This window comes from Allobosea sp. LC85, assembly GCF_000735605.1.
GTDB lineage: Bacteria > Pseudomonadota > Alphaproteobacteria > Rhizobiales > Beijerinckiaceae > Allobosea.
In genome coordinates this window covers 56,587-114,257 of sequence record NZ_JPKG01000029.1, presented here as the reverse complement: position 1 = coordinate 114,257, position 57,671 = coordinate 56,587, and the positions used below count along the sequence as shown (strand labels likewise).

The window sequence follows — 57,671 nt, the reverse complement described above, 5'->3', positions numbered from 1 at the left end:
CTCGCCCTGGGCGACCCTGAGATCGACGCCGCGCAGGACCTCGACATTGCCGAAGCTCTTCCGCAGACCGTCGATGGCGACGATCGGGCCTGCGGATGCAGGCGTGATTGCGGTCGCTGACGTCACTTACAGACGGCCTTGTGCTCGGTCGCGTCGTAGCCCTCGAAGTCCGGAGCACCGACGCCCGGATAGATCTTCGCCGAGGAGGACGAGGCGTCCGGCTTCACGCCGAACCACTTCTCATGGATCTTGGCGAGAGTGCCGTCCGTCTTGATGCATTCGAGGGCGTCCTCGACCTTGGCGCGAAATGCGGCGTCCTCCTTGCGGAAGGCGATGCCGAAATTGCGACCGCTATCGAGCACGAACGCGACCTCGGCAGCAGGCGTCTGCGTCGAGACATAGCGCGAGACCGGCGCATCGGCGACGTTGGCGAAGGCGCGGCCGATCATCACGGCCTGCACCGCGTCGGCATTCTTGTTGTAGCGCTGGACCGTGTAGCCGTACTTGGCTTCGTTGTCGGTCAGCCACTTGTCGGAAATGCTGCCATTGTTGACCGTCAGCGCCTTGCCCTTCAGATCCTCGAGATTGGCGATCTTGCCGCCCTTCTTGACGAGGAAGCCGAGGCCGGTCGGCATATAGGGCTCGCTGAACAGCATCTGCTGCGCGCGCTCCGGCGTGATGTTGGTCGGCGCCGGGATCATCTCATAGCGCTTGGAGAAGAGGCCGGCGAAGATCGCCGAGAAGTTCGAGTCCGTGACGTCGACGCCCGGGCGGCCCAGCTTCTGGGCCAGCGCCAGCGACATGTCGTACGTGAAACCGGTGGTCTCGCCGGCCGCCGTCTTGAAGCAGAACGGGGCAAAGCCGAGGTCGCAAGCCACCTTCAGCTTCTCATTGGCCGGATGATCGGCGTCCTGGGCGAGCACCGGGGTGACAAGGAGCGCCGCCATGGCGATACCCTGAACGGCCGTGCGCGCCGCCTTGACCGACAAAAACTTCATCATCCTGCTCCCGTTAGATGCTGTCGCTGGGGGGCGCGATCGCCGCGCCTGTCGCTTGCAACAATCCTGCCACCCCAGCGACAAAACTCTAACAGCGCGAATTCATGCCTTACCAATCACTTATTGTCGGGGTTCCATAACCTTATGTTAAGGCACTGCCGCCGGCCTCCGGCGCGCACCCGGTAGGCGGGGTGGCGTCGCGGCAGGTTCGGTCGCATGCGTGCGAATAACATCCGGTTATGACTCCCCGCCGAATTAGCATGTTCGCTTGGGCGTACAGCCATCTAAGTTCGTCACGGCCCGGCGGGCTGCCGGCATTCGAGGCTGATTCGAGGCTGACCGATGGGACGTTTTCTGACAATTGGGGATGTCGAGGCGGCGATTGCCGGCGGCTCGATCTTTGCCGCTGGCGGCGGCGGCTGGGCCGAGCATGGGCGCATGCTGGGGACTGCAGCGGTGATGGCCGGTCGGCCGGAACTGGTTTCGATCGAAGAGGCGCCGGACGACGCGATCATCGCGACGGCGGCCGCAATCGGCGCCCCTGCCGGCACGACGGAATGGGAGATGCAGGGCGTCGACTACGTCCGGGCCGTCCAGTTGTTGCAGGAGGCGCTGGGCAAGCCTGTCTATGGCCTGATCATCGGCCAGAACGGGATGTCGAGCACACTCAATGCCTGGCTGCCGAGCGCCCTCCTGGGCGTAAAGGTGATCGACGCCGTTGGTGACATCCGCGCCCATCCCACCGGCGACATGGGGTCGATCGGCCTTGCCAACAGCCCCGAGGCAACGATCCAGACGGCTGTCGGCGGCAATCGCGCGAAGAATTCCTATATCGAGCTGGTGACGCGTGGCGCGACGGGGAAGGTCTCGCCGATCCTGCGCACGGCCTCGGACATGTCGGGCGGGTTCATCGCGTCCTGCCGGAATCCGGTTCCGGCCGCGTATGTGCGCAAGCACGCGGCGCTCGGCGGCATTTCCATGGCGCTGACGCTGGGCGAGCGCATCCTGGCCGCGACGCCCAAGGGCGGTCCCGCGATCATCGACGCAATCTGCGACGAGGCCGGTGGAGCGATCATCGGGCGCGGGACTGTCGTCCGCAAGGCGGTGCAGTACACCAGCGAGGCCTTTGACATCGGAACCATCCAGGTCGGCTCCGGCGCTGCGGCACGGCTTCTCCATGTCATGAACGAATACATGGCGGTGACCGATCTCGATGGCGCGCGCCTTGCGAGCTATCCCGATGTCATCACCACGCTCGATGCGGATGGCCGGCCCGTCAGCGTCGGGCATGTCACCGAGGGCATGGAGCTCTCGATCCTGCGCATTGCCAAGGATCGCATCCCGCTGAGTTCCAGCGTGACGGATCCCAGTGTCTATCCGATCGTCGAGAAGGCGCTCGGGATGGATTTCACGGGCTATGCGCTCGGGTGAACGGTCGGAAATGCAATCGCACCGCGTCCGTCGTCATAATAACGGCCGATTATGGGCGACGGCGAAATTGGTATGTTTGGCTCTGAGGCCGAGCAACTATCGTGACACCAGTGGCCTGCGGGCCAGACAGCATCAACCGGGCATCAGAGCATGAGTGATTTCGATCTCGTTCTTTGCGGTAACGTCGTTCTGTCCGACCAGATCATCGAGGGTGGTTATGTCGCCGTGACCGGTGGCAAGGTCGGCGCTGTCGGCGCCGGTACGCCGCCTTCGGCGCGCGAGACGCAGGATCTCCGCGGCCAGTGGATCATCCCGGGCGTGATCGACGGCCAGGTCCATTCCGGGAGCCAGGCCAACCACGAAGGCATCGGCATGTGCTCGCGCGCCGCGGCCGCCGGTGGCGTCACCGTCATGGTCGACATGCCCTATGACGAGCCCGAGCCGGTCACCAACGCCAGGCTCTTCAACGAGAAGGTCGCAATCGTCGAACGCGACGCGCATGTCGATGTCGCGCTCTATGCCACGATCACCATCGAGAACGGCCTGCACGCCATTCCGGGCCTCGTCGATGCCGGCGCCTGCGCCTTCAAGTTCTCGACCTTCGAGGCGAATCCGACACGCTTCCCCCGCATCGGCGACGACACGCTCTACGAGGCGTTCAAGCTGATCGAGCCGACCGGCCTTCTCTGCGGTGTCCATAACCAGGACCAGGAAATGACGCGCCGGAACATCGCGCGCCTGATCGAGGCCGGCGATACCGGCTCCGACGCCTTCCTGCGCGCCCATACCCCGCTGGTCGAGAACCTCGCCACGGCACGGATCTACGAGATCGGCGCCGAGACCGGCGCCCGCGCCCATGCCGTCCATGTCTCGACCTCGCGCGGTTTCGAGATTTGCAATCTCTACAAGCGTGCCGGCTACAAGGCGACGGTCGAGAGCTGCGTGCAGTATTTCATGCTCAATGCCGAAGAGCACGGGCCGCGCTTTGGTGCCAAGATCAAGCACTACCCGCCGATCCGGCCGAAGGCGGAAAGCGAGCTGCTCTGGAGCCATCTCGCCGCCGGTCATTGCGATTTCATCTCCTCCGACCATGTCTCCTGGGGGCTGGAGAAGAAGGGCGATCCCAACATCTTCAAGAACACCTCCGGCGGTCCGGGCATCGAGACCCTGCTGCCGGCGCTGTGGACCGGCTGCGAGGAGCGCGGCATCTCCCCGACCATGGCGGTGAAGCAGCTTTGCGAAGGCCCGGCGAAGGCCTTCCTGCTCGCCGACAAGGGCCGTCTCGCGCCCGGCGCCGATGCCGACATCGTCGTGCTCGAGCCCGGCCGCTTCGTCCATGATCCGAGCAAGAGCCTTGCGGCGGTGAAGTGGAGCTCCTTCGAGGGTCGCGAATTCCGCGTCCGTGTGGCCGCGACCTATGTCCGTGGTGCTCTTGCCTGGGATGGCGCGAAGATCTGCAACAAGGCGGGCGACGGCCGCTTCCTGCGGCCTGCGGCGTAAGGCGACGACCGATGTCGATCGACGCAGATCGCTTGTGGCGGCGCATCGAGGCGCTGTCGAAGTTCACCGATCCCGATCGTCCCTGGACGCGGCGCTCCTTTACGCCGCGCTTCCTGGAAGGGCGCAAATGGCTGATGGCGGAGTTCCGCGCTGCCGGTCTGGAGACGACGGTCGATGCAGGTGGCAATCTCGTCGGCCGCCTCGCTGGCGCGGACCCCTCGTTGAAGCCGATCATCATCGGCTCGCATTCCGACACGGTGCCTTCGGGCGGACGCTATGACGGGATTCTCGGCGTGCTGGCGGGTCTGGACGTTGCGCAGAGCGTCGTCGAGCGCGGCGAGCGGCTGCGGCATTCGCTCGAGGTCTACGACTTCCTGGCCGAGGAGCCGAGCGAGTTCGGCCTCTCCTGCATCGGCAGCCGTGCCCTTGCCGGTGCGCTCTCCGACGAGATGCTGGCGCTGACGCGGCCCGACGGCATGACCTTGCGTCAAGGCATCGGCTTGGTCGGCGGCCGGCCGCACGAACTCGCTTCAGTGCGGCGCGGCGCCGACAGCGTCGCAGCCTATGTCGAGGTGCATATCGAGCAGGGACGCGTGCTCGAAAGCCAGGGCACGGCGATCGGTGTCGTCACCGACATCGTCGGCATCCGGCGCGAGCGCATCATCGTATCCGGGCGGGCCGACCATGCGGGTGCGACGCCGATGCCGTTGCGCGCCGATGCGCTCGTCGGCGCGGCAAAGCTGATCGAGGCCGCCTACGAGCGCGCCGGTGCGCGAGCGAACGATCCCCAGCCCCTGGTCGCCACCTTCGGTCGCATCGAGGTCAGCCCCAATGCCGCCAATGCCGTGCCTGGCGAGGCGGTCCTGACGCTCGAGGTACGCTCGGGCGACGAGGCGGCGGTCAAGGCGTTCGGCGGGGACCTGGTCAGTGATCTGAAGCCGGCACTGGCAGCACTGCGTCTCACTGTGCGGTCGGAACCGATCAGCCATGTACCGCCGACGGCCTGCGCGCCGGCCGTGCGCTCGGCGATCGCGGCGGCCGCGGCCTCGCTCGGCCTGTCGACGCGGGACCTGCCGAGTGGTGCCGGGCATGACGGGGTCTTCATCGCCCGCGCCGGTCCGATCGGCATGATCTTTGTGCCGTGCCTCGATGGCCGCAGCCATGCGCCGGAAGAGTCGATCGAGCCACACCAGGCCGCGGATGGCGCGCGCGTCCTCGGCGAAACGGTGCGCCTGCTCGACGCGACGCTGGGTTGACGCAATGGAATGGTCCGTCACTGATCTTGCCGAGCGCGATCTCTACAAGCTGCTCGTCAACACCGTATTGCCGCGGCCGATCGCGCTCGTCACCACGGTGAATGCGCAGGGTCACGCCAATGCTGCGCCCTTCAGCTTCTTCAACGTCTTCAGTCACGCGCCGCCACTCGTCGTGCTCGGCATCGAGGGCCGTGATCTGGGCGACACTCCGATGAAAGACACGATGCGCAACATCCGCGCCACGGGGACCTTCGTCGTCAACCTCGTCGACAGGGCACTCGTCGATGCGATGCAGGTCTGCGCGATCGATTTTCCCGGCGATGTCGATGAGATCGCGGCCGCCGGGCTTGAAACCGCGCCCGGCCGCAAGGTCGCCGCGCCGCGCCTCGCAGCGTCTCCGGTCCAGCTCGAATGCCGCGAGACGGTGTCGCTGTCGCTGGGCACACGCCATCGCAATCTCGTCGTCGGCGAAATCCAGCACATCCATATTCGCGATGGGGCGGTCGATGAGCGGCTGCATGTCGACATCGACAAGCTCGACCTCGTCGGCCGCCTGCATGGCGCCGACTGGTATGTCACCATGCGCGACCGCTTCCAGGCGCCGCGCCAGACGCTCGACACCTGGCGCGCGCGACAGGATGCGCGGCGCACGAAGCCGGAAGGAGAGGTCCCGTGAGCGGCACGATCTTTGTCATCAACCCCAATTCGAACGGGGCAGTGACCGCCGGCATCGATAGCGCGGTGGCGCCGCTCCGCTCGGTCGATGGTCCGGCGATCGAGTGCCTGACCCTGGCCGAGGGGCCCCCTGGCATCCAGTCCCAGCGCGATATCGACGGCCTGATCTCGCCCATGCTGAGGCGGGCGGCCGCGCTGGAGAACGAGGCTTCGGCCTTCGTCATCGCCTGTTTCTCCGACCCGGGCATGTATGCCCTGCGCGAGCAGAGTGAGAAGCCGGTGCTGGGCATTGCCGAGTGTGGGGTCCTGACCGCCTTGACGCTGGGCCAGCGCTTCGGCGTGATCGCCATTCTGCCGGGCTCGATCCCGCGTCATTTGCGCTATTTCGGCGCGATGGGGGTGACGGATCGCCTGGCCGGCGATCTGTCGATCGGCCTGACGGTGGCCGAGCTCGCCGATGACGCGCGGACCATGGGACGGATGACCGAAGTCGGGCGCAGCCTGCGCGACACCCATCACGCCGATGTGTTGGTGATGGGCTGCGCCGGCATGGCGCGTTTCCGCGAACCGCTCGAGAAAGCGCTCGGTGTGCCCGTGGTCGAGCCGACGCAGGCAGCGGTGACCATGGCGATCGGCCGCGCCCGGCTCGGCTGGGGCGGGCGCCCGCTCCAGGGGAATGCTGCGTGATGGACCTTGTTGCGCGCCTCGCCGACATCGTCGGTGAGAGGCATGTGCTTGCCGGCGCCGAAGCGCAGGCGCCGTTCCTGACGGATTGGCTCGGCAAATACAGGGGCGCTGCTGCAGCCGTCGTTCGGCCCGGTTCGACCGAGGAGGTCGCGGCCGTGATGGCGCTTTGCGCGGCGCGGAGGTGCCCGGTCGTCCCCCAAGGCGGCAACACCAGCATGTCGGGCGGCGCGACGCCGGACATGTCGGGACGCGCCATCGTATTGTCGCTGACGCGCATGAACCGGATCCGCGCGGTCGATCCGGTCGGCAACACGATGACGGTCGATGCCGGCGCCGTACTGGCCAAGGTCCAGGAGGCTGCGAAGGCGGCCGCGCGCTTCTTCCCGCTCAGCCTCGGGGCCGAGGGGAGCTGCACGATCGGCGGGAATCTCGCGGCGAATGCCGGCGGCGTCGCCGTGCTGCGCTACGGCACGATGCGCGAACTGACGCTCGGCCTCGAGGTCGTATTGCCGGACGGGAGGATCTGGGACGGCCTCACCGCATTACGCAAGGACAATACCGGCTACGCCTTGCGGGAGCTGTTCATCGGATCGGAAGGGACGCTGGGCGTCATCACCGGCGCAGTCCTGAAACTGTTTCCTCAACCGTTGGCGCGCGCGACAGCCTTCGTCGCGTTGCATGACGCGAGCGCCGCCCTGTCGTTGCTGTCCTCGGTGCGCGCGCGCTGTGGCGATCGTCTGACCGCCTTCGAATTCATGACCGGCGATTGCCTCTCGCTCATCCTGAAGCACGTCACCGAGGCGCGGTTGCCGCTCGGCGCCCTTCCGCCCGCGGCGGTGCTGATCGAATTATCCGATGCGGATGACGAGGTGGCGCTGACGGAGCGGCTCGAAGGCGCGTTGACGCAGGCCATCGAGGCGGAGATCGCCCTCGACGCCGCCATCGCCCAGGATGGTGCGCAGGCCAAGGCGTTCTGGCGTATCCGCGAAGGCGTCTCGGAAGCCCTGGTCCGCGAAGGCAAGGCTGCCAAGCACGATGTCTCGGTGCCGGTCGCGGCCATGGCCGATTTCGTCGCAGCCGCCGACGCGGCTGTCATCGCCGCCGCGCCCGGGGTGCGCCCGATCGTGTTCGGCCATCTCGGGGACGGCAACCTGCACTACAATCTTCTGCCGCGTGTTGGACAGGGCGATGCAGAATTCGCCGCCCTCGCACCAGAGCTCACCCGCATCGTGCATGACGAGACGCGCAAGCGCCGCGGGTCGATCAGCGCCGAGCATGGCATCGGCCAACTTCGGGTCTCGGAGATGCCGCGCTGCAAGGCTCCGATCGAGCTGGACCTGATGCGTTCGCTCAAAACCCTGTTCGACCCCCACGGTCTGCTTAATCCGGGCAAATTGCTGCCCGACCCCATCAAGAACTGAGGATCATCATGGTGTTGTTGGATGAAGGCGCGAAGGGCGTCTATGTGATTGCGGTCACGCCGTTCACGGAGGAGGGCGCGCTCGACCTGCCGAGCACCGACCGCATGGTCGATTTCTACCTCGAGAAGGGCGCCACGGGCCTGACCGTGCTCGGCATGATGGGCGAGGCGCCGAAGCTGACGGCGGAGGAATCGCGGACATTCGTGCGGCGGGTTCTGGCGCGGGTGCAGGAGCGCGTCCCGGTCGTGGTCGGCGTCTCGGCGCCGGGCTTTGCCGCGATGCGGGAGCTGAGCGACAGCGTCATGGCCGACGGAGCCGCGGGCGTGATGGTGGCGCCGCCCGCAAGCTTGCGGACCGACGACCAGATCGTCTCCTATTACGACATGGTCGCAAAGACGCTCGGACCGAAGATCCCCTTCGTACTGCAGGATTTCCCGCTGGTCACGGCCGTGCAGATCGCTTCCTCGGTGATCCTGCGCATCGTCGCGGCGCAGCCGAGCTGCGTGATGCTGAAGCACGAGGACTGGCCGGGGCTCGCCAAGATCTCGGCCCTGCGTGCGGCGAGTGACAAGAACGGCGCGCGGCGCATCTCGATCCTCGCGGGGAACGGCGCGATGTTCCTGCCGGAGGAATTGTCGCGCGGGGCCGATGGCGCCATGACCGGATTTGCCTATCCAGAGATGATGGTCGATGTCTGGAAGGCCCATGCCGCCGGGGACGTCGAACGCGCCCATGACCTGTTCGACGCCTATCTGCCGCTGGCGCGCTATGAGCAGCAGCCCGGCCACGGGCTCGCCATTCGCAAATATCTGCTCGCCAAGCGCGGCGCGATCGCGTCGGGCACGGTGCGCAGCCCCGGTTCGACCCTCTCGGCGGCCGACATTGCCGACATCGAACGTCTCGTCGCCCGTCAGACGCGGCGCCTCAAGGAGATCAACTGATGGATCTGGGCATTAACGGAAAGCGCGCATTGGTGCTTGGTGCCAGTCGCGGCCTCGGCGCGACGATCGCGCGCACGCTCGCCGCCGAAGGTGTGACCGTGATCGCGGCTGCGCGCAATCAGGACGCGCTCTCTGCCTGGATCGGCGAGCTGCCGGCTGAGCAGCGCAGCCGGGTGGTTGCCGCCAAGCTCGACCTTGCGGATATCGCCTCGATCGATGCGCTGGCCGACAGGCTGATCGCCGAGGGCGGCGTCGATATCCTTATCGGCAATTCCGGTGGACCGCCGCCGGGCGAGGCCCGCGACGCGAAGCGGCAGGATTGGCTGATGCATTTCGAGGCGATGGCGGCCAACCTGTTTCATGTCGCGCAGCGCCTGCTCCCAGGCATGACCGAGCGGGGCTGGGGCCGGATCGTCACCATCGTCTCCTCCGGCGTCGAGCAGCCGATTCCTCGCCTTGCGCTCTCCAATGGCGTGCGTGCCGCAGTCGTCGGCTGGTCGAAGACGCTGGCCTCCGAGGTTGCCGCGCAGGGCGTGACCGTGAATGTCGTGCTGCCCGGCCGCATCCACACCGAGCGCGTGGATCAGCTCGACGACGCAGCTGCGACGCGAGCCGGCGCGACGAAGGACGCGATCACGAAGGCCTCGATCGCCACGATTCCGACTGGCCGCTACGGCAAGCCGCAGGAATTCGCGGATGTCGTCGCATTCCTTGCCAGCGAGCGGGCATCCTATGTCACGGGCGCCAAGATTCGGGTTGATGGCGGGCTGATCCGCGGGATCTAATTCCCAGGGGATTGGGGCATGGGCGCGTGCTCATTTGACCTGTGTGAACAAATGAGCCGCGCCGCGATTGATCCGCGGCAGGAAGGAACGCCTTTCTGCCGGTAGCGAGTTCCCCGGCCGGGACGATCAGAGCGGCGTCGCCTGGTCCATCCCGGTCCTGCGCGCGACCTGCCGATGCCCGACCTCCGCCGAGTGCGGAGCGCGGGCGGCTGAGGTTCTAGACTAGATTCCCTTGCCAAGCTGTGCCGTCTCGATCACGGCCCATTCGGAAATGGGGATGTCCTGGCCTGACCGAACCACGCAGAGGCGGTCAAAGGTGATGGCTCTCCCGGTCAGCATGCGCTGAAACTCGGCCGCGGCCGAGGCCTTCGGGGCGGGCGCGACGGGGCCATAGAGCAACGAGACATGCGGCATGAAGCTGTCCGCCATTTCGCTGTCCAATCGCTGCTTGAGCTGCTCCAGCGGCGCACTGATGCGAAAGCGCGCATAGAAGGACCGGAAATAGCCATCGCTGGTTTCGATCGCGGCGACGGCCTCCCGGAAGGCCGGGATCGTGGCCGCAGCCTCCGCAATCCCGGCTTCGAGCGCAGCAACGGGCAGATCCGTATCACCCCTGACCGTCAGGTGCGGCGTGAACAGCGGCGTACCAAAGCGGCCGGCGAGATCCGCGACCAGACCGGAGAGGAACGCGCCGTCCTCGGCGCTCGGCATCAGCCAGATCGAATGGATGGGGGGTGACATCAAGGCTTCACAAACCTGTTGCACATCGGCGCGAGTGTTCGTTATGTTTATTCCAAGCGCTCCATAAAATGGAAGAGACATTCCATTGAGCTGGAAAAAAGGTCGCGACAGGGGAGAAGCCGTTTTGCAAGCGGGAGTGCCGGACAGGGCGCGCAGCGGCGCGGCCATCAGCGTGCGTGACCTGCATGTCGCCTATGGCGGCACGCGGGTGCTGCACGGCGTCAGCCTCGATTTCACACCCGGCAGCTTCACGGCCCTTCTCGGTTCGTCCGGCTGCGGCAAGACCACCCTGCTGCGCTCGCTCAGCGGCTTCGTGCCGGTGCAATCCGGTTCGATCATCGTCGGCGGCACTGATGTCGCGTCACTCCCGCCGGAGAAGCGCGGGATGGCGATGGTCTTCCAGTCCTATGCGCTTTGGCCGCATATGACGGTGCTGCAGAATATCGGCTACGGGCTGAAGCTGCGTGGAGCGTCCAAGGCCGAGATCGCCGCCAAGGTTGCGTCCATGCTCGAGTTCCTCGGTCTCACGGGATACGAGAGCCGCAAGGTCACGGCGCTCTCCGGCGGGCAGCGTCAGCGCGTGGCGCTTGGCCGGGCGCTGGCGATCGATCCGGGCATTCTGCTGCTCGACGAGCCGCTCTCCAATCTCGACGCCAAGATCCGCATGACGATGCGCCACGAGATCCGTGCGATCCAGCAGCGGCTCGGCCTGACCGCCGTCCATGTCACGCATGATCGCGAGGAGGCCATGACCATGGCCGACCGGCTCGTCATCATGCAGGCGGGGCGGATTGCGCAAGTCGGCACGCCCGAAGAGGTCTATGATCGCCCGGCGACCGCTTTCGTGGCGAATTTCATGGGCGCGGAGAATGTCCTTCCCCTGCATGTCGAGCGCTCCGAGGGCGGCGCTTCGCTGAGGGCGGGCGACGCCTCGGCCCGGGTCACGTCCGAGGCATTCGATGCTTTGCCGGCCGGAGATGCCGTCGCCTATTTCCGCGACGATGTCGCGCGCCTCGATGCGATTGATGCACCGGCCTTCGACGACCTGCTGGTGCCCGGACGCATCGCCGCTCGCGCCTATCCCGGCGGGGTCTACCGCTACCGGGTCGAAGCCGCCGGCCGCCAGATCACGGTCGACGACACCACCCGTCACGAACTCGGAACGAAAGTCGGCCTGCGCATTCCGCCGCAGCGCCTTCACATCTTCCCGGCATCCGAGGCCGGGATCGCCGCCTGACAGGGAGTCAGCTCATGCGCATTCTTACAGTTGCCTGCTCGATTGCAGCGCTGATGGTGGCGACGCCGCTGTCGGCACAGACCCTGAACGTCGCCACCGCCGGCGACCAGAACATGGTCGATTACGTCAAGGACTATCTCGGGCCGATGTTCGAGAAGTCGCATCCCGGCGTGAAGGTCGTCTCCGTTGGAACCGGCGCCGGCGACTCCGGATCGCAGAAGATCTTCGAGAAGCTCGATGCCCAGAAGAGCGCCGCCGCTTCGGATTTCGATGTTGTCGTCATCCACCAGAAGGCGGCCGGCACGATGGTGAAGGAAGGCCTCCTCGCCAAATACACCGACAAGGTCGAGACCGCGAAGCTCGTCTCCAGCGAGACCGCGAAGAACGCGCTTGGCGCCGACGTTTCCGGCTTCGTGATCCCGATGTTCCAGTCGCAGACCGCGCTCGCCTACAATGCCGATTTGCTGAAATCGCCGCCTGCGACCTATGCGGAACTGAGGGACTGGGCCAAGAAGAACCCCAAGCAGTTCGGCTATAACGGCATCAAGGGCGGCATGTCCGGCGTCGCCTTCGTGGCGGGCTGGATCTATGCATTCGGCGGCGACGCGGACAAGCTGATCAAGGGGCCGTACGATCCCGCAGTGAAGGCATCCTGGGATGGCGCGCTTGCCGACCTGAAGGACTTCAACAAGAGCGTCGTGATCACGCCTGGCAATGCCGGCACGCTCGACATGCTGAACCGCGGCGAGATCGCCATCGGGCCGGTCTGGGTCGACATGTTCTATACCTGGCAGGCTGACGGCAAGCTGCCGCCGAACATGAAGCTGAAGCTCGCTGCCCCCGGCATGCCGGGCCAGCCCATGTACTATGCCGTGCCGGAGAAGACGGCGCACCGGAAGCTCGCCGAGGAGTTCATCGCGCTGGCCACCAGTCCGCAGGTGCAGGCAGACGGCATCGTGAAGAAGTTCAACTGGTATCCGGGCATCGACGCCAAGAATCTTGAAGGCAAGCTCGATCAGGCGGCCTGGAACAAGCTCTTCACCGACATCTCTCCGACCGATTTGGCCAAGAACGCCAAGGCGTTCCCGATCGCGCCCTATTTCAACGACATTCTCGAAAGCTACGAGAAAAAGGTCGCGAACTGACGCGTTCCAGCCACCTCCTGGCCCGACGCATGTCGGGCCACCCTTCCTCTCGATCGGCGCACCTGCCCATGTCCCAACGCCAGCTGGCGCTGATCCTGATCGCGCCGGGCCTGTTCCTCGTCGCGGCCCTGTTCCTGTATCCGCTCGGCTTTTCGCTGGTCTCGGCCTTCACGCGGCCGGACGGCTCCCTGACGCTGGAATGGTTCGCCAAGGCCTTTGAGCTTTACTCCGGCGACATCGTCTTCACGGTGATCATCGTGCTCGCGTCCTGCCTCCTGACGGCACTGGCGGCGATCGCCATCGCGGGAACGTTGACGCTCGGCGAAAACCCGTGGGTCGTGGGCACGCTGAAGGCGCTCTATCGCTGGCCGCTCTTCATTCCCTTCATCGTCGCTGCGCAGTGCATGCGGACCTTCCTCGCCAAGAACGGGCTGATGAACAACACCTTCGTCTCGCTTGGCCTGATGGAGCCGTTGAGCGCGACCAGCTTTCTCGACTGGCGCGGCATCATCGCGACCTTCGTGTGGAAGCAGACGCCCTTCGTGGCCCTGCTGCTGGCCGGCGCACTGGCGTCGATCGACCGGGCGACGCTCGAAGCCGGCCGGAATCTCGGCGCTTCGCGTCTACGAGTGCTGGTGGAACTCGCGCTGCCGCAGGTAATGCCGACGCTCCTCGTCGCGCTGGTCCTGTCCTTCGTGACGATGCTCTCGGTGCTGTCCGTGCCGATGATGGTGTCCGGTTCGCAGCCGACCATGCTGACCGTCGACATGGCCTTCCGCATCAACGCCTATGGCGACTACGCCACTGCCAATGCGCTCGGCGTCATCACCTATCTCATCAGCGCCGGCGCCGCGATCCTCTATTTGAAACGCGGCATGTCGAAGGAGGCCGCGCCATGATCCGGCTCGCCTCCACAGCGAGGGCGGCGCTGGCCGCTGCTCTTCTCACCGCTTTCGCCTTCGTCCTCATTGGTCCGCTCGCGAACCTTGCTCTGTGGTCCGTCGCCGAACGCTGGTACACGCCCTACAAGCTGCCGGTGACCTATGGCACCCGCTATTGGGAGCAGGTCTTCCGACCGACCGGCGATGCCATGGCCTCGCTCGGTACCAGCGTATGGATCGCCGTGCTGACGGTCATCGTCGCGCTCGCGCTCTCGATCCCGGCCGGCTATGCGCTGGCGCGGCTGAAGCTGCCGGTGCGTGCGCTGTTCATGGTGATGTTCCTGCTGCCGCAGGCATTCCCGTCGGTCGCGATCTACATCAACGTCGCGCGTGTCTTCTACCAGATCGGCATCAACGGCACGGTGCTCGCCGTGGTCCTCGTCCACGCCGCTCACGGCCTCGTCTATTCCGTCTGGATCGCGGCGGCGGCCTTTGCGGCGGTCGACAAGGACCTGGAACTGGCCGCCCGCAATATCGGCGCCTCACCGTTGCGCACCTTTGCCACGGTGACGCTGCCGCTGGCTGCACCCGGCATCATCGCCAGCGGCATCTTCGTGTTCCTGGAATCGCTCGACGAATTCACCGGCACCTTCTTTGTCGGCGTGCCGCAGGTCACGACATTGCCGCTGCTGCTCTACAACGCGGCGATGGGCGGCAATTACCAGGTCGCGTCGATCACGGCGCTGATCCTGCTCGTCCCGTCGGTGCTGTTCATGCTGTTCATCGAGCGCTTCCTGCGCGCCGACGTCCTGGCGAAGGTCGGTGCGTGAGGCCACCAGCATGTGCCTGAGAGCGGTCCAGGGCGTCTGCCGTCATTGCGTCAGCAAACCAGGGCCGCGGCTCGCCAAAACCCATGAAAACGGGATTCCCTGACTAGCTTTGGGATTCCCTGCTGATCCGTCCCGAGACCAGGCGCGGCATAACTGCACATGACGGCATTGTCGGTCGTGATTGCCTGCCGGCCCGGCAGGCAAGGTCGGCGGCAATGTCTTCGCGTGGCTCTACAGCGATGGATTGCGCAACTCATGGCCCAGAATTCCAGCACGTCCGATCACAGCCTCGTCCGGCTGATGTCGGGCAAGATCATCGCTCTCGGGATTGCGCTGGTGATTTGCGGGATCATCGCGATCGCGAGCCCCGCCATCTCGACCATGGCGGTGACCTTGTTCCTTGGCCTGGTCCTGGCTGTCGCCGGCGCCTTGAGGGTGGTCCAGTCCTTCATGGTCAAGGAGTGGAGCGGTTTCGTCTGGCAGTTGCTGGTGGGGATGATCGAACTACTGGGCGGTATTCTGGTGTATTTCAACCCGATGAAGGGAGCGATCGCCATCACCCTCGTGATCGCGCTTGTCCTGATCGCGGAAGGCCTCGCCCAACTCGGGCTCGCCATCAAGATGCGGGCGCAGAGCGGCGTGGGCTGGATGTTCTTGTCCAGCATCATCACCATCGTCGTTGGTGTCGCCCTGGCGATGCGGCTCCCCTATGACGGCATCTATACGCCGGGCACGCTGGTGGGCGTCTCGCTGCTCTTTGCAGGCTGGGCCTATATCGCGATCGCGCTCGCCGCCCGGAAGGCCGCTGCCTGACCTCCCGGTACGGCGTATCATCGACGGAGCAGGTTCTCGAAGGTTTCAGGCATGCGTAGTTTCATCGGCAAGACGCTGAAGCGCGGAGGCGTTGTCCTCGCGATCGTCGCCCTGTCCCTGCTCGGATTGCGCATCTACGACACCCAGCGAGGCGCGCCGCTTGAACCCTGGCACACCTATGTGCCGCACGAGCTCTCGATCGAGGAACTCGATCGCGCCGGCTGGGGCGACTATCTCAAGGCGGAGGCGGCCGCCTTCGCGGGGGTGCGGGCCGAGGTCACGCAAAAGCTCGCTCCCGAGGAACGCATTCCGGTCAATCGCTATTTCGACGGCAGCGCGATCCATCCCGAGCATTTCAAGCAGGACTGGAACCGCTCCTATGTCCTGGAGCCGGAAGGCAAGCCGGTGGGCGTGGCCGTGTTCCTGCACGGGCTGACGGATTCGCCCTACAGCCTGCGCCATGTCGCCCGACAATATCGCGACCGTGGCTTCGTCGCCATCGCGATCCGCCTGCCCGGGCATGGCACGGTGCCGGCTGGACTGACCGAGATCGAGTGGGAGGACTGGCTGGCGGCGACGCGTCTCGCCGTCAGGGAGGTGAGAAGGCGGGTGGAGCCTGCCGCGCCGCTGCATCTCGTCGGCTTCTCGAACGGCGGCGCACTCGCGCTCATGTACGCGCTCGAAGCGCTCGAGAACAAGGAGCTGGCGCGACCGGACCGCCTTGTCCTGATCTCGCCGATGATCGGCATCACGGCCTTTGCGCGTTTTGCCGGGCTTGCCGGCCTGCCGGCCATCCTGCCGGCCTTTGCCAAGGCGGCCTGGCTGAGCGTCCTGCCGGAGTTCAATCCGTTCAAGTACAACTCCTTTCCGGTCAACGGTGCGCGGCAGTCGCATCTGCTGACCAACGCCCTGCAGCAGAAGATCCTGCGGCTGGCGCGGGAAAACCGGCTGAAGGATCTGGCTCCGCTCATCAGCTTCCAGTCGGTGATGGATTTCACCGTGAGCACGCGGGCGATCATCACTTCGCTCTATGCCCATCTGCCGGCGAATGGCAGCGAGCTCGTCCTGTTCGACCTGAACCGTTCGACCAAGTTCGGGCCGCTGCTGAGCTCGGCCTCCGACACGCTGTTGAGCCGCATGCTGCCGGCGCCGCCGCGGAATTTCCGGGTGTCGATCATCACCAATGCCAGTGAGGATTCCAGCGATGTCGTCGAGCGGGTGACGGAGGCCGGCGCATCGGCGGAGACCGTGCGGGACCTCGGGCTGTCCTATCCCTTCGACGTGTTTTCACTGTCGCATGTCGCCCTGCCATTCCCGGTGACTGATGGCCTCTACGGGCTCAAGCCCGATCCCGAGGAGGATTTCGGCATCAAGCTCGGGGCGGTCGCCGCCCGCGGTGAGCGCGGCACCCTGATCGTGAATCTGGATTCGCTGCTGCGGATGTCGTCGAACCCGTTCTTTCCCTATCTGCTCGAGCGGATCGAGGAGCCGCTGCGCGGCGGGGCGCACGTATCCCCGGCCGCGCCCGTCACACGATAGGCGGCGCCGGAGCCGGTTCCGCGCCGATTGGATCATGGGGTGGCGATCCGCGTTCGGATTGTCCCAGGGCTCAGAACCGCCAGATCAGCGGCACGTAGAACACCGCCATGATGAAGAACCAGATCATCAGCGGCGTCCCGAGCTTCCAGTAGCTGTTGAAGCTGTAGCCGCCGGGGCCCATCACCATCATGTTCGTCGAGGTTGCGATCGGCGTCATGAAAGATGCCGCGCCCGCGATACACAGGCTCATCAGGATCGGGCGGGGCGAAACCCCCATGCCAGTGGCCGCCGCCATAGCAATGGGAATGACCAGCATCGTGGTTGCCGTGTTGCTCATGATCTGGCCGAGGCTTGCGGTCAGCACGAAAAGCCCGGCGAGAAAGACGATTGGCCCGGCATCGCCGGTGAGCGCAACGAGGTAATCGGCCACGAGCTGAGCCGCGCCCGATTGCACCATGGCGGTGGAGAGCGGCATCATCGCCCCGACGAGGATCACCGTCGTCCAGTTGATGGCCCGGTAGGATTGCTCGACCGTGACGATGCCCGTGAGAATCAGCAGGCAGGCCGAGACGAGCCCGGCCACCGCCGGCGGGACGACGCCCGTGGCGAGCAGCACGACGAGGCAGGCCAACACCGCGACGGCGATGCCGGCTCCGGCGCCCATCGGCACGGCCTGGCGTCTGACGAGATCAGGCGAGTTGACGACCAGGATGTCGGGATCTTCGAGCTGCAGGTCGAGCGCCTTCCAGCTGCCTTCCAGCAGGATCGTGTCGCCCGCCTGGAGTACGTCGTCGGGTTCGAGATCGACGCCGGCCCGCTGCACCGCCAGCACCACGAGATCGCCGCTGTCGGTGATCATGCCCGGGAACATCGGCCGCCCGATCAGGGCCGAGCGCGGCGGGATGACGACCTCTGCAAGGCCCGAGCGGCGGTTGAACAGGCTCGGCCCGGCTTCGTCGTCACCTTCGTCCTCCCGCAAGGCGAGGTGCTTTTCCGCAGCGAGATCGGCGACGGCCGCCGCATCGCCCTTCACCAGCAGATAGTCGCCCTCCGAGATCGTCGGCGCGCGCAGAGGCGTGCCGGAGTCTCCGGCCTGCACGGCCATCAGGGTGAGACGCTGATCGCCAGAGAAGTCCAGGGCTGTGGGCGCACTCCCGAGATAGGATGAGCTGGCGCGTACGCGCAGCCGGAAGACGCCGTCGCTCAGCCCGTAATGCTCGACCAGCGTCTGGGCGTGGCGGCTGAAATCGGCGGGCAAGCGCGCGCTGCTCTGTTCGGGCAGCAGGCGTTTTCCAAGCAGCAGGATGATCGCCATCGTGCCGGCAAGCAGGGGAATTCCGACGAGAGCGAACTCGGCAAAGGCGAAACCCTGCAGCCCGGCATCTTCCAGCGCTTCCGAGACGAGGATGTTCTTCGGCGCGCCGGTGAGCAGCAGGTTCGAGCCGGCATGGGCCGCAAAGGCCAGCGGCATCAGGAGCTGCGACGGAGATTGACGCAGCCGGATCGCTGCCATCACCACGACTGGCATTAGCGCTGCCACCGCGCCGCCGCCGCTGATCAGGGCGCTCAGGCAGCCGACGGCCGTCATGATGATGATCAGCAGGCGGGTTCGCTTGTTCTCGCCAGCCTTGGCGATCAGGAGTTGTCCCGCCCAGGCGGTCACGCCCGTCTTCTCGAGTGCGGCACTGACGATGAAGAGACTGCCGATGAACAGCACCGCGCGATCGCCAAATCCGGCGAGAGCCTGCTCCAGCGTGACAACGCCGGTCGCCCAGAGCGAAAGCGCTGCGCCGATGGCGACGACGATGACCGGCAGCCGGTTCCAGGCGAACAGGGCAATCGTAATCACGGTGACGACGGCTGTGCTCTCGATCGGGGTCAAGTCTCGTCCAGTCCTGTGATGATGCGTATCAAGGCGGCCATGGCACGAGGCCTCCGCTGTCCTGGTGTTTCATCGAAGCGGGTCACGCGCTCCACAGCAGAAGGAGGGGTGCGGGGCACTGTATCCGACCGTTCAGGCTCGGAACATCAGCGCACCCAGCAGAACGGCGACGACGATGAGCGACAGTCCGGCCACCGACCAGCGGCGCAGCAGCGCGTCCGCCTGCTGGATGCCGGCAGTGAGGCGGTGAATGACGGAGGTTCCGGCTTCTGCCAGCACGACGATGTCGCCCTCGGGAATGGAGCCAGGCAGTCTCGTGATGCGGCGAAGCAGCAGCATGGCAAGCGCGCCCAGCAGCATGGGCCAGATCACCTTCCAGAGCGCGTCGGGCTGCAGCAGGCTGGCGATGCTTTCGCCCGCAATCGCGGGATAGAGCGACCATGGGATCACCAGCGAGGCGGCAGCGACGACGAGCCAGGGAATGAGCTGTTCGGGAGGGGCGGAGGACGGTGAATTCTCCCGCGCATCGCGTGCCATGATCGAGAGGAAATGCAGCATCAGCAGCGTACTGCCGGCGCCGGCCAGCGCCATGGCGTGGCTGAGATACCCATAGCCCAGCATCGGCTTGGTCGCGAGCTTGGCAAGCGCGCCGCTGGTCAGCGGCATGCCGCCGAGGCTGAGCGCCAGCAGGCCGGTGAGCAGCAGGACGGGACGCAACCGCGCTCCGCCGGTCGCGGCCAGGATGCCGACCGCCAGGAAGAGGGCACCCTTCACCAGCGTGTGATGCACCGCGTAATAGGCAACGAGGCTCGTGGCGCCAGCATCGGCATTGTCGAGTCCGACACCGAGGAGCACGGCGAGCAGGCCTATCTGGCTGACCGTGGAGTAGGCCAGGATGGTCTTGGCGCGGGTTTGGGTCACGCCGATGATGAGGCCGTAATATGCGGTGACGATGCCCACCGCGATCAGCACGCTGCCCCAGAACGGCAGACCGGCTTCGAAGGGCAGAAAGCGGATCAACCCGATCACGCCGGCCTTGACGACCACGCCGCTGAGCACGGCGGAAGCCGGCATCGGCGCGGCGGGGTGGGCGAGTGGCAGCCAGACATGCAGCGGCACGAGCCCCATCTTCAGGGCAAAGCCGAGGATGAGCAGGACGACGATGCCGTCGCGCATCGGCGATGACGGCAGGGATGCGACCACGTCCCGGATTGCAGGATTGGCCTCCGGGTGGCCGGCTGCGAGCATCACGAAGGCAAGCAGCAGAAGCGCCTCTGCGAGCAGTGCCAGCACGACATAGATGACACCGGCTCTGTGAGCGCGAGCGGTCTGCTCATGGACGATCAGCCCATAGGCGGCGAGGCTCGCCAGCGTGAAGAGCAGGTAGAAATTTGCGACATCGCCGACGATGAAGAGGCCGAGGCTGCCCGTCAGCGTCAGCAGCCACCAGACGGCGAAGCGGGCAACTGCCGGCTCGCGGCCCATATAGGACGACGCGAAAGCGCCCGCCGCGCTCCAGAGCAGGGCGGCGCCGCCGAGCAGGATGGCACCCGGCCGGTCGAGCACGAGCGACATCCGGAACGGCGGCGGGAAGAAGGCCGAGGTCCCGTCCGCCACCAGAAGCGCCGCGAGCAACGCTGGAAGGGGCGCGACAACGAGCAGAGACAGCGCGCGGGCCCGGAAGCGTCCGAAGATGCAGCAGGCCGCCATGGCCAGCGGGAAGAGCACCGAAGCGGCAAGGAGCAGGCCGGAATTCATGGCGCCACCGCTGTCGTGGCACCGGAGCGTCCCAGTTGCAGGAAGCCGAAGGGCTCGAGCGGCACGAAACCGAGCAGCACGGCCGCCAGCGCCAGAACCAGGGCCACGAGCTCGAGGCGGTGTGGTATCGGCTTCTGTGCGACGAGCGCGATTGTCGGTGTTGCCAGGGCGCGGTCGACGACGCGAAAGACATAGCCCGCTGCGAGCAGGCCGCCGGCCAGAATGGTGGCCGCGAGCCACGGGTGGCCGTTGAGGACCGCGGCCGTCAGAAGCAGGCATTTCGCGATGAAGCCGCCGCTCGGCGGTATCCCCATCAGGGACAGGCCGGCGAGGCCGAAAGCCGCGGCGCTGATCGGTAGCACGCGGCCGAACCCGCCGAGATCGGCAATCCGGTCATGGCCAAAGGCCTCGGCGATGACGCCGGCCGCGAGGAACATCGCGGCCTTGGCGAGCGCGTGAGAAACCAGCTGGAGGGCGCCTCCGGTCCAGGCGATGGTTTCCCAGGGCGGCTGCGCCTCGTTTCCGGCTGCGAGCGGGAAGACGATGAAGAGATAGCCGATCTGCGCCACGGTCGAATAGGCGATCATCAGCTTCAGTCGCGCCTGCCGAAGCGCCATGACGCTGCAGAACAGGATCGAGGAAGCGCCGAGAACCGCCAGGATCTGCCCGGCCAGCATCGCGGCCTGCGGGGGCGCGATGTCGAGCACGAGACGCAGGATCAGGAAGACCGGCGCCTTGATGACGAGGGCCGAGAGGACGGCGCTCGCGGCTGCGGGCGCACCGGCATGGGCGGGCGGCAGCCATAGATGCAGCGGAAACAACGCCGCCTTGGCGAGAAGCCCGACGATCATCAGAGCGAGCGCCACCGAGATGGCCGGCCCGCCTTCGCTCACGCGCGAAAGCATCTGGATATCGAGCGTTCCGTAGCTGCCATAGATGAGCCCCGTGCCGAGCAGGTAGAGCAGGGACCCGAGCAGCGCGAACATCAGATAGCGCAGCGCCGCTGCGACGGTCTCGGCACGGCCGTCGAGGCAGGCCAGTGGCACCGCGGCGAAAGTCAGCAGCTCGAGAGCGACATAGAGGTTGAACAGGTCCTCGCCGACGAAGACCGCGTTCAGCCCGCTCCAGGTCCCCAGCAGCAGCCCCCAGAAGGTCGTCGGGGCCCGGCCATCCTGCGTCTTCGGGGTCCGCGCATAGAGGTCCCGCGCAAAAAGGCATGTCGCCGTGATCACCGCCGCCGTCATCGCGATCATCGTCGCGGAGAGCCCGTCGGCGCGCAGTGCGATTCCGAGCGGCGGCTGCCAGCCGCCGACGATATAGGTGAGCGCGGTGCCGGTCCGGATCAGCTCGGCGACAATGGCGATCGCGGTGACGAGGCCAGCGGCGACGGTCACAAGCGCAACCTGCCTGGCATGGCGAGGGGCGAGGACCAGCATGGCCAGCACGCCGAGAACGGGCAACGTCACCGCGAGGACAAGCAGGTAGCCGCCGGGGGTGGCGAGGTGAAGGGAGGCCGGCGCGAGCGGGGTCATGGCTCGGCCCGCTGCTTGTCGCCGGCCGCCGGCGCGTCCAGGCTTTCCCGGCCGGTGAGATCGAACAAGCGTTGCAGCAGCGCGACGGCAAGGGCGGTTGCCGAAAACGCGACGACGATGCCGGTGATCACCATAGCCTGCGGAACCGGGTCGCCCGAAAAGCCGGCGGCGGCTCCGCGTCGCGCCGCTGCCCCAAAGACCAGGAAGATGCCGGCGCCCAGAATGTTGAACCCGACGATCCTGCGCAGGAGGCCGGCATGGGCGATCACGATGAACAGGCCGATGCCGGCCAGCGCCGCGCCGCAAAGGCCAAACAGCGTCGCAGAGTCGAGGGACGCGAGGCTCACGGCGTGGGAGCCCTGCTGGAGGGGCCGGCCACGAGCAGGCCAAGCGTCAGGGCGATCGATATCGTCAGCGCCGTCTCGATGCCGACGATGATGGGTTTGGTCGCACTCTCTGGATAGGCGAGGAAACCGCCTGCAACCGCAAAGCCGAGGAAGCCGATCGCGAAGAACAAAGCCGGTCCCCCGACCAGCAGGAGCCGCAGCGTGGTCCGCCTCGTATCGGGTGCGGGGCGCAGGCCGGCCAGCATGATGAGCAGCCACATTGCGGCAAGCACGGTGCCCGCCTGGAACGTTCCGCCGGGCGCGTCCGCGCCCACCCAGCACATATAGACGGCGATCAGCACGCCAAAGGGCGGCAATATGCGGGCGAGGTAGACAAAGGGCGGCGGCGCGACCGCTTGCCTCAGCTCTGGTGCGCCGCCCCAGAGCTGATCGGGCGCCAGCGACCACACTCCCAGCAGGGCGAGCAGAAGAACGACTTTTTCGAGCAGCGTATCCAGGGCCCGGTAGGCCAGCAGGACGGCCGTCACGGGGTTGCCGAGACCGGTGGCGTCGAGCGCCGCGGCGGCGGCAGGCGCGAGCGTCGGGGCAGGCGAGGGGAAGGAAAGCACGGCGAGCGCGAGACCCGCCGCCACGGCCGTGCAGGCGACGGCAGCGGCGGCCTTGGCGGTTTTGCTCGGGGTCCGCGGCTGCAATGAGCGCTGGCGCAGCCGGGCTTCGGCCCGAAGCAGCAGCATGCCGGTGACACCGCCGCCGATCGCGGCTTCGGTCATGGCAACGTCGATTGCCGAGAGCCGCGTCCAGCCCAGTCCAAGCAGCAGGCCGAAGGCTATGAAGGCGATGATCGCGCTCTGGTCATCCCTGGCCCTGGCGACATGGACGGCCAGCGCGAGAAGCCAGACGATGAGCGCGAGATCGAGGACCATGGTCATGGACGGGGCTTGCGCCGATAGAGCACCCCGGCGATCAACTGGCTCGCCGTCGCCGCGGAGATCTGGGCCAGCAGCCAGACGCAGACCAGCTTCAGGCCGCCAGTGAAGGTCTCGGCGTGTGGCAGGAGTCCAAGCACGATCAATCCGAGCCCCAGATTGTCGGCTTTGCTCAGCGCATGAAGGCGGCTGAGCGTATCGGGGAAACGCAGCAGGCCGAGCGTTCCGGCGAGAAACAGAAGAGCGCCGCCCCCGATGGCGATAAGCGTGAAGGCATTGGCGAGCGACGTCACGCCTCGTCCTCCGCCTGCTCGGATGCGTCGGCGCCGAGGCTGGACTGCCCGGAGGTGAAGGCCGCACAGGAGACGGCGGCCAGTAGCATCAGCAGCAAGGCGACGTCCGTCATGGCCGGGGAACGCGAAGCGGCACCGAGCAGCAGCACCGCGGCAACGCCACCCGTACCCAGTAATTGGACTGCCATCATGCGTTCGACCGCGATCTCGGAGCGCAGCACCTTGAACAGGCCGAGCGCCGTGACGGTCAGGATGAAGAGCGCCGCGCCCGTGAAGGGGTCAGCCATGATCGCCCCCGTTCTGCAGCGTGCCGCAGAAGGCTGCTTCATCAGCGGCGATCTGTTCCGCCACGGGTTCGCGCAGATCGAGGCAGTGGATGTGAAGCGTGCCATCCGCATCCGCCGCGACGGGCAACTTTCCGGGCTGGAGGCTCATGACCGCACATGAGGCGCTGCGGGCCATGCCGGCAGGCAGCGAGGTGCGATAGGTGACAAAGCCTGGCGACAATGCCGGCTGCGGGGCAAAGGCGCGGCGCGCGACATCCACGCCGGCGACGGCTGATTGCGGCACGAAGCGGATCAGGAAGCGCACGAGGCCGGAAGCGGACAGTTTTCCGCTATCCGGCCAAAGCGCCGTACTGGTCCACGTCGCGGCGGCCGCCGCAACCAGGCCGATGGGCAGGTCCTTCAGGGCGGGGCCGATCAGGATCAGCCATAGCGCGAGAAAGCCGAGCCCTCTCGTGAGAATGGCAAGGAGCGGGATCTGCCTGCCGGTTTCGGTGGTCATGACCGTGCCCCATTGGCCGAACGTCGCGAGTCAGGGGTTTTCAGGGCCGGCAGCCCGGTGGTTGCATGCCGGTCGCAGCCTTCCAGCCATCGCCGCAGGTAAGTCTTTCCTTCGATTTGAAGATTTTTGATAACGTCTATCGAAGATGATGATCTCATCTTGCGGCGATGGGTCAGCCGCTGGATTCTAGGCGAATAGCAATCAGAATCCCGACAACGCTGATGTTGGCGGAATATTTCTGAAATATCGATGCAACCCTGTCTCGCGTGCATTGAAATGGCGCGTTCGATTCTGCTTCAATCACGTTATTATTTATATAAGTGACTGATTTTAAAGTAGCATCTGCCCTTTCCCGGGTCATCAGCCTCGTGTCTCACTTCTGTGCTCGGCGTCCCAATCTCGGTTTGGGCATGGGAGATTGGCCGTGAAAGAGTGCATGACGCTGGCATCAGGGCTATGTCCTTCGAGGCAACTGACTTGTGTGCATTCTGACGTTGCTGCGGGGCAAGGCATGACCATTCGACGCCGATCTGTGCTGGTGAGCGCAGTTTCCCCGGATCGTGACCGACCATGCCGATAATCATCGAGCCGCGCGCCGGAGACGCCGAGGACGACGCCAGCAGCACCAAGAAGCGCTCACTGATTGCCATCGCCGGAAGCATGCTGGGGGAAATCAACTTCCCCAAGCTTGCGCTGGCCTGGGTCATTCTCGCTCTCTTGCCTGGCGTCCTGCTCGGGCTCGCTCCGCTCGTCGCCACGGCCTGGTTCACCTCGATGTCGGGCCGGATCTACGCGCTGGCAGGAATCGGACCGCTCATTCTCCTGGCGCTGATCGCGGCTCTCGGCTGGTACGGTTTCAGGCCGCTGTTCCGTGCTGCCGAGCGCAGCTTCTGGTCGCTGAATTCGCTCGTCGTCCAACCGGGCTATGCCCTGTGCCGCGAGGGTCTGCGGCATCTGGCGGAGCGCTTTCTCTCCGTGGAGGCCAGCGAGGACAAGCGCGCGGGTCTGCGTGCCGCGACCGCCATTGGTGCGGGACTCGCCGCCTTCCTCATGGCCACAGGCATTGCCGCGCTTGCCTGGCCGGCGACCCGCTGGTCGGGCGAGATCGCCGACCTTGCCAATCCCTTGCGGCTGGTCGTTCCTGCGCTTGCCAATACGGTGGCTGTCATGAGCGGGTATCTGGCCGTTGCCTCGCTTGTCTGGGGCCTTGCCGACGGGTTGATGGATCAGCCGCGGGATCTTGGGCCCTTCGACGAGGCGCCTCCGTCAGCGCGCAGATGGCGGGTCGTGCATCTCTCCGACATCCATGTCGTCGGAGAGCGCTATGGTTTTCGGATCGAAAGCGGGCGCGCCGGCCCGCGTGGCAATGAACGGCTCGCCCAGGTTCTCGAGAGACTGGACGAAATCCATGCCCAGGAGCCGCTCGACTTCGTCTTGATCACCGGCGACATGACCGATGCGGGCAGGTCGGCGGAATGGGCCGAATTCCTCGACGCGATGGCGCGGCATCCGGCGCTGGCCGAAAGGAGCTTCATCCTACCCGGAAACCACGACGTGAACATCGTGGACCGCGCGAACCCGGCGCGGCTGGAATTGCCGACGAGCCCCGGAAAGCGCCTGAGACAGATGCGGACGCTGTCGGCCATGGCCGCCATCCAGGGCGACCGGGTCCAGGTCGTCGACCGGGGCAGGACCAGGCTGGGCAGCACCTTGTCGGAGGCGCTGGAGCCCCACCGGAAGACGATCGCGGCCTTTGCCGATGCCGGCACGCTGCGCCTCTCGGACGGGCTGGCCAATATCTGGGCCGATATCTTCCCGATGGTGCTGCCGCCAGCCGCAGAGGACGGGTTGGGCCTCGTGCTTCTGAATTCGAACGCCGAAACGAATTTCTCCTTCACCAATGCGCTGGGCCTCGTCTCGGAAGAGGACATGCGGGCGATGCTCGCGATCCTGCGCCAATATCCGAAGGCGCGCTGGGTCATCGCGCTGCATCACCATCCCGTGGAATATCCGAAGCCGGCCAAGGCCTTCTCGGAGCGCATCGGCACGGCGCTGATCAACGGTAGCCGGTTCGTGCGCCAGCTCAAGCCGATGTCGCATCGGCTCGTCGCGATGCACGGACACCGCCATATCGACTGGATCGGGCGCTGCGGCCCGCTGAAGATCATCTCGGCGCCGTCCCCCGTGATGGAAGCGACGGATGACGAGGCAACCAGCTTCTACATTCACACGCTGGCGGCGGCCGCGGATGGAGGGCTTGCGCTCCTCGAGCCGCAGCGGATCGACGTCGCGCCCAGGCACGACGCGGCCGGCCTCAGCTCTTGACGGGCGCGTCGATCGGGATCGGAGCCGCATCCTTCTCGGGCGAGCCGAAGAGTTCCGCGAGCCAGAGGCTCGAGGGATGCTGGGCGCAGAAGGTCAGGAACGCGATGGTGATCGGCACGCCGATGAAGGCGCCGAAGACGCCCCAGAGATAGCTCCAGAAGAACACCGAGAACAGCACGGTCGCCGGAGAGATCGAGAGCGCGCTGCCGGCGACGCGCGGTTCGATATAGCTGCCGACGATGAACTGGATCAGGTTGAGGCAGGCGAAGACCGCGATCACCGCCTGCCAGGATCCGAACTGCGTCATCGCGAACAAGGTCGGGAAGACGGTGGCGACGAGCGGGCCCAGGAAAGGAATGTAGTTCAAGGAAAAGGCGATGAAGCCCCATTCCTCCGCGAGCTGAAGCCCGACCGCCTTGGCGAAGGCCCAGACCATCAGGCCGGTGATGAGGCTCATCAGGGTCCGGACCACCATGTAGCGGCGGATCTTGCTGGCGGTGGCCGTGCTGCCCTGCAGCAGGACCTGTCCTGTATCGCGGTTGCGCATGGTGCGCACCTTCCGCCCGAAATCGTCGACTTCCAGCAGGCCGAGGATGACGTAGACAAGGACGACGAGCCAGAAGCTCATCGTGCTGTTGAGGCGGCCGGTGATGGTCTGGGCGGTGCGCAGCATCCAGCTGACATTGAAATTCTCCGACCAGACGCCGGCCACGGCCACGCCATGTCCTTCCAGCCAGACCGTGATCTGGTCGTAGAACGACTGGAAGCGCGCGGCGTCGCTGACGATCCAGCGGCCGACGCGGCCGAAGGCCCAGACGATCAGCGACCCGAAGGCGAAGAAGGCGACGACCATGACGACGACACTGATCGCGAGCGCGAGCAGGCGGGGCAGGAAGGCCTGCAGGCTCTTCTGAAGCGGCCAGACGAGCGCGATGATGAACAGCGCAAAGGCGACCGGCGCGAAGACCGAGCTGGCGATCGACAGCGCGGCGACCGCCATGATCGTTGCCATCAGAATCAGCGCGCCTTGATAGATCTTGCCGGAGGTCATCTGCATTCCTGGTGAGGCCTGGTGTCGGGAGGTCAGTGCTGAGGCGCGCGGCAAATCCGCCCGCTATACTCAGATGCCTTCGGTCAGTTCGTCGAGATCGAGCGTCGAGCTCTTGCCGATATCGTCCCGATGCTCCCGATAGAAGGACTCGGCCGAGCGCCTTCCCTCGTTGTGGAGCATGGTCAGGAACTCCCATTCGGCATTGAGCTTGGAGGAGTAGCCGAGCTCGGTCATGGCGTCGCTGGTGATGCGGTGGAGGCGCATGCCGGCCCAGCGCGCGCCTTCACCGCTTTCGGGATTGGCCTTCTGCCGCAGCAGCGCCATCATCCGCAATTCCTTCAGCAGCACCGCGTTGAACGACACCTCATTCAGCCGGTTGAGGATGTCGCGCGCCGTACGCGGTGTCTCGGGCCGTTCGACCGGATTGATCTGAACCAGGATGGTATCCAGCGCATCGCTGTGCTTGATCAGCGGCGTCATCGTCGGGTTGCCGGAATATCCGCCGTCCCAGTAGCTCTCGCCGTCGATCTCGACGGCCTGGAACAGGGTCGGCAGGCAGGCGGAAGCCAGCAGCACGTCGGGCGTGATCTCGGCGTTGCGGAACACCCGCCCCCGGCCTGTGCGCACATTGGTGGCCGTGATGAAGAGCTTGATCGGGCTCGCCGCAAGGCTGCCGAAATCGATCACCTCGGCGAGGATATCAGCCAGCGGGTTCGAGCCGGTCGGATTCAGGCTGTAGGGCGAGACCACCCTCGACATCATGTCCATGGCGACGAAGAGCGGCGAGTTGTCGAGCGTCCAGCGGCCGAGGAGGATATCGAGCGGGCTGCGCTGGAACGGGCTGAAGCGCGCCGCTTCCGAGACCTTTCGCCAGAACAGCTCGAGTGCCTCGCGTGCGCCATCGCGGCCACCCTTGGCATAGCCGGAGGCCAGCACGGCCGCATTCATGGCGCCGGCCGAGGTTCCCGAGATCGCCTCGATCTCGAGCCAGTCCTCCTCGAGGATCCGGCACAGCACGCCCCAGGTGAAGGCGCCGTGAGCCCCGCCGCCCTGAAGCGCCAGGTCGATGGCGAGGTGCTCGCGCTTGGCGCTGCCGTCGCCGTTGCGGGGCGCGCGTGCAGATGAGGGGGCTTTGCTCACGTCGTTCCCATCCTGAATGCGAGGTGCGCCGGCCGGGTCACGGCGACTTCACCAATCCCGAAAAGCCGGCAACCGCCAGCAGGCTCAAGGCCCAGCCGACGATCGACTGGAAGTAGAAATAGTTGATGGCGATGCGCCCGCCCGGCTTAGACGGATTGGGCCGCCAGAAGGTTCTTTGCCCCATGTCGAGCACCGGCAGCAGCGTATCGAGCGAGTACATCCAGGGGCTGAAGTCCGGGTAGCTCGAGGCCTCCCAACGCTGACGGAAGCAGGCGAGCTGGGTCTGCCCGGGCTCGGCCAGTCCGCTCGTCTGCTGGGTGGCGATCAGGGAGCGTTGCTCGGATTGTTCGATGCCGCACAGGGTCCATTCGGGCGCCCGCAGGACCACCGCGCTGTTGGGCATCACGGCGCCCCGATGCTCGGCATAACCGAAGATGGCAACGCCCAGAAACCAGAAGAACAGGAGCCAGACGAAGGCCAGCAGCGGCTGACGCCCATAGGCAAGGGTGATCCCAAGTACGCCGTCGGCGGCTGTCAGGAGCCCGCGCAGCACGGGATTGGCGGCGCGCTTGCGCCGGGCCTGCCGTTGCAGGCGCTCCTTGACGACGAGCACGGCGCGGGCATCCTCGCCATGTCCCATTTCGCGGAAGACGGATGCCAGTTGCTCGTAGGGCTGGGGCCAGAAATCCTCGCCCCAGCGCTCGGGCGCCTGCCGGCCCAGCCAGTCGAGTCGGCTCTCGGCATCGACCGGCCCGTCGATGAAGGCGCCGTAGCGGCAGCGATTCAAGAGAAGATCGCCCTGCTTGGGCCAGCAGGCCTCCTCGTCATGGATGGTTCCGATCGAAGCTCCGGTCAGCACCAGCGCGCCGTTCACCTGGGCCTCCCGGCGCAGGAAGAACGCGCCCTTGATCGCACTGCGGCTCAGTTCCAGCGCAGTCTCGCCGGCACCGCCGAGAACCGCGCCTGAGCAATCGATGTCGCCGCCGATCTGCGAAGCGGTCAGCCGGATTTCGCCTTCAACGCGCGCGCTGCGCAGCACGACGCTGCCGCGGTTCTCGATTTCGTTCGCATCGATTGCGATGCCGTCGGAGCGCGTGACGGTGGCGCCGGCGCAGTCGAGATCGGCGGCCAGCACTGCACCGGACAGGTTGATGCCGCCGCGTAGCGTCGCTCCCCGTGCCAGCACGTTGCGTGCCTCCAGGCTTGGGGCGAGCAGCGCATAGCCGCTCGGTGCGCGAATGGTTACGCCATCGCATTCTAGATTGCCGCCGAGACGCGACTGAGCGAGATCGACCTCGCCAGTGACCTCGGCGCCGCGCAAATAGACGCCGCCGCGCGCCTCGAGCCGCTCCGCCTGCAGGCCGGGAAGCGCGGAACCGTCGAGGAACAGGCGGTTGATGATTGCAGCCCTGAGGATCGGCGCGGCCTCGAAATGGCAATCGTTCAGGCCGATGTCGCGGAAGACACGACAGGCTTCGAGATCGAGAACATCCGTGATCCAGGCGCCGCTGATCCTGACGCCCTTCTCGTGGGGCCGGCAGCCTTCCTCACCCCCCAGCATGAGAAAGCGCAGGAAGGATGCGCGGATGACCCGCGCCGGGTCAGGTTTCTCCGGGCGCGAGCCATCTCCCAGGCGGTCGAACGTACCGCTGAGAAGCTTGGCGACGACCTCCTCCTCCGCTGGCAGCAGGGGTCGGAAGTCGTCGAGGCGCGCCGTCGCGATGGCCCACTGGGCCGATTCTGCTCCCGCTCCGGCGCCCCATTCCTGCGTCATGTGGCGGCCGGAGGAACCGCTTCGGCGCTGGCGCTGGCGGTGGCCGCCAGCGCTTCACGCAGCGCGGCTTCCTTGGTCTCGTCGAAGGAGGTGCGCATCAGGGTGCCGCCGACGCCCTTCAGATCGGCGAGGACCTTGTCGGTGGTCATCTTGCGGATCAGCAGGAAGAGCCCGGCGGTGTTGGGTTGCAACGCGTTGGCCGCGTCCTTCATGAATTGGTCGTTGATCCCGACATCGCTGAGCTTTCCGCCCAACGCGCCCGAGGCAGCGCCGAGAGCCGTCCCCAGCAGCGGGGCCAGGAAAATGAAACCGATCAAGGTGCCCCACAGGGCGCCCGACGCTGTGCCGGCGGCTGTCAGGTTCATCATCTGGTTCAGTTTGACCTGCCCCTTCTCGTTCTTGACGACGACCACCGCGTCGCCGAGTTCGATCAAATATTCGCGCTGGAGGGAAAGGACCTTCTGCCGAACCTCTTCGGCCTTCTGTTCGGTCGGGAAGGCGATGAAAACGAGATCGCTCATGAGTGCAGCTCCATTGCTGAGGGGGAGGGAAAGGCCATTCGGTGACGCTGCTTCCGCGGCGCGGCTGATGAGGAATTCGGCGAGCAGTGGAACAGGCCGACCGGTCGAGGCCTTGGTGGCGCCCGAGAGCGAGGCGGTGCCGGCAATGTCCAGATGGGCCCAGGGATAGGCCCTGGCGAAGCGGGCGAGGAAGCAGGCGGCGGTGATCGCGCCGGCCGCCCGCCCGCCGAGATTGCTGGTATCGGCAAAGTTGCTGCCGAGCTGGCCGAAATAGTCGTCCCAGATCGGGAGCTGCCAGACGCGATCTCCCGAGACGCCACCGCATCTCAGGAGTTCCGCTGCGAGCGCATCGTCATTGGCGAAGAGGCCACTCGCATGTGAGCCCAGCGCCACGACGCAGGCCTCGGTCAAGGTCGCGATATCGATGACGCAGGCCGGCGAAAAGCGCTCGGCATAGGTCAGAACATCGCAAAGCAGCAGCCGCCCTTCGGCCTCGTGGGTCCGGATCTCGATGGTCTGGCCCGACATCGAGGTGACGATGTCGCCGGGGCGGCTGGCACTGCCGCCCGGCATGTTCTCGGCTGCGGCGATCAATCCGACGACGTTGATGGGGAGCTCCAGCCGGGCGACCGTGCGCATCACTCCCAGAACGCTGCCGGCACCGCTCATGTTGAACTTCATCTCGTCGGGGTCGGCGCCCGGAGTCAGCGGCGTGCCTCCGATATCGAAGGTAATGCCCTTGCCGACGAGGACGATCGGCCGGCTTCGGGCCTTGCGTCCATTGGACTGCATCACGATGAGCTTGCAGGGATTGGCGGAGCCCCTGCCGACGACGAGAAAGGCGCCCATGCCGAGCGCTTCGAGATCCTCGCGCTCCAGGACTTCGACAGCGAAGCCGAATTCCTTCCCCATCTCCCTCGCCGTACTGGCAAGGTAGGCGGGCGTGCAGATATTGCCCGGCAGGTTGCCAAGATCCTTCGCCAGGGCGACGCCTTCGGCGACTGCGATACCCTGACGGAGCGCACCGACGAGTTCCGACGTGAGGGTTTGCGGAACGAGCAGCATGATGCTGCGCACCGGGCGGGGGCGCGCTTTCTGGCCGTGAGGGTGGATGCCCGGCAGGACGAAGATGTATCCGCCATCGGCCAGAATCTGTGCCGCCTGTTGAACCTGCCAGTTCAAGCTGCGCTTGGGGATTTCGTACTCAGGCAGGGCGATCACGGCTTCGGCGACGACGCTCTCCGCGATGAACTTCGCCGTTGCCGAAAGAGCCCTCAAATAGGCGCGGTCGGAGAAGGCTTCGGGCTTGCCGAGGCTGACGAGCAGGATGCGGGCCGCGACGGAGCCCGGCAAATGATGGAGCAGCAAGGTTGCGCCGGGCGCCTCGCCGAGTTCGCCGCGGCCGACGATCGCGGAAAGCTTGCCCGCCGTCCGGTCGTCGAGACGACGGGCCGACCCGGTCAATGCGCCGCCGCTGAATACGCCGACGACGAGGAGCTCGGTCCTGAGCCTTTCCGCCTCGCCGACCGCGGGGATGATCTCCATCGAATGTCTCGAAGAGGACATCATGGCATCGCTTGACTGGAGAATGGCGTGATCCCGCCGGGAAGTTCTCTGATTGCACGGGCCCGCTCGCGGCGGGAAAAGGTCGTCACGTGTCACGAAGGCGGAAGCGCCGGGCCCGCCGGCGGCTGAGCTGCCGCCGCGGTGCGGCCCGTCTCACGCGCCGCGGGAAGCGGTCGCACGCGTTGGCCCGGGTGCAGCACCTGAATGCCGCCGGAGACAATGACCTCGCCGGGCTCGAGCCCTTGCGAGACGATAACGAGGCCCGGGTCAAAGCGCAGGACATCGACATTGCGCAGCGACACCGTTGATTTCACCGGGTCGACGATCCAGACGGCTGGGGAAAGACCCTGCTGGGTCAGGGCGCTGGAGGGAATCGAGACGATCGAGGCCGATGTGAGCTCCATGGTTCCGACCACGGTCGATCCCAGCCTCATCTCCTCCGGTGGGTCGATCAGGCCGATCCTGACCGCAAAGGTGCGGGTCACGGGGTCAGCCTGGGGAGCCACTTCGCGGACACGACCGAATGCGCTGACTGTCGGAGCCTCGGCGAGCGTGACCCGGATCGGCGTGTCGTCGTCCAGCGTCTCCAGCAGCCTGGCGGGGACGTTGAAGACCGCATCCCGGCCGTCTTCTCGCGCCAGTTGAAGCACGACTTGCCCGGCCTGCACGACCTCGCCGGGCTCGATATTGCGGGCGGTCACCACGCCTGAGACGCCTGCCCGCAGCTCTGTGAAGCCAAGTCGATCCTGTGCCAGCTCGACTTGCGCTTCGGCGGTCTCGAGCTGGGCCTGGGCGGCTTCTTGCGCCTTGAGCGATTGATCGAAGCGCGGCCGGGTGGTGAAGCCCTGCGCCATCAGTCGTTCCTGACGCTCGAAAGTGTTGCGCGTCGTGTTCACCTCGCCACGGGCCGCTTCGAGCACTGCCTTGGCTTCTGTCAGTGCGTTTCGCTCGAGCGAGGGGTCAAGGCGGGCGACGACCTGGCCGGCAGCGACGCGATCTCCGATAGTGACCGGCCGCTCGGCGACACGGCCGCCGATGCGGAAGCCAAGCCCGACATTCTTCTCGGCCTGCACCTCGCCGCTCAGCTGGATGTCGTTGGCGAGCTTGCCGGCCTCGACCTTGACCACGCGGACGGGGCGGCCCTCGGACGGGGCGGCCTCCTGGTTCTGGCAGGCTGCCAGCGCCAGGACGAGCATCGAGACGGCGGCGGCGCGGAGAGTTCGCGCGGCCGAGGGCTGGAACCGGATGGCTGAGATCGGTCTCATCGCGAAGAAACTCCCGCAGCGGCCGTCGCCCGGGCTTTCGTCTTGCTCGGTGTCGGCGAGCTTGCGCCGAAGACGGCGACATAGAGCACGGGCAGCAGGATGAGGGTCAGGACGGTTGCGACCAGGAGGCCGCCCATGATGGCGAAGGCCATAGGACCCCAGAACACGGTTGGGGCGATCGGGATCATGCCGAGCACGGTCGAGACCGCAGTCAGCATGATCGGCCGGAAGCGCGTGCTGCTGGCGTCGAGTGCCGCCTCGACGACGCTCTTGCCGCTGGCCCGCTCCGCCTCGATCTGGCCAACCAGGATCACCGCGTTCTTGGTGATGATGCCGATCAGCGCCAGGATGCCGAGCAGAGCGACGAAGCCCAGGGGCTTGCCCGACACGAGCAGCGCGCTGACAACGCCGATGAGGCCGAGAGGGGCGATGCTGAGCACGATGGCGAACAGCCTGAAGCTCCGCAGCTGGGCCATCAGCACGGTGAACATGATCAGCAGCATGACCGGCACGACGGCGATGACCGAGGATTGCGACTTGGCGCTTTCCTCGACGGTCCCGCCGGTGGCGATGCTGTAGGCGGGCGGCAACGTCTTCCGGAGCTCGTCGATCGAGGGCTGCAAGGCGGAGACGACGGTCTCCGGAAGCGTTCCGGGCTTGACGTCTGCGGCGACGGTCAGGTTCGGAACCCGATCGCGTCGCCAGATCAGTGGCGCGTCCAGCCCGTAGCTGAATGTGACGAACTGCGACACCGGCACCGAGCGCCCACCGGGCAATGCGACCTGCATGGTCCGCAGCGTATCGAGCGAGACGCGGTCGGCATCCTGGGCCCGCACGACGACATCGACGAGATAGATATCGTCGCGGACCTGGGTCACGACAGTGCCGGAAACGACGGTGTTCAGGATCGAGGCAAGCGCTTGCGAACTCAGGCCGAGGCGGCGTGCCTCATCCTGATCGACGCGCAGGCGCAGCTCGCGCGAAGGCTCGATCCAGTCGAAATTGATCTGCTCGGTCTTGGGGTTTGTCGCAACGACCTGCGCCAGCTTCATCGCGATCGAGCGCACTTCGGCGATCTCCGGCCCGCTGACGCGGTACTGCACGGGCCAGCCCACCGGCGGCCCGAGTTCGAGCGGGTAGACGCGTGCGACGACATTCGGAAACTCCTTGGCCAGGAGCTCTTCCAGTTTGGCCTGCAGGCGCTCGCGAGCCGGCACGTCCTTGGCGACGATGACAGCCTGGCTGAAGAAGTCGTTGGGCAGTTGCGCATTGAGCGGCAGATAGAAGCGGATTGCGCCACGCCCGACATAGGTGCTCCAGCGATCCACATCCGGGTTGCCCTTGAGTGCCGCGTCGAACCGGGTCGCGAGCTGCTCGCTCGCATAGATCGAGGCGTTCTGCGGCAGTGTCAGATCGACCAGGAGCTCGGGCCGGTCGGAGGCAGGGAAGAACTGGCGCGGCACCAGAGGCAGCGCGAGGACGGAGGCGACGAACAATGCGAGCGTCACCGCGATGGTCGCCCAGCGCAGCTTGATGGCCCCGGACAGAAGCTGCCGGAATGTCCGCTCGACCCTGCCGGGGCCGGCATTGCGCGACGCCGGATCCGGCGCCTTCAGCATCGCGACGCCAAGCACGGGCGCAAAGATCACCGCCACGAACCACGACACCACCAGGGCGATGCTGACCACGGCGAAGAGGGTGAAGGTGTACTCGCCGGCCGAGCTTGCCGCAAAGCCGATCGGCACGAAGCCGGCGATCGTCACCAGCGTTCCGGCCAGCATCGCCATCGCATATTTATGGAAGGCGTAGGTTGCCGCCTTCGCCTTTTCCTCGCCGGCGGCAAGACGCGTCACCATCGCATCGGTCGTCGTCATGGCGTCGTCGACCAGCAGGGCGAGCGCGATGATCAGCGCACCGAGCGAGATCCGCTGCATGTCGATGCCGGCGACGAGCATCACCGCGAAGACCACCGCGAGCGTCAGCGGAATGGAAAGCGCAACAACAAGGCCGGGACGCACGCCGAGGCTGATGAAGCTCACGGCCATGATGATCGCGATCGACTGCCAGAGCGAAGTCATGAAATCGTCGATCGCGTGATCCACCGTCACGGCCTGATCGGCGACCAGACGTGGTTCGATGCCGAGCGGCAGATTGGCGGTGATCGTCGCCATCGCCCGCTCGATGTTCTTGCCGAGCGCCAGGATGTCGCCGCCATCGCGCATCGCGATGCCCAGTCCGATCGCTTCCTGTCCGTTGACGCGGAACATCGGCTGAGGCGGGTCGGCCTGACCGCGGCGGACGGTGGCGATGTCCGCGAGGCGAACCATACGATCGCCGACGGGAAAATTGACGTTCAGCAGATCGGCTTCCGACTGGAAGGCGCCGGAGACGCGCAGCGAGACCTTCTCGTCCTCTGTCAGGATGGTGCCGGCCGGGCGCACCACGTTCTGGCTCTGCAGGGCGCCGAGCAGGGCGGAGCGATCGATGCCGAGATTGGCGAGTTCCCTGACCGAGAATTCGACGAAGATGCGCTCGTCCTGGGCGCCGATGATCTCGATCTTCGAGGCATCGGGGACGAGAAGCAGACGCGAACGCGCTGCTTCGACGTGGTCGCGCAGCTCACGGCTGGTGAAGCCATCGGCGGTGAAGCCATAGATGATGCCGAACGTGTCGCCGAAGCGATCATTGAAGAACGGGCCCACCGCGCCCGCGGGCAAGGTGTGGCGGATGTCCCCGACGAGATTGCGGACGCGGTACCAGGTGTCCTGCACGTGGCGCGCCGGGACCGACTGCTTCAGGTTGACGAAGATCGTCGTCACGCCGGGCGTCGTGAAGCTGCGGACGAAATCGAGACCGGGTGTTTCCTCGAGCTGGCGCTCGAGCCGCTCCGTGATCTGCGTCAACGTGTCTTCCATGGTCGCGCCCGGCCAGGCGGCCGAGACGACCATCGACTTGATCACGAAGGAGGGGTCTTCATTGCGGCCAAGCCGCACGAAGGCGAGCACGCCGGCAGCGACGGCGACGATCATGAGATAGATCACGACCGAGCGGTTCTTGAGGGCCCATTCCGAGAGGTTGAAGCTCATCGTGTTTCCGTCCCGGTCAGCCGCACATGCTGGCCCTCCTGCAAAAGGCTCGCGCCGGCCGTGACAATGACGTCGCCAAGTGCCAGGCCCTTCCCGATCAGGGCCGTCGCGGGGTCGGCGCTGAGAACATCGAGCTTGCGCAGCGACACGGTGAGGGTCTTGGGATCGACAACCCAGGCTCCCGTACCCTGCTCGCGCCGCACCAGCGCCGTCGACGGAATGGCAATGGCCGCGGTTTCGCTGCCGCGGATCGTGCCCAGGACCGCGGTGCCGAGCCGGTAGGACTGCGGAGGCTCTGACAGACCGACCCTGACCCGGAAGGTCCGCGTCACCGGATCGGCCTGAGGCGAGACCTCGCGCACCCGGCCCCGGACGGTGGTGCCGGGGTCGCCGGCGAGCGCGACATACACGCGCGCATCGGCAGGCAGGCCGCGCATCGATCCGGCGGGCACCTCGAAGACGGCATCGCGCCCGTCGCGCCTCGCGAGTTGCACGATCGTCCGGCCGGCGGCAACGACCTCGCCCGGCTCTGCCCCGATCCTGGTTACGACGCCGGGTGCATCGGCCTTCAAACTGGTGAAGCCGACAATATCTTCTGCCGAGTTGACGCGGGCTTGTGCCGCGTCAACCTGAGCCTGCGCTGCCGTGCGGCCCTGCTCGGCGGCCTCGAAATCGGCCTGCGTCGTGACATTGCGCTGGAGCAGGTGTCTCTGGCGCTGCAACTGGTTGTCGGTCTTTCTCAGGAGGCCTTGTGCGGCCGTGAGCGCTGCCCGCGCCGAGCGCAGATCGTTGAGCTCGTTCTCCGGGTCAAGGCGGGCAACGACGTCCCCCTCGCGCACGGTCGCGCCGACCGCGACGTTTCTCTCCGCCAGTCGGCCGCCGACGCGGAAGGAGAGCGACGCCTGGTCCTGGGCTTCAATATGGCCGGTGAAAGTGATGTCCGCCGTCTCGCGGGGCTTGTCGACAGTGATGGTGCGGACGATCCGCACGGGCGGCGGAGCGTCGTCGGCCTCGCGCTGGCAGGCCGCCGAGGCGAGTGCGACCACGGTCAGCGCGGCTGCGTGCAAAGATCGGGCGGAACCAGGGCTGCGACGCACGCTCATGCCTGCGGCCCTCGGAGCGCCACCCTCGCGCACGGCAGCGTTCTTGCGCCGATCCTGCCATTCGTGCGGAACGGGTTCTCTCGCAAGCCCTTCAAAAGCATCATGTTCTTCCTCTGGCAACCGCAAGGCAGAGGCCGTGGAACCTCGGGTGCAAGCAAGGGTCCGTCGCCAATCTCCAGGGGCGGCAGGGACGGACGCTACCAACAGTCCGGGAAGCGCGGATTAGCTCAGAATCCCAACTCTGCGCAGGTCATCCCAATTTTGGCGCAGGGTGCTCGGCATCCGGAGTCGCTGGGTGCGGGGCCGCATCCCCCCGTCGCAGGCTGGCTGCGACAGGGATCAGCAGGAGGAAGCCGGCGCCGGAAGCAATCGCCATCAGGCCATAAACATGCTCGCCCCACGAGCCGTAGAGGTAGCCGGCAAGGGTCGTCAGAGCCGCCATCGTCCCGGCCCAGCCTGCCGCAAGCCAGGCCTGAGCCTGGGCCAGCATGCCACGCGGCGCGAACTTGGTGAGCAGGAAGATGCTGCTCAGATGCGTCGCGCCGAAGGTCAGGCCGTGTGTCAGCTGCAGCAGGATGACGAAGGCGATATCCGGGTCGAGAGCCATGCCGGCCCAGCGCAGCGTGGCGACAGCGCCGCCCGCAGCCAGCAGCGCACCCGCGCCGGCCGGGCCACTCACGATATATCCGAGCAGGCTGAAGAACATGATCTCGGAGGCGATGCCCGCCGCCCACAGGCTTCCCATGGTTCCCCCGGATATGCCGAGGCTTTGCCAGTGCAATGTGCTGAAGCCGTAGATCGCCGCATGGCTCGCCTGGACCAGTGCTGCGCCGGCAATGGTCAGGATCAGCAGATGCGGCCTTCCCATCGTCTCGGCTGTCTCGTCGGGAGCGGCTGATCTCTCCGGCAGGCGAATGGTTGCGACCGCGACCGCGGCCAGCGCGGTGGCGAGCGCCGACAGCAGCAACATCCCGATGATGGACGAGATTGGCAGCCAGTCGAGCATCCAGCCGGCCGAAAGATTGGCAAGTGCAAAGCCCGCCGAGCCCCACAGGCGGATTCGCCCATAGCGCAGCTCGGCCGAGCGCAAGCCTTTAAGGCTGCGCAGGGTTACGGCATCGGTCAGGGCGATCAGCGGACCCTGGGCCAGCGCGATGGCGATCACCAGCAGCAGGATTGGCAGGAAGCCCGCGGCAAGGGCGAGAAAGCCCGTGCCGATGACGACAGCTGCCGAGCACGCAACCAGCGCCATGGTCATGCGCGCGCTCCGGTCGGCGAGCGCGCCAACGACCGGGTTTGCGATGATGCGGGTCAACAACGGCGCGGCAAGCACCATGCCGATCGCTTCGTCATCAAGCGACTGCGCGCGCAGCCAGAGCGGAAAGAATGGCAGATTGATGCCGAGTTCGAAGAAAAGGGCCGCATAGAGAAAGGAGAGGCGCCCCGTCGCCCCTTTCATGCCGAGGCCCTCATGCTCTTCGGCTAGTTGGCAAGGCTGTGCGCGGCGCGTTCATCTCCGCTCCCTCCCAATGCACCGTCCAGCGACGCATCCTGTTGGGCAAGTCCAGATGGGAGCGAGGAGAACTTGGTCAGGTGCTTCTCGCGCGCCTCGGTTGGGCTGTAGCCGAACTCACGCCGGAATGCGCGGCTGAAAGTCGAATGATCAATGAAGCCCACTTCATTGCCGATGACGTGGATCGACACGGCATCGCGAGTCGATGACAGCCGGCGATGCGCCTCCCGCAGCCTTTCGCGATTGATGAAATGGGCGACGCCACCGGTGCTCTCGAACAGCCGGTAGAGCTTGGAGCGGGACATCGCCATGAGGCGTGCCAGCCGCTCGGGACCAAACTCGGGGGAGGCCATGTTCTGCCGGACGACGCGCCGGGCACGATCGATCAGGAGGGAGGTCAGCGGCACCTCCGCAGCCTCGGAGCGTTCGATCCGCGGCGCGATGCAGGCAGCGACCAGTGAACGCGTCGCGGTGGCGAGGCCCTGGGCATGCTCTGCCGAGATGTGCGGCAGTTGCCGGGCCAAATTCTCCATATAGCCCGTGAGCAGCGCTCCCAGCTCGGGGTTGATTTCGAGATCGTGCGCCCGCTCGAAATCGACGAGTTCCTCCTGGCAAAAGTTCCGAGGCAGGAACAGCGTCAGGACTTCCGTGTCCTCGGCCTGGCCTTCGAACGGCATGGCGAGCGAGCGGAAGCTGAGATTGCCTTGCCGCTCCGGCGGCCTCAGGGAAAGCAGGTTGCACTCAGGCGAAAAGGGGTGGGCGAGTACGACGCACCAGTGATCCATGAAGGATCGCGGCCTGTGCCGCCAATGGCGGGCCGGGGCGTCGGCGTAGAGGGTCCTGGTCAGAACGACATCGCCAAAGCTCCACGAGGAAAACTCGGCTTCGAACGCTTCGGAGGGCTCCGGCGTCGGCAGAAGGTCGATCGTCTCCGAGAGCAAGGTGCGCCAGGCGTCGAACTGATCTTCGGGAGGCAGCCCCTTGGTCGAGAATTTCTGAACGAAGACCGCTCCTCCAGGTGTCCCCGAATCGGTACTAGAGAAAGGCGACACGGCATTCTCCTCGCGATTGCGTTACGTTAATCTGGGCCCCGCGTACCAACGGGAGGTCATGTTTCTCAGTGCCGTGAAGAAACTGTGACGCTCGGAATTAGCAATGGCAAGCAATAAACTGTTGAGAATTGTTCTTATCAGGCCGAAGCAGGTGATCCTCTTGGGGCAGTTGGCGCGCTATTGGCGCGGGGACGCTGCGTCGAAGACGCGAATTGGCGCGGTGACGATGAGGCTGGCGGCCGAACCGAGCGCATCCGCAGCCAACAGCGGCGGGGATATGTCCGAATCGGTGATGACTTGCCCCTGGAGCAGCCTGCCGCCGATGAGGCGGACCGCATCGGGGCTGGCGGCAAAGAGGTCGTGATTGATGCGGTCGCCGGCGTTGATGGCGCTGAGATCGAGCACCGTGATGCCCGACAGCCCCGCCAGCTGCTGCTGATACTCGTCGCGCGTCAGGTCGATTCCGCCGAGGCGTGTCGCGCCGCGGGAAATGAAGCGGGAGAGCTGCAGCGCCCTGTCGTTCTGCGAGACGAACAGCGTGATCTGTGGGCGCTGGGGCCCCATGTCCTCGATCTGCCGTCGGAACACGCCGACATCGAGATCGGGCGATGCCAGAATGAGATTGTTGATCTTCCGGGGGACGCCGCCCTGCTCGAGAGCGATCTGCCTGACCGCTTCGACGGCAGGCCAGCTTCCCATGGAATGGGCGAGGATGACGATCTCGCCGACGGAGGGGCTGCTTGCAGCCGCCTTCAGCAGGTAAGCAAGATCCGAGCGCGAATACGACGCATTGTCGAAATCCCGGCTGTAGTCGAGCAGATGGCCGCGCGACGGCCATGAGAACAGCACCGGGGACGCGTCGGCATCGGCATCATGGGTCAACTGAGCAAAACGAAAGACCGCTCGGTCGAAGGGCGTGTTGAAGCCGTGGACGAACACGAAGACCCGGCGCTTGCGTCCGCCCGTCGACTTGAACCATTTCGGGAGATCCGCCTTGGTGATCGGCGCCGTCGAGGTGACGACAAAATCCGTTGCCGGATTCCCGGGAGCCGAGCGCGGCAGCTGGATGGTGCCGACCTCACGCTGCTTCGGGATCGAGACGACGATATTGCTGAACGAGACCGCATCTCCGCGCTCGCCGCTGAACAGAACGCCCGCTTCCGCGGAGGGCGCACGCGTCGTCGCGGCAAGCATGTTCACGCGGTCGGTGCCGGCAACGGGCTCGACGGGCTGAAGCAATCCGCGTGGAGCCGACGCGCAAGCGCTGAGACAGAACGCGACAGCTAATCCTGCCAGGCTCAGCCGCAAGCAGTCGAGGCGGCGGCCCATGGTCAGCGGCCTCCGTAATGCGGGCGCGATCCGGGCATTGCAGGCAGTAACACGCTTACGGGATTGCTCTTGCATGCCTTACCGTGCGTCGGCGTCACTTCGACGTTCCCAATCTGCGAATAGGAGATCGGAGGATCTCGAACGGCTGTGTCAGGATAAGGAACCCATCCGACGGCAGCAAGCTTGCCGGATGCCTTGCCGTCATTCAGCCGTCTTGCCGCCAACTTTGGGACAGGCGGTCCAAGCTTTGGGATTCTGTGCCGATGCCCTCGGCGCGCAGGGAACTAAGTTCCCGGTATGACCGCCTCGGCAACGATTCCGGCGGCCTAGCTGCTTATCGCGACCCCCCCGTGGGGCGGAAGTCTAAGGCTTAGGGGAGCAAGACATGTCTAGCGGGAACGTCGCGTCAAAGACCACGATGCAGAGATTTCTCGATACGGTCGAGAAAGTGGGGAACATGGTTCCCCATCCCGTCGTCATCTTCCTTATCCTCATCGCCATCGTCATGGTGCTGTCGGCTGTGCTCAGTCTGTTCGGCACGGCGGTCACCTTCGAGCGCATCAATCCCGACACCCACAAGGTCGAGATGGCCAGCACGGCTATACGCAGCCTGCTGAATATCGAAGGCATTCGCTTCATCTATTCGTCGCTGATTCCGAACTTCATGAGCTTCACCGCCGTCGGATTGATGATCGTCGCGATGATCGGCGCCGGCGTCGCTGAGGAGTCCGGCCTGGTCACGGCGCTGATCCGGAAACTCGTCATCGTGTCGCCGGGTTGGGCCCTGACCTATATCCTGGCCTTCGTCGGCATCCTCGCCAGCATTGCAGCGGATGCGGGCTATCTGGTGCTGATCCCGCTCGCCGGTATCGCCTATCTCGCCGTTGGGCGGCATCCGCTTGCCGGCCTCGCGCTCGGCTTTGCCGCCGTGGCCGGCGCGTTTACGGTCAACATGCTGATCAAGCCGCTCGACGCCGTCCTCGTCGAGTTCACCAATGATGCTGCCCATCTCGTCGATCCCAACCGCTCGATCGGCCTGGCCTCGAACGTCTGGTTCTCGATCGCGTCGGTGCTGTTTCTCACCGTCGTCATCGCTTTCATCACCGACCGGATGATCGCGCCACGCCTTGGTGTCTACGATCCGAAGCTGGCGGCCGAAGGCACCACGACGGAGCAGGGTGCTTCGCTGTCGGATCAGGAATCGCGCGGACTGCGCTATGCCGGGCTCGGCTTGCTTGCACTGATTGCGGTGTTCTGCCTGCTGACGCTTCCATCGGGAGCGCCACTGCGCAATCCGACAACCGGCGAGCTGATCGGCAATTCGCCCTTCATGAACGGGTTGATCGCACTGATCATGCTGATGTTCCTCACCACGGGCTGGGCCTATGGCATCGGGGCCGGGACCTTGCGGACCCTGACGGAGGTGATCGCGGCGATCGAGAAATCGATCAAGAATCTCGGAGGCACGATCTTCCTGTTCTTCGTGCTGAGCCAGTTCGTCGCCTATTTCACCTATACCAACATGGGCACCGTCATGGCGCTCAGCCTGTCCGGTGTGCTGCAGTCGGCCAATATCGGCGCGCTGCCGCTGCTGCTCGGCTTCATCGTCGTGGTGGCGATCATCGACCTCCTGCTGACCGGGGCGATTGCAAAATGGGCGATCTTCGCGCCCGTCTTCGTGCCGCTGCTGATGAAGCTCGGCGTCGAGCCGGAAGCGGTGCTGGCGGCCTATCGCGTCGGCGATTCCCCGATGAACGCGATCACCCCGCTCAACGCCTATTTCGCCCTCGTCGTCGGCTTCGCCCAGAAATACGACAAGTCCGCGGGTGTCGGCACGATCGTCTCCCTGATGCTGCCCTATGTCGTCTGGATGTTCGTGCTGTGGACGGCACTCTTCGCCGTCTGGAAGATGCTCGGCCTGCCCTGGGGACTGTGACGGCCGGTCGCACGGCCCGAAACGAAGCAACCCTCAATTGATCGGATGGACATCATGAGCAGTCCCGCTATCCCACTCGACGTCAACGCCGCCGTCGACCATCTGATGAATTTCCTCTCGGTCGAAGGCGTGACCGGTCAGGAAGCCAAGATCGGGGCCGCCGTCAGCGAGGCGCTGAAGAAGGTCGGGGTGCCGGCTTCCGCCATCCGCTTCGACGATGCCAACAAGCGCATCCCGGTGCCGACGGAGACCGGCAACCTGTTCGTCGATCTGCCGGGAACGCGGCCGGGCTCGCGCCTGCTGTTCTCGACCCATCTCGACACCGTGCCGCTTTGCGCCGGTGCCAAGCCCCGGCGCGAGGGCGACCGCATCGTCTCCGACGGCACGACTGCGCTGGGCGGCGATGCCCGCACCGGTGTCGCGCTTCTCGTCGTGCTCGCCGAGACGCTGATCAAGCACAAGCTGCCGCATCCGCCGATCACCCTGCTGTTCACGGTTCGCGAGGAGAGCGGCCTGCACGGTGCCCGCGAGCTCAACCCGGCCGATCTCGGTGGGGCCGTCATGTGCATCAATGTCGATGGCCAGCTCGCCTCGGAACTGCTCGTCGGCGCGGTCGGCCAGGAGAACTGGGAAGTCGAGATCAAGGGCAAGGCGTCCCATGCCGGCGTCGCGCCGGAAAAGGGCATCTCGGCGACGCTGGTCGGCGCCCTCGCCATCGCCGAGGCGCAACGCAACGGCTGGTTCGGCAAGGTCGTCAAGTCCGACGGCCGCGGCACCAGCAATGTCGGCATCTTCGGCGGCAAGGGCGGCACGGCCGCCGCCGGTGACGCGACCAATGTCGTCACCGACTATGTCTATATCCGCGGCGAGGCGCGCAGCCCCGAGGCGGCCTTCGCGACCAAGATTGCGAACGGCTACAAGGAGGCCTTCGCCAAGGCGCAGGGCGAGGTGAAGGACCATGAAGGCGCGACCGCCGAGGTGAAGTTCAGCCAGAAGCCGGCTTACCCGCCCTTCGAGCTGGGCCAGGATGCTCCGGTCGTGAAGCGTGCCACCAAGGCGCTCAAACTGCTGGGCATGGAGCCGAACTATCTGTTCTCCAATGGCGGGCTCGATGCCAATTGGCTCGACAAGCACGGCGTGCCGACCATCACCATTGGCGCCGGGCAGGCCGAGATCCACACCATCAAGGAATATGTGAATCTCACCGAGTACGAAAAGGGTTGCCGCGTCGGCATCCTGATGGCGACCCTGGAAGACTGAAGCCTTGGCTGGGTGCGGTGTGCCGGGGCGCAGCCTGCGCCGGCACATTGCGCCCTAAGCATTTCGGCGGCCTGGCAGGGCCCAAGAGGGAGCTGAGCGATTGAGCCCGATAGCCTATACCGGCACCATCATCGCCGTCGCCGTGGTCTTGTTCATCTGGAACAAGATCCCTGTCGTTCTGATCGCGATGGGAGTTGCGCTGGCGCTCTGGGCGACGGGGGTCCTGACCCTGCCCCAGGTTCTGGGCGGTCTCGGCGACCCCGCCGTCATCTTTATCGCCTCGCTCTTCGTCGTCAGCTCCGGGCTCGAGGTCACCGGCGTTACCGCTTGGGCCGGGCAGCTCCTGATCAAGGGCGCGGGCGAGGAAAGTCGGACCCGCCTTCTGCTTCTCACCATGGTCCTCGTTTCGCTGCTGACCGCCGTGATCAGCCTCAACGGCGCCGTCGCCGCCTTGCTGCCGGTCGTTGTCGTCATCGCAGTCCGGCTCAAGCGCAATTCCTCGCAGCTGCTGATGCCGCTGGTCTTTTCCGCCCATGCCGGTTCGGTATTGGCGCTGACGGGTTCACCGGTGAATGTGCTGGTCTCCGAGGCGAGCAGCGACGCAGGGATGGGCAGCTTCGGCTTCTTTGAATTCGCGCTGGTCGGCGTGCCGCTGCTCGCGGGCACGATGGCGATCATCATCCTGTTCGGCCAGCGCCTGCTGCCGGAGCGCAACGGCGCGACCATGCCCGCCGATTTCAGCCGGCATGCCAAGACGCTGGTCGAGCAATACGGTCTTGCCAGCGGCGTCTATCAGATGCGGGTGCGCGCCAGTTCGCCCTATCTCGGCGCCGCGCCTGCCAGCATCGATCTGTCGGCCTATCGGGGGCTGCAGCTGGTCGCTGTTCAGGAGGGCGAAACCGCAAGTCCCATCCGCCGCGCGGTCATGGCCGAGGGCGACCACCTGTTGATCCGCGGCGACGCCGAAGCGGCCGCGACGCTGGGCACGGAGATGCATCTCGCCTTCCGTGAGGAGGCAAAGCAGGGGCAGGGCGAGGAGACGCTGTTCAACCAGCGCTCAGGTCTTGCCGAAGTCGTGATTCCGCCGCGCTCCGGTCTGATCGGCCAGAGCGTCTTTCCTGGGATGGTCACCGACAGCGGCGACCTGATCGTTCTGGCCGTGCAGCGCGCGGGGGCGGAACTCGCCGCCGCCAATGCAACCAAGGATTCCGGCGGCATCGTGCTGCAGGCCGGCGATACCATGCTGCTGCAGGGCACATGGAAGGCCCTCGACATCCATCTCGACGATCCCGATGTCCTGGTCGTGAGCTCGCCCGAGCTGGTCCGCCGTCAAGCCGTGCCGATGGGCCCTGGCGCGAAGCAGGCCGTCATTATCCTGATCGCGATGGTCGTGCTGCTCGCCACGGGCGTCGTCCCGCCCGCGGTCGCCGGCTTGCTGGCCGCAGGGGCGGTCATCCTGTCGGGGATCATGAATGTCGAGCAATCCTACCGGGCGATCAGCTGGACCACCGTGATCCTCGTCGGCGCGATGATGCCGCTCTCCACGGCGATGGTCGAAACCGGTGCGGCGAAACTGATGGCCGAGCGGCTCGTCGACATGGTTGGCGATGCCGGGCCGGTCGCCTTGCTTGCGGGGCTGTTCGTGCTGACCGCCGTCATGGGGCAGTTGATCAGCAATACGGCGACCGCGCTCATCGTCATCCCGATCGGGGTGGCTGCGGCCGCCAGCATGGGCATTTCGCCACGGCCGGTCTTGATGAGCACGGCCGTTGCCGCCGCCGGAGCGTTCCTGACCCCGATCGCGACGCCGACCAATCTGATGGTGATGGGACCGGGCGGCTATGCCTTCAGCGACTACTGGAAGCTCGGCCTGCCGCTGCTGATCTGGTTCTTCGTGGTGGCTGTCTTCATCGTGCCGCTCATCTGGCGCTTCTGAATTCTGTCCGATTGCCGGGAGTTTTCGCCGATCTCGCGGTCAAGGCGGGCGGAGCAGGAACGATCGGCCGTGACAGCGGCCGATCGATTGCCTGGTGTGGTGATGCGCCGGGTCGGCATCTGGCTTGAGGCCAAGGCGGATCTCCGCGATGGATGCGCCGCTGACCACGATCTTCTGAGCCATGTCCCTCCCTGAAAGATGCTGCTGAAAGCGCAGAGAAAACGGCCGATCCGTTTGGAATTTGACAATATCGAGCATCTTGTTCGGTCGGCGCAGGGTCAAATCACATGGGCTCATGCAGCTATTCGTGGGTGTTTTGGGGCGAGGCGCCTTGTCCGGGACATCCCTTGTCAGAGCCTGGACGGATGATCCCGAATTCGGGCCGCCGGTGATGATGAGGGGGTCTGCGCAAGCTGATGACCAATCTGCCCACCGGCACGCCAGCGGGCCAAGCCTCATGCCAAGCCCCACGCCAAGCTGTGAAGCCGCCGCCCGGCCAGCAGCACGCATTGCTGCGCATTCTCGGCCTCGCCTGCTTCGGTTCCTCGCTCGGCGTGTTTCTGTTCGACCCTATGTTGCCCATGCTCAGCCGGGATTTTGCGGTGCCGCGGAGCCAGGTTGTCGCCATGGCAACGGCGTTTGCCCTCGCCTACGCCCTGGCACAGCCGATTGCCGGCGCGCTCGGCGACCAGCTCGGCAAATTGCGGGTGATGCGCGTCTGCCTCGGGGTGAGCGCGCTTGGCACATTGCTCGGCAGCCTTGCCCCCAGTTTCGAGCTGCTGCTCGCCACCCGGCTCGTCGTTGGCTTCTTCACGGCCGGCACATTCCCGTTGTGTTTTGCCATCCTGGCGGAGCGGATCGCGCCTGAGGGGCATCAGGAGGCTTTCGGCAAGGCCAGTGCGGCTTCGGTCACCGGGTCGCTGGCCGGCGCCGTCGGGGCAGGCTTCGTCGCGGATGCAGTTGGCTGGCGCGGCAGCCTGTTCTTGGCCGGCCTGATCGGCCTGACCTGTTTCGCTGTCGTGATGGCGGTGCTGCGCGATACCCGCGAGGACTCGTCGTCCCGCGCAGGGTTTGGCTCGGCGCTCTCTGCCTATTACAGGATTCTCGGGCTGGCGAGCGCCCGCCGCGGGCTTGGGCTGCAGCTTGCCCTGACCGGGCTGACACAGGGCTTGTTCCCGCACATTGCCTTTCTCGTCGGAGCCAGCGCCTCTACCGTCGGCATCGTGCTCTCCGGCTTCATGATCGGCAGCATCGCCTATGGATTAAGCTTGCGCCGCACCCTGCGCTGGATCACACCCGCCCGCCTCACGTTGGCCGGGGGGCTGGTCATGACGCTCGCCATGGCAAGTCTGAGCGCCCATCTTCCCTGGCCTTTTCAGTTCGGCGCATTGCTGGCATTCGGCTTCGCCTATCGCAGCGCCGCCATTCCGCTTCAGACCTATCTGGCGACCCTGACCCCGAAAACGCAGGGTGCGATGATGGCGTTGCACTCCATGGCGGCGATGCTCGGGCAGTCGGCAATGCCACTGATCTATGCGGCGGGGTTCGACAGGGCCGGCATCATGCCAACGCTGCTCGTTTCGGCCTGTTTGCTCGGCCTCTGCGCGGTGACGGTGGCCTCAATCATGCGTTCCAGCAAACGCTCCCATTGAATAGGATCGTCCGGGGAACGGGAGCGTGAGGGACGATGCATCTCCAGTCGCGGCAGATCGAGGCGTTCCGCGCCGTCATGATGACCGGCAGCATGACCGCCGCCGCCGAGGTGCTTGGTGTCACTCAACCAGCCGTAAGCCGCCTCATTCGCGATTTCGAGGCGGTTCTGGGCATGTCTCTGTTCGAACGGCGCGGCTATCAGCTCGTACCGACGCCCGATGCGCTCACCCTCTATGGCGAGGTGGAGCGCTCCTTCATCGGCCAGACGCGCATCGCCGAACTTGCCAAGGCCCTGAAGGCCAATGCCGCCGGCGCGCTGCGGATCGCGGCAATGCCTGTGCTGATGGGCGGCCCGCTGCCGCGCTTCGTCGCCCGGTTCTCCAGAGAGCATGCCGATCTGCGGGTGACGCTGGTCGGGCTGTCGTCCCGGCTGGTCGTCGAGCATGTCCTCGCTGGGCAGGCGGATATCGGCTATGCCGACCTGCCGCTCGATCCGACGGCGATCGAAGTGGAAACCTATCCGATCGCTGCGGTCGCAGCCCTGCCCTCCGAGCATAGGCTGGCGCCGAAGACTGTGCTGGAACCCGCGGATTTCGCGGGGGAGCATGTCATCGGAGCTCCCCCCGGCTCGCTTTTCCGGTCGCGCGTCGACGCATTCCTCGACGGCGTGGCCTATCATAATTTCATCAATGCCACCCTGGCGCAGGCGACCTGCACAATGGTCAGCGAGAATGCCGGCATCGCGATCGTCAGCCCGCACGCCACCGAGAATTATCAGGGTCGCGGTCTTGTTACGCGGCCCTTGTCGGTGCGCATAGAGGCAGGCTTCGCCTGCCTGCGCGCCAAGCAAAGGGCGGCTTCCGCATTGGCCTCTTCATTTACCGACGCTTTCGCGCGCTATCTCCGCCGCTGGAGCTCCTAGCAGGGGGGCCGTGTTCCTGGCCTTACTGTCGTTGCAAGGCAGACGCTGCTACGCTGGCCCCGCGTCAGTGGTTCGCCCGAGGGGAAGCAATTAATTAGCCGGCAATTTATCCTATGACCTGGCAGCTCTGGTGGCTCGCGAATATCCGTAGATTGCGATGCTCGATATGGCCCGCAGCGTCAGACAGCGCGGCGCCGCTCAAAAGGCGACCTTGTCTGCCCCCTTGAGCTGCAGAATCTCGCGGGCATCGTCCGGAGTTGCCAGCTCCAGTCCGAGACCTTCGATGATCTTCCGCGCAGCCCGGACCTGTTCGGCGTTGGATTTTGCCAGCTGCCCCGGCCCGATCCAGAGCGAATCCTCCAGGCCGACGCGCAGGTTGCCGCCCATCGCGACCGCCATCGCGGCGATCGGCAGCTGATGGCGTCCGGCGCCAAGCACGGACCAATGGTACTGGTCGCCAAAGAGCCGATCGGCCGTGCGCTTCATATGCGCGACATCTTCCGGATGCGGGCCGATGCCGCCGAGCAGGCCGAAGACCGATTGGACGAAGAACGGTGGCTTCACCAGCCCGCGGTCGACGAAATGCGCCAGCGTGTAGAGATGCCCGATATCGTAGCACTCGATCTCGAAGCGTGTGCCGTTCTCGGCGCAGGTCGTCAGGATGTTCTCGATGTCCTGGAAGGTGTTCTTGAAGATGCGGTCCTTCGAGCCTTCGAGATAGGGCTGTTCCCAATCGTGCTTGAACGCCTTGAAGCGGCTCAGCATCGGATACAGCCCGAAATTCATCGAGCCCATGTTGAGCGAAGCGACTTCGGGCTTGAAATGGGCGCAGGGACGCAGGCGTTCCTCGACGCCCATGGTCGGCGCGCCGCCCGTGGTGATGTTGATGACGCAGTCGCTGCGCTGCTTGATCACCTTCAGGAAGGGCTCGAACGCCTCGGGTGACTGGTCCGGCTTGCCGGTTACGGGATCGCGGGCATGGACATGCACGAGCGCCGCCCCCGCCTCCGCCGCGCCGACCGCGGCATCGATGATTTCATCGGCGGTCACCGGCAGATAAGGCGACATCGAGGGGGTGTGGATCGCGCCGGTCACCGCGCAGGTGATCATGACTTTGCGGTTCTTGGCCATGGCGGCTCCCTTCAGACGAGCAGGATGGAGGATTTCAGGCAGGCTTGCGCGCGGCGGCGCGCTTATGAGCCTGCAGTGCGGCCAGCCGCGTGTCGCGCCAGTCGCTGAGGCGCTTCACCCGCTCGGCCGATTGCACCCCTGGCCATTCGCTCATGACCCTGGCGACGGTTTCCGCACCAAACGGGTCGCCGCCGACGGCCTGCGCCGCCATGGCCTCGATGGAGGCGCCGTAACGGGCGCAGTAGTCGGGGATACCGCCGGGCGCATTGAGCTCGATCGTCTCGAAAGGGCCCATGAAGGACCAGCGTAGCCCGAGCCCGTCGCGGATCGTCTTGTCGACGTCTTCGGCGCTTGCAACGCCCTCGCCAACGAGGCGAAAGGCTTCCGCCAGCAGCACGGCCTGCAGGCGGTTGAGGACAAAGCCTGGCTTCTCCTTGCGCAGGACGATCGGAACCTGGCCGGCCTGTTCGTAGAGCGCCTTGGCCCGGGCGAGGACGGCCGAATCCGTCCAGGGCGCCGGTGCGAGCTCGACGATCGGGACAAGATGCGGCGGATTGACGGGATGGGCGACGAGACAGCGGGCCCGCCCCGCCAGTGTCTCGCTGAAGACCGACGCCATGATGAACGAGGTCGAGGAGGCGAGAATCGTCCCCGGGGCGGCAAGCTTGTCCATCTCGGCAAAGAGGGCGCGCTTGGCTTCCACGGTTTCCGGTCCGTTCTCCTGCACGAGCTCGGCGCCGCTCAAGGCATCCGACAAGCCTGAGGCGACGCGGATACGTGCGAGCGAGCCCTTTGGGTCCTCGACGAGGCCGTGGCCGGCGAGTTCCTCGAGATTGCTGCCGATATGTGCGCGGGCGGCCTCGGCCGCGCCGGGCGCGACATCATGCAATGCGACGTCGAAACCATGGCTGGCGAAGATGGTGGCCCAGGCCCGGCCGATCAGTCCGGAGCCTATGATCGCGATCTTGGTCATGCGTGTTGATCCTGCGGGAAGCGACGAAGGTCGGGATAGGGTTGAGGCAGGGCGCTCACAGCCAGAGCACCTGTCGGCGCAGGGCCAGATCCTGGCTGAGAGCCTTCGACGGGCCGACATATGTGACCTGGCCGCGCTCAAGCACGACCGTGCGGTCCGAAAGCGCCAGGGCGAGATCGAGATGGTGGTCCACGATCACGATCGCGATCTCCCGTCTCAGCTTGTCGAAGGCCTCGAAAAGCTCCTCGACCACGGCCGGAGCGAGGCCTTCGAAGGGCTCGTCGAGCAGTAGGACACGCGTGTCACCGGAGAGTGCGCGCGCCACGGCCACCATCTGCTGTTCGCCACCGGAGAGGTAGTCGGCCGGGGAATGCCAGCGCTGCTTGATGCGCGGAAAGAAGGCGAAGATCTTGTCCTCCTCCCAGCGCGTGCCGTTGCCGGTCAGGCGCTTGAGGCGGCCGAGCTCCATATTGTCCTTGACGCTCATGCCGGCGAAGAGACCGCGCCCCTGCGGCACATAGGCGATGCCAGCACGAGCGATCGCGGCCGGCGGCAGGCGGGCGATGTCGTCGCCGGCAAGATTGATCGCTCCCCTGGCGGACGGTGCGATACCGGTGATCGTCTTCAGCAAGGTCGATTTGCCGGCACCGTTGCGGCCGAGCAGCGCCACGATCTCGTTCTCATGGACGTCGAAGCCGACGTCGCGGAGAATGTGGCTCTTGCCGTAATAGGTGTCGACGCCGGAAAGCCCGAGCAGAACCTTGTCTCCGGCCGCACTGGGGCGCGGCTTCTCGGCGAGCGCATGCGCGCCCGAGCCGATATAGACCTCCTGAACCTTCGGGGAGGAGCGCGCGTCCTCGACCGAGCCGTCGACCAGCACGCTGCCCTCGTTCATCACCGTGACATGGTCAGCGATCTGGAAGACGCGGTCGATATCGTGCTCGACCAGCAGCACCGGCAGGTCGGTCGAGATCGACTTGATCAGGTTGCCGACGCGTTCGCGCTCGGCTGCCGCGAGGCCTGCGAGCGGCTCATCCAGCAGCAGGACACGCGGCTTGGTCGCAAGCGCGAGGCTCATGTCGAGCAGACGCTGGCCGCCATAGCTGAGCGAGCCGGCCTCGGCACTCTCGATGCCGCGCAGGCCCATGGTCTCGATGACCTGCCGCGTCTCGTCCGAAACCCGTGCCAGCGATCCCGCCGCGCGCCAGAAGCCGAAGCGCTCGGGAGCGCGCGCCTGCACGGCGAGGCGGACATTCTCGGCGACGGAAAGCGACGGGAATAGATTGGTGATCTGGAAGGCGCGGCCGATCCCAGCGCGGGTGATCGCTTCGGGCGAGAGGCCGGTGATCTCGCGATCGCGCAGGCGAACCTCGCCACGATCCGGCTGGAACTGGCCCGAGATCAGGTTGAAGGCCGTCGTCTTGCCGGCTCCGTTCGGGCCGATCAGCGCATGCAGCGCCCGGTCGCGCATCGCCAGATCGACGCCTTCGACCGCCTTGATGCCGCCAAAGCTCTTGGCGAGGCCGGTGGCGGTGAGGATTGCGCCCTCGACCCGGTCCTGCGGCTTCATGAAATCCGGGAGCGTGACTGCGCCGACCTTCCGCGCCGACATGGCCGCATCTTCGGCGGCCTGTTTGCGGAAGGGCCGCAGCAGCCGCTCGCCGACGCCAACGAGACCCATGGGCGAGAAGACGATGAAGCCGACAAAGAGCAGTCCGAACCAGAACAGCCAGTTCGGCGTCAGGCTCGAGAGATAGTCGCGGAAGATCACGAAGAAGAGCGCGCCGAGCGCCGGTCCCAGGAAGGAGCGCATGCCGCCGATCACGACCATCGCCAGCAATTCTCCGGAGAAGGCGACCGAGATCGGATCCGCCGAGGTCATGCGGTTGTTGAACAGCAGCAGCGTGCCGGCGAGCCCGGTCAGAGCTGCCGAGACGGTGAAGGCGGCGAGCTTGTAGCGGTTCGTCTGGTAGCCGAGAAAACGGGCGCGCTGTTCGTTCTCGCGGATTGCGACCAGCACGGTGCCGACCGGCGAACGGTGGAAGCGCCAGAGCCCATAGACCACTGCCATGCCGATCAGCGCAACGAGGAGGTAAAATGGCAGCGCCTGATCGAAATCGACGCCGGCGAACAGCGGCCGCCTGATGCCGCCGAGGCCGTCCTCGCCGCCGGTCACGGCGGTCCAGCGGAAGGCGACCGAATAGGTCATGGCGGCGAGCGCCAGGGTCAGGAGCGAGAAATACACGCCCTTGCGGCGCAGGATCAGGGCGCCGAAGGCGAAGGCAAGCACGCCCACGAACAGCACGGCGAGAAGGATCGGCAGAGCGAACTGGCCGGGTAGCCAGTTGCGCTGGATCAAGCCCGCAGCATAGGCGGCGAGCCCGAACCAGGCGCCATGGCCGAAGGAGACAAGGCCGGTCGTGCCGACGAGAATGTTCAGGGCCATGCAGGCAATGGCGAAGACGACGATCTCGGTCGCCGAGGTGGTGCCGAGCCCGATGAGGTGCATCAGGAAGGGCAGGACGGCGAGGCCGATGGCGGCAATGAGGAGAGGAGCGCGATCGCGCTGAGCGGCTGTCATTTCGCCCTCACTCGAAGCGCTGGATGCGTTCGCCGAACAGGCCACGCGGCCGGAACAGCAGGACGAGCAGCATCATCAGGTAGATCACTGCGGTCGACCATTGCGTGAAGCCGAGGCCAACGGTGATGCCCTTGACCACACCGACCATCAGCGCCGCCACGACCACGCCCCAGAAGGAGCCGAGCCCGCCGATGACGACGACGACGAAGGCCGGCGTGATGATCTCCTGACCCATGGCGGGATGGATCGAGTAGATCGGCGCGAGCAGGACGCCGGCCAAGCCGGCAAGCCCGATGCCGATGCCGGCAACGGCCATCATGTAGGGCTGCAGCGAAATGCCGAGCGCGCCGACCATGTCGGGGTTCTGCACGCCGGCCCGGACGACGCGGCCGAAGGCGGTGCGTTGGAGCAGGAACCAGAGCCCGAGCACGCAGGCTGCTGCGATCAGGAGCAGAAGTGCGCGATAGCGCGAATAGATGAACTCGCCGAGGACGATCTGGCCACGCAGTGCGGGCGGGATCGAGAACGAGAGCGGCGGTGCGCCGAAGATCATGCGCAGCGATTGCTCCGCCACCATCGCGAGGCCGAAGGTCAGCAGCAGCGAGAGGATCGGGTCCGAGCGGTAGAAGCGCTGGAACAGGCCGCGCTCGACGACGATGCCGATCAGCGCCACAAGCACCGGCGACGCAATGATCGCGCCGCCGAAGCCGATATGGGGCGCGAGCACGATCGTGAGATAGGCGCCGATCGCATAGAAGGCGCCGTGCGCCAGGTTGACGATGCCGCCGAGCGAGAAGATCAGCGACAGGCCGAGCGCGATCAGAAGGTAATAGACCCCGTCGAGCAGCCCGTTCAGCACCTGCTGGATGAAGAGAATGAGCAAGGGGATGCCTTTGCTTGATCAAAGTGGCCGGGAAGGGGCGTCGCGCCCGCAAGGCTGAAGACGCGCCGTCATCCCCGCCGCAACGCGGCGGAGTGCCGGGACCATCCCGGAGCGCTGGGCTCTACCGGTCCGGAATGGCGGTGCGAATCTGGTGTAGGGCGCCCTCAGCTCATCTTGCAGACGGCTTCGTCACCGGTCGTCGCGATCACTTCGAGGCTTTCGTTCGGTCCCGGTACGGGCGGCGAGGAGGTGAAGAGATCCCACTGGTTCTTGACCTGCGCCGCCGGCAGCGCCGTGATCGTGTACATCTCGCTCATCAGCTGGTGGTCCGAAGCGCGGAAATAGCCTTCGCGCGTCTTCATGACGTCGAATTTCGCGCCCTTCTCCCAATGCTCGAGGATCTTGGCGGTGTCCGTGCTTTTCAGCTCGTTCATCGACTGGGCCATGATCTTCACGGCGATGTAGTCGCCCCAGGCCTGGTTCTCCGGCGGCTTGCCGTATTTCTTGGTGAAGGCGGAGACGAAGGTCTTGCTCGCCGGCGTGTCGATCAGGTGGTGCCAGACGCAGGGCCAGACGCCGCCAAAATTGTCCTTGCCGGCGGCCCAGGCGAGCGCCGTGTCGAAACCGAAACCGGCGACGGGGAAGGTCAGGCCGAATTCGGAATACTGCTTGAGGAAGTTGGTGATCTGGTTGCCGGCAAGGTTCGAGATCACGATGTCCGGCTTGGCGGCGCGGATTTCGATCAGGAGCGCCGAGAAGTCGGTTGCGTCGGTCGGCACCAGCTTGTCGGCGGCGAACTGGCCGCCATTGGCCTCCATGAAGCGCTTGGCGACCTTGAGCAGATCATGGCCGAAGGCGTAGTCGGCGGTCAGCGAGAACCATTTCTTGCCCTTGACCAGCCCCTGCGCCATCAGCGAGCGGCCGCAGCTCTTCACATACATCGAGTTCTGGTGCTCCACATGGAACATGTAGCGGTTGCAGCTCTCGCCGCGCAGGGCGTCGGAGTTGCCGCCGGTGTTGACGAAGAGGATCTTGTTGCGCGCTGCGACCTGCGAGATCGTCAGGCAGGAGGCCGAGGAGATCTCGCCGAGGATGCACGCGACCTTGTCGCGCTCGATCATGCGCTCGGCCTTGGTCGAGGCGGTCTGCGGATTGACCGAATCCTCCTTCAGGGCCTCGAGCTTGCGGCCGTTGACGCCGCCCGCGGCATTGATCTCCTCGACGGCGAGGTCGACCGCCATCACGCCATATTCGCCGAGCGGACCGAGGAAGCCGGTGCGCGGCGTCAGGTGGCCGAAGCGGATGGCATTCGGCGTTTGCGCCAGGATGAGCGACGGGCTTGCGATCAATCCGGTGGCGGCACCGGCTCCGAGGCCGGCAAGGGCCTGACGTCGTGACAAACGAAATTTCGACTGCTGATGGTCTGCCATTGCGTTCCTCCCAGAACGGTTCCGCGCTTTGCGCTGGAGATTGTGTCGACCTGCTGTCTGTTCTGCTGGCGGCTTGATGCCCACTTGTCGTGATCTGTGATCACAGTTAGGTTGGCAGACATGATTGCCCCTGTCCAGTCCTTCGCGAATCCGGCTGCCGATGACGGGATCGGCGATGTGTCGACGGGCCGCGATCCATCAGCGCTCGATGAGGTCGGCGCGCTCACGCGCGAGACCCTGGGGGAGCGGGTCACCGGGGAATTGCGGGCGCTGCTCGTCGCCGGCCGCCTCGCTCCGGGCGAAAAGCTCTCGCTGCGGCGTGTCGCGGAGGCTCTCGGTGTCTCGATGATGCCGGTGCGCGAGGCGGTCAGCCGGCTTGCTGCCGACGGTGCATTGGAGGTGCTGCCCGGACGCGCCGTCCGCGTTCCGGTGCTGCGATTGGAACAGTTTCGCGAACTGACGCGCCTGCGCCTGGTTGTCGAGGGCTTTGCTGCCGAGGAAGCGGCAAAGGCGGCGAGCGAAGCCGAGATCGACGAGATCGCCCAGCATGAGGCCGCGTTCCGGCAGGCGGCAAGCGCCGACCCTCCAGACGCTGCAGGGGCCGTCGCGGCCAACCGCAATCTGCATTTCACGCTCTATGAGGCTGCGCGCATGCCGACCTTGGTCGAGATGATCGAGCGGCTCTGGCTCAAGGCCGGCCCCATCCTCAATCTCGATATGCGCCATGAACCGCGGCGCCTCGATGGTGGCAGCGCTGTGGTTTCCCACGCCGCCCTGCTCGATGCCCTGCGGCGCCGGGATCCGCAGGCCGCAAGGGCCGCGCTGGAAGCCGATATC

Annotated in this window: 48 protein-coding genes (2 of these 48 only partly in view); 21 read left to right on the top strand and 27 right to left on the bottom strand. The window is 65.8% G+C overall.

Features of this window, described 5'->3' with window-relative positions; all coding sequences use genetic code 11:
- Together FG93_RS15425 and FG93_RS15420 are read right to left on the bottom strand one after the other, a co-directional pair.
- Positions 1-126: the start of an amino acid ABC transporter ATP-binding protein gene (locus tag FG93_RS15425; protein ID WP_280114143.1), read on the bottom strand. Its footprint begins 642 nt before the window's first position; only the first 126 of its 768 coding nucleotides appear in the window; the start codon lies at positions 124-126; the stop codon falls past the left edge of the window.
- Complete coding sequence (locus tag FG93_RS15420; protein WP_043235916.1) at positions 123-998, bottom strand: ABC transporter substrate-binding protein; 876 nt, start codon at positions 996-998, stop codon at positions 123-125. Before FG93_RS15420 ends, FG93_RS15425 begins: the two co-directional genes overlap by 4 nt.
- Before the next feature lie 342 nt (positions 999-1,340).
- Between FG93_RS15420 and FG93_RS15415 the strand changes: the two genes are divergently transcribed.
- From FG93_RS15415 to FG93_RS15380, 8 genes are all read left to right on the top strand, one after another.
- Positions 1,341-2,429, top strand: coding sequence for a DUF917 family protein (locus FG93_RS15415; RefSeq protein WP_043235804.1), 1,089 nt, complete (start codon positions 1,341-1,343; stop codon positions 2,427-2,429).
- Positions 2,430-2,579: 150 nt separating this feature from the next.
- Entirely contained in the window at positions 2,580-3,929 is a 1,350-nt protein-coding gene (locus tag FG93_RS15410) for a dihydroorotase family protein (RefSeq protein ID WP_043235800.1), read from the top strand.
- Positions 3,930-3,940: 11 nt separating this feature from the next.
- Positions 3,941-5,185 carry a Zn-dependent hydrolase gene (locus FG93_RS15405; RefSeq protein ID WP_043235797.1) on the top strand — a complete coding sequence of 415 codons (1,245 nt, stop codon included), beginning with the start codon at positions 3,941-3,943 and terminating at the stop codon, positions 5,183-5,185.
- 4 nt (positions 5,186-5,189) lie between these two features.
- Positions 5,190-5,861, top strand: coding sequence for a flavin reductase family protein (locus FG93_RS15400; protein WP_043235795.1), 672 nt, complete (start codon positions 5,190-5,192; stop codon positions 5,859-5,861).
- Entirely contained in the window at positions 5,858-6,547 is a 690-nt protein-coding gene (locus tag FG93_RS15395; protein ID WP_043235794.1) for an aspartate/glutamate racemase family protein, read from the top strand. The genes FG93_RS15400 and FG93_RS15395 overlap by 4 nt, the downstream gene beginning before the upstream one ends.
- Positions 6,547-7,968 (top strand): FAD-binding oxidoreductase, encoded by a 1,422-nt coding sequence (locus tag FG93_RS15390; RefSeq protein WP_043235792.1) that lies wholly within the window; start codon positions 6,547-6,549, stop codon positions 7,966-7,968. The genes FG93_RS15395 and FG93_RS15390 overlap by 1 nt, the downstream gene beginning before the upstream one ends.
- Positions 7,969-7,976: 8 nt before the next feature.
- A complete protein-coding gene (locus FG93_RS15385) occupies positions 7,977-8,909 on the top strand; it encodes a dihydrodipicolinate synthase family protein (protein ID WP_043235791.1) in 933 nt (310 codons plus the stop codon).
- Complete coding sequence (locus FG93_RS15380) at positions 8,909-9,694, top strand: SDR family oxidoreductase (RefSeq protein WP_043235788.1); 786 nt, start codon at positions 8,909-8,911, stop codon at positions 9,692-9,694. The genes FG93_RS15385 and FG93_RS15380 overlap by 1 nt, the downstream gene beginning before the upstream one ends.
- 222 nt (positions 9,695-9,916) lie before the next feature.
- Here FG93_RS15380 and FG93_RS15375 read toward each other — a convergent pair whose 3' ends face one another.
- Positions 9,917-10,603, bottom strand: a complete 687-nt coding sequence (locus FG93_RS15375; protein ID WP_152579449.1) for a 2'-5' RNA ligase family protein — start codon at positions 10,601-10,603, stop codon at positions 9,917-9,919.
- A 4-nt stretch (positions 10,604-10,607) separates the two neighbouring features.
- On the opposite strand from FG93_RS15375, the gene FG93_RS15370 reads away from it, so the two are divergent.
- The 6 genes from FG93_RS15370 to FG93_RS15345 all read left to right on the top strand — a co-directional run bounded on the left by FG93_RS15370 (position 10,608) and on the right by FG93_RS15345 (position 16,880).
- Entirely contained in the window at positions 10,608-11,672 is a 1,065-nt protein-coding gene (locus FG93_RS15370; protein WP_043235914.1) for an ABC transporter ATP-binding protein, read from the top strand.
- Positions 11,673-11,686: 14 nt separating this feature from the next.
- A complete protein-coding gene (locus FG93_RS15365) occupies positions 11,687-12,817 on the top strand; it encodes an extracellular solute-binding protein (RefSeq protein WP_043235785.1) in 1,131 nt (376 codons plus the stop codon).
- Positions 12,818-12,885: 68 nt separating this feature from the next.
- Positions 12,886-13,716: an ABC transporter permease gene (locus FG93_RS15360; RefSeq protein ID WP_043235784.1), complete on the top strand. Its 831-nt coding sequence runs from the start codon at positions 12,886-12,888 to the stop codon at positions 13,714-13,716.
- On the top strand, positions 13,713-14,528 hold the full coding sequence (locus FG93_RS15355; protein ID WP_043235782.1) for an ABC transporter permease: 816 nt from the start codon (positions 13,713-13,715) through the stop codon (positions 14,526-14,528). The genes FG93_RS15360 and FG93_RS15355 overlap by 4 nt, the downstream gene beginning before the upstream one ends.
- A gap of 255 nt (positions 14,529-14,783) precedes the next feature.
- Positions 14,784-15,341 (top strand): HdeD family acid-resistance protein, encoded by a 558-nt coding sequence (locus FG93_RS15350; RefSeq protein ID WP_052513810.1) that lies wholly within the window; start codon positions 14,784-14,786, stop codon positions 15,339-15,341.
- A 51-nt stretch (positions 15,342-15,392) separates the two neighbouring features.
- Positions 15,393-16,880, top strand: a complete 1,488-nt coding sequence (locus tag FG93_RS15345; protein ID WP_043235781.1) for a carboxylesterase — start codon at positions 15,393-15,395, stop codon at positions 16,878-16,880.
- Between the two features lie 70 nt (positions 16,881-16,950).
- On the opposite strand, the gene FG93_RS15340 is transcribed toward FG93_RS15345, so the two are convergent.
- From FG93_RS15340 to FG93_RS15305, 8 genes are all read right to left on the bottom strand, one after another.
- Complete coding sequence (locus FG93_RS15340; protein ID WP_043235780.1) at positions 16,951-18,762, bottom strand: SLC13 family permease; 1,812 nt, start codon at positions 18,760-18,762, stop codon at positions 16,951-16,953.
- A gap of 132 nt (positions 18,763-18,894) precedes the next feature.
- Positions 18,895-20,520: a complex I subunit 5 family protein gene (locus FG93_RS15335; protein WP_052513809.1), complete on the bottom strand. Its 1,626-nt coding sequence runs from the start codon at positions 20,518-20,520 to the stop codon at positions 18,895-18,897.
- Positions 20,517-22,052, bottom strand: a complete 1,536-nt coding sequence (locus FG93_RS15330) for a complex I subunit 5 family protein (protein WP_043235778.1) — start codon at positions 22,050-22,052, stop codon at positions 20,517-20,519. The genes FG93_RS15335 and FG93_RS15330 overlap by 4 nt, the downstream gene beginning before the upstream one ends.
- A complete protein-coding gene (locus FG93_RS15325) occupies positions 22,049-22,399 on the bottom strand; it encodes an NADH-quinone oxidoreductase subunit K (protein ID WP_043235774.1) in 351 nt (116 codons plus the stop codon). Before FG93_RS15325 ends, FG93_RS15330 begins: the two co-directional genes overlap by 4 nt.
- Positions 22,396-23,328 carry a hydrogenase subunit MbhD domain-containing protein gene (locus FG93_RS15320; protein WP_043235773.1) on the bottom strand — a complete coding sequence of 311 codons (933 nt, stop codon included), beginning with the start codon at positions 23,326-23,328 and terminating at the stop codon, positions 22,396-22,398. Before FG93_RS15320 ends, FG93_RS15325 begins: the two co-directional genes overlap by 4 nt.
- On the bottom strand, positions 23,325-23,618 hold the full coding sequence (locus tag FG93_RS15315) for a monovalent cation/H(+) antiporter subunit G (protein WP_043235772.1): 294 nt from the start codon (positions 23,616-23,618) through the stop codon (positions 23,325-23,327). The genes FG93_RS15320 and FG93_RS15315 overlap by 4 nt, the downstream gene beginning before the upstream one ends.
- The gene (locus tag FG93_RS15310; RefSeq protein ID WP_043235768.1) at positions 23,615-23,905 is read right to left on the bottom strand and encodes a monovalent cation/H+ antiporter complex subunit F; all 291 of its coding nucleotides are present in this window, start codon (positions 23,903-23,905) and stop codon (positions 23,615-23,617) included. The genes FG93_RS15315 and FG93_RS15310 overlap by 4 nt, the downstream gene beginning before the upstream one ends.
- On the bottom strand, positions 23,898-24,404 hold the full coding sequence (locus FG93_RS15305) for a Na+/H+ antiporter subunit E (RefSeq protein WP_052513808.1): 507 nt from the start codon (positions 24,402-24,404) through the stop codon (positions 23,898-23,900). Before FG93_RS15305 ends, FG93_RS15310 begins: the two co-directional genes overlap by 8 nt.
- A gap of 570 nt (positions 24,405-24,974) precedes the next feature.
- Between FG93_RS15305 and FG93_RS15300 the strand changes: the two genes are divergently transcribed.
- Positions 24,975-26,729, top strand: a complete 1,755-nt coding sequence (locus FG93_RS15300) for a metallophosphoesterase (RefSeq protein ID WP_043235767.1) — start codon at positions 24,975-24,977, stop codon at positions 26,727-26,729.
- Here FG93_RS15300 and FG93_RS15295 read toward each other — a convergent pair.
- From FG93_RS15295 to FG93_RS15250, 10 genes are all read right to left on the bottom strand, one after another.
- Positions 26,719-27,780, bottom strand: coding sequence for an AI-2E family transporter (locus FG93_RS15295; protein WP_043235908.1), 1,062 nt, complete (start codon positions 27,778-27,780; stop codon positions 26,719-26,721). The two genes, FG93_RS15300 and FG93_RS15295, sit on opposite strands and share 11 nt — an antisense overlap.
- A 69-nt stretch (positions 27,781-27,849) precedes the next feature.
- The gene (locus FG93_RS15290) at positions 27,850-28,920 is read right to left on the bottom strand and encodes a patatin-like phospholipase family protein (protein ID WP_052513807.1); all 1,071 of its coding nucleotides are present in this window, start codon (positions 28,918-28,920) and stop codon (positions 27,850-27,852) included.
- Between the two features lie 37 nt (positions 28,921-28,957).
- Positions 28,958-30,694, bottom strand: a complete 1,737-nt coding sequence (locus FG93_RS15285; protein WP_043235764.1) for a hypothetical protein — start codon at positions 30,692-30,694, stop codon at positions 28,958-28,960.
- Positions 30,691-32,760 (bottom strand): leucyl aminopeptidase, encoded by a 2,070-nt coding sequence (locus FG93_RS15280; protein ID WP_081881569.1) that lies wholly within the window; start codon positions 32,758-32,760, stop codon positions 30,691-30,693. Before FG93_RS15280 ends, FG93_RS15285 begins: the two co-directional genes overlap by 4 nt.
- 113 nt (positions 32,761-32,873) lie before the next feature.
- Positions 32,874-34,046, bottom strand: a complete 1,173-nt coding sequence (locus tag FG93_RS15275) for an efflux RND transporter periplasmic adaptor subunit (RefSeq protein ID WP_043235763.1) — start codon at positions 34,044-34,046, stop codon at positions 32,874-32,876.
- Positions 34,043-37,132 (bottom strand): efflux RND transporter permease subunit, encoded by a 3,090-nt coding sequence (locus tag FG93_RS15270; RefSeq protein ID WP_043235761.1) that lies wholly within the window; start codon positions 37,130-37,132, stop codon positions 34,043-34,045. Before FG93_RS15270 ends, FG93_RS15275 begins: the two co-directional genes overlap by 4 nt.
- The gene (locus tag FG93_RS15265; protein WP_200878109.1) at positions 37,129-38,235 is read right to left on the bottom strand and encodes an efflux RND transporter periplasmic adaptor subunit; all 1,107 of its coding nucleotides are present in this window, start codon (positions 38,233-38,235) and stop codon (positions 37,129-37,131) included. Before FG93_RS15265 ends, FG93_RS15270 begins: the two co-directional genes overlap by 4 nt.
- Before the next feature lie 250 nt (positions 38,236-38,485).
- Entirely contained in the window at positions 38,486-39,694 is a 1,209-nt protein-coding gene (locus FG93_RS15260; RefSeq protein WP_052513806.1) for an MFS transporter, read from the bottom strand.
- Between the two features lie 23 nt (positions 39,695-39,717).
- On the bottom strand, positions 39,718-40,800 hold the full coding sequence (locus tag FG93_RS31240) for an AraC family transcriptional regulator (protein ID WP_052513805.1): 1,083 nt from the start codon (positions 40,798-40,800) through the stop codon (positions 39,718-39,720).
- A 177-nt stretch (positions 40,801-40,977) separates the two neighbouring features.
- Positions 40,978-42,039, bottom strand: a complete 1,062-nt coding sequence (locus FG93_RS15250) for an alpha/beta hydrolase (RefSeq protein WP_244448626.1) — start codon at positions 42,037-42,039, stop codon at positions 40,978-40,980.
- Positions 42,040-42,514: 475 nt separating this feature from the next.
- Here FG93_RS15250 and FG93_RS15245 point away from each other — a divergent pair, with 475 nt between their 5' ends.
- The 3 genes from FG93_RS15245 (at position 42,515) to FG93_RS15235 (ending at position 47,261) form a co-directional block, all read left to right on the top strand.
- Complete coding sequence (locus FG93_RS15245) at positions 42,515-44,065, top strand: AbgT family transporter (protein WP_043235758.1); 1,551 nt, start codon at positions 42,515-42,517, stop codon at positions 44,063-44,065.
- A gap of 45 nt (positions 44,066-44,110) precedes the next feature.
- Complete coding sequence (locus FG93_RS15240) at positions 44,111-45,325, top strand: M20/M25/M40 family metallo-hydrolase (protein WP_043235754.1); 1,215 nt, start codon at positions 44,111-44,113, stop codon at positions 45,323-45,325.
- Between the two features lie 100 nt (positions 45,326-45,425).
- A complete protein-coding gene (locus FG93_RS15235; protein ID WP_043235752.1) occupies positions 45,426-47,261 on the top strand; it encodes an SLC13 family permease in 1,836 nt (611 codons plus the stop codon).
- 39 nt (positions 47,262-47,300) lie between these two features.
- Here FG93_RS15235 and FG93_RS15230 read toward each other — a convergent pair whose 3' ends face one another.
- Entirely contained in the window at positions 47,301-47,519 is a 219-nt protein-coding gene (locus FG93_RS15230) for a hypothetical protein (RefSeq protein WP_043235750.1), read from the bottom strand.
- 158 nt (positions 47,520-47,677) lie between these two features.
- On the opposite strand from FG93_RS15230, the gene FG93_RS15225 reads away from it, so the two are divergent.
- The gene (locus tag FG93_RS15225; RefSeq protein WP_081881568.1) at positions 47,678-48,913 is read left to right on the top strand and encodes an MFS transporter; all 1,236 of its coding nucleotides are present in this window, start codon (positions 47,678-47,680) and stop codon (positions 48,911-48,913) included.
- A 35-nt stretch (positions 48,914-48,948) separates the two neighbouring features.
- Positions 48,949-49,836 carry a LysR substrate-binding domain-containing protein gene (locus FG93_RS15220; RefSeq protein ID WP_043235746.1) on the top strand — a complete coding sequence of 296 codons (888 nt, stop codon included), beginning with the start codon at positions 48,949-48,951 and terminating at the stop codon, positions 49,834-49,836.
- Positions 49,837-50,034: 198 nt separating this feature from the next.
- Here FG93_RS15220 and FG93_RS15215 read toward each other — a convergent pair whose 3' ends face one another.
- The 5 genes from FG93_RS15215 to FG93_RS15195 all read right to left on the bottom strand — a co-directional run bounded on the left by FG93_RS15215 (position 50,035) and on the right by FG93_RS15195 (position 56,834).
- Entirely contained in the window at positions 50,035-50,967 is a 933-nt protein-coding gene (locus FG93_RS15215; protein ID WP_043235745.1) for a 3-keto-5-aminohexanoate cleavage protein, read from the bottom strand.
- Positions 50,968-51,001: 34 nt separating this feature from the next.
- Positions 51,002-51,940, bottom strand: a complete 939-nt coding sequence (locus FG93_RS15210; RefSeq protein ID WP_043235743.1) for a 3-hydroxyacyl-CoA dehydrogenase — start codon at positions 51,938-51,940, stop codon at positions 51,002-51,004.
- A gap of 55 nt (positions 51,941-51,995) precedes the next feature.
- Entirely contained in the window at positions 51,996-54,521 is a 2,526-nt protein-coding gene (locus FG93_RS15205; RefSeq protein ID WP_043235742.1) for a branched-chain amino acid ABC transporter ATP-binding protein/permease, read from the bottom strand.
- Positions 54,522-54,528: 7 nt separating this feature from the next.
- Entirely contained in the window at positions 54,529-55,410 is an 882-nt protein-coding gene (locus FG93_RS15200; RefSeq protein WP_200878112.1) for a branched-chain amino acid ABC transporter permease, read from the bottom strand.
- Positions 55,411-55,568: 158 nt separating this feature from the next.
- Positions 55,569-56,834, bottom strand: a complete 1,266-nt coding sequence (locus FG93_RS15195) for an ABC transporter substrate-binding protein (protein WP_043235737.1) — start codon at positions 56,832-56,834, stop codon at positions 55,569-55,571.
- A 120-nt stretch (positions 56,835-56,954) separates the two neighbouring features.
- Here FG93_RS15195 and FG93_RS15190 point away from each other — a divergent pair, with 120 nt between their 5' ends.
- On the top strand, positions 56,955-57,671 hold the 5' portion of the coding sequence (locus tag FG93_RS15190; RefSeq protein WP_081881567.1) for a GntR family transcriptional regulator. The gene runs 48 nt beyond the window's last position; only the first 717 of its 765 coding nucleotides appear in the window; the start codon lies at positions 56,955-56,957; its stop codon lies beyond the right edge, outside the window.

Coding starts and splice junctions, on each gene's coding strand:
- FG93_RS15420 (WP_043235916.1), bottom strand. CDS start 998: ATGAAGTTTTTGTCGGTCAAGGCGGCGCGCACGGCCGTTCAGGGTATC.
- FG93_RS15415 (WP_043235804.1), top strand. CDS start 1,341: ATGGGACGTTTTCTGACAATTGGGGATGTCGAGGCGGCGATTGCCGGC.
- FG93_RS15410 (WP_043235800.1), top strand. CDS start 2,580: ATGAGTGATTTCGATCTCGTTCTTTGCGGTAACGTCGTTCTGTCCGAC.
- FG93_RS15405 (WP_043235797.1), top strand. CDS start 3,941: ATGTCGATCGACGCAGATCGCTTGTGGCGGCGCATCGAGGCGCTGTCG.
- FG93_RS15400 (WP_043235795.1), top strand. CDS start 5,190: ATGGAATGGTCCGTCACTGATCTTGCCGAGCGCGATCTCTACAAGCTG.
- FG93_RS15390 (WP_043235792.1), top strand. CDS start 6,547: ATGGACCTTGTTGCGCGCCTCGCCGACATCGTCGGTGAGAGGCATGTG.
- FG93_RS15385 (WP_043235791.1), top strand. CDS start 7,977: ATGGTGTTGTTGGATGAAGGCGCGAAGGGCGTCTATGTGATTGCGGTC.
- FG93_RS15380 (WP_043235788.1), top strand. CDS start 8,909: ATGGATCTGGGCATTAACGGAAAGCGCGCATTGGTGCTTGGTGCCAGT.
- FG93_RS15375 (WP_152579449.1), bottom strand. CDS start 10,603: ATGGCCGCGCCGCTGCGCGCCCTGTCCGGCACTCCCGCTTGCAAAACG.
- FG93_RS15365 (WP_043235785.1), top strand. CDS start 11,687: ATGCGCATTCTTACAGTTGCCTGCTCGATTGCAGCGCTGATGGTGGCG.
- FG93_RS15360 (WP_043235784.1), top strand. CDS start 12,886: ATGTCCCAACGCCAGCTGGCGCTGATCCTGATCGCGCCGGGCCTGTTC.
- FG93_RS15355 (WP_043235782.1), top strand. CDS start 13,713: ATGATCCGGCTCGCCTCCACAGCGAGGGCGGCGCTGGCCGCTGCTCTT.
- FG93_RS15350 (WP_052513810.1), top strand. CDS start 14,784: ATGGCCCAGAATTCCAGCACGTCCGATCACAGCCTCGTCCGGCTGATG.
- FG93_RS15345 (WP_043235781.1), top strand. CDS start 15,393: ATGCGTAGTTTCATCGGCAAGACGCTGAAGCGCGGAGGCGTTGTCCTC.
- FG93_RS15335 (WP_052513809.1), bottom strand. CDS start 20,520: ATGAATTCCGGCCTGCTCCTTGCCGCTTCGGTGCTCTTCCCGCTGGCC.
- FG93_RS15330 (WP_043235778.1), bottom strand. CDS start 22,052: ATGACCCCGCTCGCGCCGGCCTCCCTTCACCTCGCCACCCCCGGCGGC.
- FG93_RS15320 (WP_043235773.1), bottom strand. CDS start 23,328: ATGACCATGGTCCTCGATCTCGCGCTCATCGTCTGGCTTCTCGCGCTG.
- FG93_RS15310 (WP_043235768.1), bottom strand. CDS start 23,905: ATGGCTGACCCCTTCACGGGCGCGGCGCTCTTCATCCTGACCGTCACG.
- FG93_RS15305 (WP_052513808.1), bottom strand. CDS start 24,404: ATGACCACCGAAACCGGCAGGCAGATCCCGCTCCTTGCCATTCTCACG.
- FG93_RS15300 (WP_043235767.1), top strand. CDS start 24,975: ATGCCGATAATCATCGAGCCGCGCGCCGGAGACGCCGAGGACGACGCC.
- FG93_RS15295 (WP_043235908.1), bottom strand. CDS start 27,780: ATGACCTCCGGCAAGATCTATCAAGGCGCGCTGATTCTGATGGCAACG.
- FG93_RS15285 (WP_043235764.1), bottom strand. CDS start 30,694: ATGACGCAGGAATGGGGCGCCGGAGCGGGAGCAGAATCGGCCCAGTGG.
- FG93_RS15280 (WP_081881569.1), bottom strand. CDS start 32,760: ATGGAGATCATCCCCGCGGTCGGCGAGGCGGAAAGGCTCAGGACCGAG.
- FG93_RS15275 (WP_043235763.1), bottom strand. CDS start 34,046: ATGAGACCGATCTCAGCCATCCGGTTCCAGCCCTCGGCCGCGCGAACT.
- FG93_RS15270 (WP_043235761.1), bottom strand. CDS start 37,132: ATGAGCTTCAACCTCTCGGAATGGGCCCTCAAGAACCGCTCGGTCGTG.
- FG93_RS15265 (WP_200878109.1), bottom strand. CDS start 38,235: ATGAGCGTGCGTCGCAGCCCTGGTTCCGCCCGATCTTTGCACGCAGCC.
- FG93_RS15260 (WP_052513806.1), bottom strand. CDS start 39,694: ATGAAAGGGGCGACGGGGCGCCTCTCCTTTCTCTATGCGGCCCTTTTC.
- FG93_RS15245 (WP_043235758.1), top strand. CDS start 42,515: ATGTCTAGCGGGAACGTCGCGTCAAAGACCACGATGCAGAGATTTCTC.
- FG93_RS15240 (WP_043235754.1), top strand. CDS start 44,111: ATGGACATCATGAGCAGTCCCGCTATCCCACTCGACGTCAACGCCGCC.
- FG93_RS15230 (WP_043235750.1), bottom strand. CDS start 47,519: ATGCTCGATATTGTCAAATTCCAAACGGATCGGCCGTTTTCTCTGCGC.
- FG93_RS15225 (WP_081881568.1), top strand. CDS start 47,678: ATGACCAATCTGCCCACCGGCACGCCAGCGGGCCAAGCCTCATGCCAA.
- FG93_RS15220 (WP_043235746.1), top strand. CDS start 48,949: ATGCATCTCCAGTCGCGGCAGATCGAGGCGTTCCGCGCCGTCATGATG.
- FG93_RS15215 (WP_043235745.1), bottom strand. CDS start 50,967: ATGGCCAAGAACCGCAAAGTCATGATCACCTGCGCGGTGACCGGCGCG.
- FG93_RS15210 (WP_043235743.1), bottom strand. CDS start 51,940: ATGACCAAGATCGCGATCATAGGCTCCGGACTGATCGGCCGGGCCTGG.
- FG93_RS15205 (WP_043235742.1), bottom strand. CDS start 54,521: ATGACAGCCGCTCAGCGCGATCGCGCTCCTCTCCTCATTGCCGCCATC.
- FG93_RS15195 (WP_043235737.1), bottom strand. CDS start 56,834: ATGGCAGACCATCAGCAGTCGAAATTTCGTTTGTCACGACGTCAGGCC.